This is a genomic window from Streptomyces sp. NPDC020597 (assembly GCF_044335095.1).
Taxonomy (GTDB): Bacteria; Actinomycetota; Actinomycetes; order Streptomycetales; family Streptomycetaceae; genus Streptomyces.
Genome location: NZ_JBIRUL010000018.1, coordinates 118173 through 162720, shown reverse-complemented (window position 1 = coordinate 162720; position 44548 = coordinate 118173). Strand labels below are relative to the sequence as shown.

General features: G+C 71.4%; 43 protein-coding genes (1 of these 43 running past the window's edge). 23 read left to right on the top strand and 20 right to left on the bottom strand.

The window, feature by feature from the left end; genetic code table 11:
* Positions 1-253 precede the first annotated feature (253 nt).
* Genes pgl through tkt form a run of 5 tightly spaced genes read right to left on the bottom strand, consistent with a single transcriptional unit; the run spans position 254 to position 6957 of the window.
* Complete coding sequence (gene pgl, locus ACH4ZA_RS27620) at positions 254-1036, bottom strand: 6-phosphogluconolactonase (RefSeq protein WP_319278912.1); 783 nt, start codon at positions 1034-1036, stop codon at positions 254-256.
* On the bottom strand, positions 1033-2193 hold the full coding sequence (opcA, locus tag ACH4ZA_RS27615; RefSeq protein WP_398432119.1) for a glucose-6-phosphate dehydrogenase assembly protein OpcA: 1161 nt from the start codon (positions 2191-2193) through the stop codon (positions 1033-1035). The genes pgl and opcA overlap by 4 nt, the downstream gene beginning before the upstream one ends.
* Entirely contained in the window at positions 2190-3713 is a 1524-nt protein-coding gene (zwf, locus tag ACH4ZA_RS27610; RefSeq protein WP_319278915.1) for a glucose-6-phosphate dehydrogenase, read from the bottom strand. Before zwf ends, opcA begins: the two co-directional genes overlap by 4 nt.
* Before the next feature lie 4 nt (positions 3714-3717).
* A complete protein-coding gene (gene tal, locus ACH4ZA_RS27605; protein WP_319278917.1) occupies positions 3718-4836 on the bottom strand; it encodes a transaldolase in 1119 nt (372 codons plus the stop codon).
* A 33-nt stretch (positions 4837-4869) separates the two neighbouring features.
* On the bottom strand, positions 4870-6957 hold the full coding sequence (gene tkt / locus ACH4ZA_RS27600; RefSeq protein WP_398432118.1) for a transketolase: 2088 nt from the start codon (positions 6955-6957) through the stop codon (positions 4870-4872).
* A gap of 354 nt (positions 6958-7311) precedes the next feature.
* On the opposite strand from tkt, the gene ACH4ZA_RS27595 reads away from it, so the two are divergent.
* The 3 genes from ACH4ZA_RS27595 (at position 7312) to ACH4ZA_RS27585 (ending at position 9928) form a co-directional block, all read left to right on the top strand.
* Positions 7312-8265 carry a heme o synthase gene (locus ACH4ZA_RS27595; protein WP_398432126.1) on the top strand — a complete coding sequence of 318 codons (954 nt, stop codon included), beginning with the start codon at positions 7312-7314 and terminating at the stop codon, positions 8263-8265.
* Positions 8266-8372: 107 nt separating this feature from the next.
* Positions 8373-8729, top strand: coding sequence for a hypothetical protein (locus ACH4ZA_RS27590; protein ID WP_319278922.1), 357 nt, complete (start codon positions 8373-8375; stop codon positions 8727-8729).
* Positions 8730-8821: 92 nt separating this feature from the next.
* Positions 8822-9928, top strand: coding sequence for an amidohydrolase family protein (locus ACH4ZA_RS27585; protein ID WP_398432117.1), 1107 nt, complete (start codon positions 8822-8824; stop codon positions 9926-9928).
* Positions 9929-9953: 25 nt separating this feature from the next.
* Here the strand turns inward: ACH4ZA_RS27585 and ACH4ZA_RS27580 are convergent, their stop codons facing one another.
* The 4 genes from ACH4ZA_RS27580 to ACH4ZA_RS27565 form a co-directional block, all read right to left on the bottom strand.
* A complete protein-coding gene (locus tag ACH4ZA_RS27580; RefSeq protein WP_319278925.1) occupies positions 9954-10964 on the bottom strand; it encodes a COX15/CtaA family protein in 1011 nt (336 codons plus the stop codon).
* A 55-nt stretch (positions 10965-11019) separates the two neighbouring features.
* Complete coding sequence (locus tag ACH4ZA_RS27575) at positions 11020-11736, bottom strand: ABC transporter permease (protein ID WP_319279031.1); 717 nt, start codon at positions 11734-11736, stop codon at positions 11020-11022.
* 50 nt (positions 11737-11786) lie between these two features.
* On the bottom strand, positions 11787-12710 hold the full coding sequence (locus ACH4ZA_RS27570) for an ABC transporter ATP-binding protein (protein ID WP_319278926.1): 924 nt from the start codon (positions 12708-12710) through the stop codon (positions 11787-11789).
* An 86-nt stretch (positions 12711-12796) separates the two neighbouring features.
* The gene (locus ACH4ZA_RS27565) at positions 12797-13594 is read right to left on the bottom strand and encodes an AAC(3) family N-acetyltransferase (RefSeq protein ID WP_319278928.1); all 798 of its coding nucleotides are present in this window, start codon (positions 13592-13594) and stop codon (positions 12797-12799) included.
* Positions 13595-13778: 184 nt separating this feature from the next.
* Here ACH4ZA_RS27565 and ACH4ZA_RS27560 point away from each other — a divergent pair, with 184 nt between their 5' ends.
* The 8 genes from ACH4ZA_RS27560 to ACH4ZA_RS27525 all read left to right on the top strand — a co-directional run bounded on the left by ACH4ZA_RS27560 (position 13779) and on the right by ACH4ZA_RS27525 (position 20348).
* Entirely contained in the window at positions 13779-14522 is a 744-nt protein-coding gene (locus ACH4ZA_RS27560) for a metalloregulator ArsR/SmtB family transcription factor (RefSeq protein WP_319278929.1), read from the top strand.
* On the top strand, positions 14519-15940 hold the full coding sequence (gene sufB, locus ACH4ZA_RS27555) for a Fe-S cluster assembly protein SufB (RefSeq protein ID WP_319278931.1): 1422 nt from the start codon (positions 14519-14521) through the stop codon (positions 15938-15940). Before ACH4ZA_RS27560 ends, sufB begins: the two co-directional genes overlap by 4 nt.
* 61 nt (positions 15941-16001) lie before the next feature.
* Entirely contained in the window at positions 16002-17183 is a 1182-nt protein-coding gene (gene sufD, locus ACH4ZA_RS27550) for a Fe-S cluster assembly protein SufD (RefSeq protein WP_319278933.1), read from the top strand.
* Entirely contained in the window at positions 17183-17503 is a 321-nt protein-coding gene (locus ACH4ZA_RS27545; protein ID WP_057599368.1) for a non-heme iron oxygenase ferredoxin subunit, read from the top strand. Before sufD ends, ACH4ZA_RS27545 begins: the two co-directional genes overlap by 1 nt.
* 8 nt (positions 17504-17511) lie before the next feature.
* A complete protein-coding gene (gene sufC, locus ACH4ZA_RS27540) occupies positions 17512-18276 on the top strand; it encodes a Fe-S cluster assembly ATPase SufC (protein WP_398432115.1) in 765 nt (254 codons plus the stop codon).
* Positions 18273-19529, top strand: a complete 1257-nt coding sequence (locus tag ACH4ZA_RS27535; protein WP_319278940.1) for a cysteine desulfurase — start codon at positions 18273-18275, stop codon at positions 19527-19529. The genes sufC and ACH4ZA_RS27535 overlap by 4 nt, the downstream gene beginning before the upstream one ends.
* A gap of 19 nt (positions 19530-19548) precedes the next feature.
* The gene (gene sufU, locus ACH4ZA_RS27530; RefSeq protein ID WP_319279033.1) at positions 19549-20019 is read left to right on the top strand and encodes a Fe-S cluster assembly sulfur transfer protein SufU; all 471 of its coding nucleotides are present in this window, start codon (positions 19549-19551) and stop codon (positions 20017-20019) included.
* A complete protein-coding gene (locus ACH4ZA_RS27525) occupies positions 20016-20348 on the top strand; it encodes a metal-sulfur cluster assembly factor (RefSeq protein WP_005477879.1) in 333 nt (110 codons plus the stop codon). The genes sufU and ACH4ZA_RS27525 overlap by 4 nt, the downstream gene beginning before the upstream one ends.
* An 80-nt stretch (positions 20349-20428) precedes the next feature.
* Here ACH4ZA_RS27525 and ACH4ZA_RS27520 read toward each other — a convergent pair whose 3' ends face one another.
* Positions 20429-21277, bottom strand: coding sequence for an AbfB domain-containing protein (locus tag ACH4ZA_RS27520; protein ID WP_319278942.1), 849 nt, complete (start codon positions 21275-21277; stop codon positions 20429-20431).
* Between the two features lie 325 nt (positions 21278-21602).
* Here ACH4ZA_RS27520 and ACH4ZA_RS27515 point away from each other — a divergent pair, with 325 nt between their 5' ends.
* Together ACH4ZA_RS27515 and ACH4ZA_RS27510 are read left to right on the top strand one after the other, a co-directional pair.
* Positions 21603-21923 (top strand): multidrug efflux SMR transporter, encoded by a 321-nt coding sequence (locus ACH4ZA_RS27515; protein WP_319278944.1) that lies wholly within the window; start codon positions 21603-21605, stop codon positions 21921-21923.
* Positions 21923-22486 (top strand): TetR family transcriptional regulator, encoded by a 564-nt coding sequence (locus ACH4ZA_RS27510; RefSeq protein WP_319278946.1) that lies wholly within the window; start codon positions 21923-21925, stop codon positions 22484-22486. The genes ACH4ZA_RS27515 and ACH4ZA_RS27510 overlap by 1 nt, the downstream gene beginning before the upstream one ends.
* 78 nt (positions 22487-22564) lie before the next feature.
* Here ACH4ZA_RS27510 and ACH4ZA_RS27505 read toward each other — a convergent pair whose 3' ends face one another.
* A complete protein-coding gene (locus ACH4ZA_RS27505; RefSeq protein ID WP_398432114.1) occupies positions 22565-23449 on the bottom strand; it encodes a winged helix-turn-helix transcriptional regulator in 885 nt (294 codons plus the stop codon).
* 234 nt (positions 23450-23683) lie between these two features.
* Between ACH4ZA_RS27505 and dapD the strand changes: the two genes are divergently transcribed.
* Positions 23684-24673: a 2,3,4,5-tetrahydropyridine-2,6-dicarboxylate N-succinyltransferase gene (dapD, locus tag ACH4ZA_RS27500; protein WP_319278948.1), complete on the top strand. Its 990-nt coding sequence runs from the start codon at positions 23684-23686 to the stop codon at positions 24671-24673.
* 72 nt (positions 24674-24745) lie between these two features.
* On the opposite strand, the gene ACH4ZA_RS27495 is transcribed toward dapD, so the two are convergent.
* The 7 genes from ACH4ZA_RS27495 to dapA all read right to left on the bottom strand — a co-directional run bounded on the left by ACH4ZA_RS27495 (position 24746) and on the right by dapA (position 32024).
* Positions 24746-25000, bottom strand: a complete 255-nt coding sequence (locus tag ACH4ZA_RS27495) for a hypothetical protein (protein ID WP_319278950.1) — start codon at positions 24998-25000, stop codon at positions 24746-24748.
* Positions 24981-25580: a hypothetical protein gene (locus ACH4ZA_RS27490; protein WP_398432125.1), complete on the bottom strand. Its 600-nt coding sequence runs from the start codon at positions 25578-25580 to the stop codon at positions 24981-24983. The genes ACH4ZA_RS27495 and ACH4ZA_RS27490 overlap by 20 nt, the downstream gene beginning before the upstream one ends.
* A 109-nt stretch (positions 25581-25689) precedes the next feature.
* Complete coding sequence (locus tag ACH4ZA_RS27485; protein WP_398432113.1) at positions 25690-26265, bottom strand: hypothetical protein; 576 nt, start codon at positions 26263-26265, stop codon at positions 25690-25692.
* A gap of 69 nt (positions 26266-26334) precedes the next feature.
* On the bottom strand, positions 26335-26922 hold the full coding sequence (locus tag ACH4ZA_RS27480) for a DUF6262 family protein (RefSeq protein WP_398432112.1): 588 nt from the start codon (positions 26920-26922) through the stop codon (positions 26335-26337).
* Positions 26919-29543 (bottom strand): tyrosine-type recombinase/integrase, encoded by a 2625-nt coding sequence (locus ACH4ZA_RS27475; RefSeq protein WP_398432111.1) that lies wholly within the window; start codon positions 29541-29543, stop codon positions 26919-26921. Before ACH4ZA_RS27475 ends, ACH4ZA_RS27480 begins: the two co-directional genes overlap by 4 nt.
* Entirely contained in the window at positions 29540-30691 is a 1152-nt protein-coding gene (locus tag ACH4ZA_RS27470; protein ID WP_398432110.1) for a tyrosine-type recombinase/integrase, read from the bottom strand. Before ACH4ZA_RS27470 ends, ACH4ZA_RS27475 begins: the two co-directional genes overlap by 4 nt.
* A gap of 388 nt (positions 30692-31079) precedes the next feature.
* Positions 31080-32024 (bottom strand): 4-hydroxy-tetrahydrodipicolinate synthase, encoded by a 945-nt coding sequence (dapA, locus tag ACH4ZA_RS27465; RefSeq protein ID WP_398432109.1) that lies wholly within the window; start codon positions 32022-32024, stop codon positions 31080-31082.
* A gap of 342 nt (positions 32025-32366) precedes the next feature.
* Here dapA and ACH4ZA_RS27460 point away from each other — a divergent pair, with 342 nt between their 5' ends.
* From ACH4ZA_RS27460 to ACH4ZA_RS27450, 3 genes are all read left to right on the top strand, one after another.
* Complete coding sequence (locus ACH4ZA_RS27460; RefSeq protein WP_398432108.1) at positions 32367-32750, top strand: hypothetical protein; 384 nt, start codon at positions 32367-32369, stop codon at positions 32748-32750.
* Positions 32751-33028: 278 nt separating this feature from the next.
* On the top strand, positions 33029-33640 hold the full coding sequence (locus ACH4ZA_RS27455) for a helix-turn-helix domain-containing protein (RefSeq protein WP_319278965.1): 612 nt from the start codon (positions 33029-33031) through the stop codon (positions 33638-33640).
* 16 nt (positions 33641-33656) lie between these two features.
* Complete coding sequence (locus ACH4ZA_RS27450; protein WP_398432107.1) at positions 33657-34388, top strand: SRPBCC domain-containing protein; 732 nt, start codon at positions 33657-33659, stop codon at positions 34386-34388.
* Positions 34389-34400: 12 nt separating this feature from the next.
* Here ACH4ZA_RS27450 and ACH4ZA_RS27445 read toward each other — a convergent pair whose 3' ends face one another.
* Positions 34401-36227, bottom strand: a complete 1827-nt coding sequence (locus ACH4ZA_RS27445; protein WP_398432106.1) for an endonuclease/exonuclease/phosphatase family protein — start codon at positions 36225-36227, stop codon at positions 34401-34403.
* A 307-nt stretch (positions 36228-36534) separates the two neighbouring features.
* On the opposite strand from ACH4ZA_RS27445, the gene ACH4ZA_RS27440 reads away from it, so the two are divergent.
* The 6 genes from ACH4ZA_RS27440 (at position 36535) to ACH4ZA_RS27415 (ending at position 44306) form a co-directional block, all read left to right on the top strand.
* Positions 36535-37962, top strand: a complete 1428-nt coding sequence (locus ACH4ZA_RS27440) for a hypothetical protein (RefSeq protein WP_319278971.1) — start codon at positions 36535-36537, stop codon at positions 37960-37962.
* 173 nt (positions 37963-38135) lie between these two features.
* Complete coding sequence (locus ACH4ZA_RS27435) at positions 38136-39602, top strand: alkaline phosphatase PhoX (RefSeq protein ID WP_398432105.1); 1467 nt, start codon at positions 38136-38138, stop codon at positions 39600-39602.
* Positions 39603-40120: 518 nt separating this feature from the next.
* Positions 40121-41704, top strand: a complete 1584-nt coding sequence (locus ACH4ZA_RS27430) for a TROVE domain-containing protein (RefSeq protein ID WP_398432104.1) — start codon at positions 40121-40123, stop codon at positions 41702-41704.
* A 104-nt stretch (positions 41705-41808) separates the two neighbouring features.
* Positions 41809-42516, top strand: coding sequence for a GntR family transcriptional regulator (locus ACH4ZA_RS27425; protein ID WP_398432103.1), 708 nt, complete (start codon positions 41809-41811; stop codon positions 42514-42516).
* Between the two features lie 122 nt (positions 42517-42638).
* A complete protein-coding gene (locus ACH4ZA_RS27420) occupies positions 42639-43655 on the top strand; it encodes a 1-aminocyclopropane-1-carboxylate deaminase (protein WP_398432102.1) in 1017 nt (338 codons plus the stop codon).
* Positions 43656-43733: 78 nt separating this feature from the next.
* Positions 43734-44306, top strand: a complete 573-nt coding sequence (locus tag ACH4ZA_RS27415; RefSeq protein ID WP_398432101.1) for a TetR/AcrR family transcriptional regulator — start codon at positions 43734-43736, stop codon at positions 44304-44306.
* A 64-nt stretch (positions 44307-44370) separates the two neighbouring features.
* Here the strand turns inward: ACH4ZA_RS27415 and ACH4ZA_RS27410 are convergent, their stop codons facing one another.
* On the bottom strand, positions 44371-44548 hold the end of the coding sequence (locus ACH4ZA_RS27410; RefSeq protein WP_319278979.1) for a TerD family protein. The gene runs 1010 nt beyond the window's last position; 178 of the gene's 1188 nt are visible here — the last part of the coding sequence; its start codon lies off the right edge, out of view; the stop codon is at positions 44371-44373.

The following is a 44548-nucleotide window of genomic DNA, read 5'->3' as shown; positions in this document are numbered from 1 at the left end:
TGGAACTCGGCAAGGTCCTCGCCAAACGCGTCGAACCCGCCCTCACCGAAGGCGCCGACGTCCCCGGCCTCGACTCCTCCACCACCGCACTCGTCACCACGTACCGGGAGCTGCGCGGCCGGCAGTGAGCCGGGCCGGACCGGAGCGTCGCGCCTGACGGTGCGGCCGCCGGCCCTTGTCATCCTCATCCGGAACGAGCCGACGCCGGGTCCCTGGACGGGACCCGGCGTCGGCTGCGGGTGTGCGCACGGCGCTACGACGACGCCGGCGGGTACAGCGACCTCGGCAGCCGCGAGGCCGCCGCCGAGTCCAGCAGCCACAGGGTGCGGGCGCGTCCCTGGGCTCCCGCGGCGGGGGCCTGGATCTCGCCCGCCCCGGACAGGGCGATCGCCGCGGCCTGTGCCTTGTCCTCGCCGGCCGCGAGCAGCCACACCTCACGGGCCGCCCGGATCGCCGGGAGGGTGAGGGTGACACGGGTCGGCGGGGGCTTGGGCGCGCCGCGGACGCCGACGACCGTTCGCTCGGTCTCCCGCACGGCCGGCAGCTCCGGGAAGAGCGAGGCCACATGGGTGTCCGGGCCGACGCCCAGCATCAGGACGTCGAAGGACGGGACCGTGCCGTGGTTCTCGGGACCGGCCGCGCGGGCCAGCTCCTCGGCGTAGGCGGCCGCGGCCGCCTCCACGTCGGCGCCGTGCGGACCGTCCGACGCGGGCATGGCGTGCACGCGCTTCGGATCCACCGGGACGGAGTCCAGCAGGGCCTCACGGGCCTGCGTGACATTGCGCTCCGGGTCGCCTTCGGGCACGAAGCGCTCGTCGCCCCACCACAGGTCGAGGCGGCTCCAGTCGACGGCGTCGCGGGCGGGCGCGGCGGCCAGCGCGGCCAGCAGGCCGTTGCCGTTGCGGCCGCCGGTGAGGACCACCGACGCCTGGCCCCGGGAGGCCTGCGCGTCCACGATCTTCGTGATCAGGCGGGCCGCCGCGGCCTGCGCCATCAGCTCCTTGTCGCGGTGCACCACCAGCTGGGGCGTGCTCACTGCGGATCCGCCTTCCGGACCGGGGGCATCTGCGCCGGAGAGGGCCGGTCGGCGTCGCCGGACCCCGGCGGGGCGGCGGCCGGCGTGGCAGGGGCCGCCGGGGCGGCGGGGGTCGCCGGCGCGGAGCCACGGCCGGTGGCGGCCGGCTCCGGCACCCCGCGGACGGGGAGGGAGGGCGGCGGCTGGGAGGCGGTCTCGGCCCGCTCCGTCATCCGCTCGGTGGCCGACTGGAGACCGCCCAGCCGGTCCACGCCGAACCGCAGGGCGGACGCGTACGTGTCGTCCGGGTCGAGCCTGCGCAGCTCCTCGGCGAGCAGCTCGGACGTCTCGCGGCGCTTGAGCGCCACCGCCCGGTCCGGCTGGCCGGGCAGGGCGAGGGTGGCCATCGCACCGTCCGACCGGTGCAGCGTGATCGGGCCGCCGGTGGTCTCCATCCGCACCTGGGTCAGACCGGGGCCTGCCGAGACCGCGCGCCGCACGTGGACGTGGAGCCGGTCGGCGAGCCACATGGCGAGCAGCTCGACGCTCGGATTGGACTCCTCGCCCGCCACCTCGGCGGACACGATCTCGCAGCTGACCTGGTCGAGCGCGGCGGCCAGCATGGAACGCCACGGAGTGATCCGGGCCCACGCCAGGTCGGTGTCGCCCGGCTCGTAGCTCTCGGCGCGCGAGCGCAGCTCGTCGACGGGCTTCTCCGCCGTGTAGCTGTCGGTGACCCGGCGCTGGCCCAGGGCGCCCAGCGGGTCGCCCGCCGGGTCGCGCGGAGCGTCCACCGACCACCAGACCACCACGGGGGCGTCCGGCAGCAGCAGCGGCAGCACGACGGACTGGGCGTGGTCGGACACCTCGCCGTACAGCCGGAGGATGACCGTCTCGCCGCTGCCGGCGTCCGCGCCCAGCCGCACCTCGGCGTCGAGGCGGGACTGGGTGCGGCCCCGGGAGGAGCGGGAGACGCGCTTGATGACCACGAGCGTGCGCGAGGGATGCTCGTGCGACGCGTCGCCCGCGGCCTTCAGGGCGTCGTAGGCGTTCTCCTCGTCCGTGACGACGACGAGGGTGAGCACCATGCCGACGGCGGGTGTGCCGATCGCACGGCGGCCCTGCACCAGCGCCTTGTTGATCTTGCTGGCAGTGGTGTCCGTGAGGTCCGTTTTCATGGCCGGCGCCAGCTCCGTCCGTCTCGCTCGAGCATCTCGTCGGCCTCGACCGGCCCCCAGGTGCCCGACGGGTACTGCGCGGGCCTGCCGTTCTTGTCCCAGTACTGCTCGATCGGGTCGAGGATCTTCCAGGACAGCTCGACCTCCTCCGTGCGGGGGAAGAGGTTCGAGTCGCCGAGCAGCACGTCCAGGATGAGGCGCTCGTACGCCTCGGGGGAGGACTCGGTGAACGACTCGCCGTAGGCGAAGTCCATCGACACGTCCCGGATCTCCATGGAGGTGCCGGGCACCTTGGAGCCGAAGCGGACCGTGATCCCCTCGTCCGGCTGGACGCGGATGACGATGGCGTTCGCCCCGAGCTCCTCGGTGGCCGTGGAGTCGAAGGGGGAGTGCGGGGCCCGCTGGAAGACGACCGCGATCTCGGTCACGCGCCGGCCGAGCCGCTTGCCGGTGCGCAGGTAGAACGGGACGCCCGCCCAGCGGCGGTTGTCGACGCCCAACTTGATCGCGGCGTAGGTGTCGGTCTTCGACTTGGGGTCGATGCCGTCCTCTTCGAGGTAGCCGACGGCCTTCTCGCCGCCCTGCCAGCCGGCCGCGTACTGACCGCGCACGGTGTCGCGGCCCAGGTCCTTCGGCAGCCGGACGGCGCCGAGCACCTTGGTCTTCTCCGCGGCCAGCGCGTCCGCGTCGAAGGAGGCGGGCTCCTCCATGGCGGTGAGGGCCATCAGCTGGAGCAGGTGGTTCTGGATGACGTCACGGGCGGCGCCGATGCCGTCGTAGTAGCCGGCCCGGCCGCCGATGCCGATGTCCTCGGCCATGGTGATCTGCACGTGGTCCACGAAGGACCGGTTCCAGATCGGCTCGAACATGGTGTTGGCGAAGCGGAGCGCCAGGATGTTCTGGACGGTCTCCTTGCCGAGGTAGTGGTCGATGCGGAAGACCTGGTCCGAGCCGAAGACCTCGTGGACGACCTTGTTGAGCTCCTCGGCCGAGGCGAGGTCGTGGCCGAAGGGCTTCTCGATGACCGCGCGTCGCCAGGAGCCGTTCTGCTGGTCGGCCAGCCCGTGCTTCTTCAGCTGCTGGATGACCACCGGGAAGGAACGCGGCGGGACGGAGAGGTAGAAGGCGAAGTTGCCGCCCGTGCCCTGGGCCCGGTCGAGTTCCTCGATCGTGGAGCGCAGCCGGTCGAAGGCGTCGTCGTCGTCGAAGGTGCCCTGCACGAAGCGCATGCCCTGGACGAGCTGCTGCCAGACCTCCTCGCGGAAGGGGGTGCGGGCGTGCTCCTTGACCGCGTCGTGGACCTCCTGCGCGAAGTCCTCGTGCTCCCACTCCCGTCGGGCGAAGCCGACCAGGGAGAAGCCCGGCGGCAGCAGACCCCGGTTGGCGAGGTCGTACACGGCGGGCATGAGCTTCTTCCGGGACAAATCGCCCGTGACGCCGAAGATGACCAGGCCCGACGGCCCCGCGATACGCGGGAGCCGTCGGTCGGCGGGGTCACGCAGCGGGTTGCTGCTCGACAAATTCTCAGCCCTTCGAGGGGGCGAGGCGCTGGAGTTCCGCCTCGGTCGACTTGAGCAGGTCGTTCCAGGACGCCTCGAACTTGTCGACGCCCTCGTCCTCGAGGAGCTGCACCACCTCGTCGTAGGAGATGCCGAGCTTCTCCACGGCGTCGATCTCGGCGCGGGCCTGCTCGTAGGTCCCGGCGACGGTGTTGCCGGTGATGTCGCCGTGGTCCTCGGCCGCGAACAGGGTCGCCTCCGGCATGGTGTTCACCGTGTTCGGCGCCACCAGGTCGTCCACGTACAGGGTGTCCTTGTACGCGGGGTCCTTCACGCCGGTGGAGGCCCACAGCGGACGCTGCTTGTTGGCGCCCGCCTTCTCCAGCGCGGCCCAGCGCTCGCCGGCGAAGACCTCCTCGTACGCCTGGTAGGCGAGGCGGGCGTTGGCGAGGCCGGCCTTGCCGCGGGCGGCCTTGGCCTCGTCGGTGCCGAGCGCGTCGAGGCGCTTGTCGATCTCGGTGTCCACGCGGGACACGAAGAAGGACGCCACGGAGTGGATCTTCGACAGGTCCAGGCCGCGCTCCTTGGCCTGCTCCAGGCCGGACAGGTAGGCGTCCATGACCTGGCGGTAGCGCTCCAGGGAGAAGATCAGCGTGACGTTGACGCTGATGCCGAGGCCGATGACCTCGGTGATGGCCGGCAGGCCGCCCATGGTGGCCGGGATCTTGATCAGCGTGTTGGGGCGGTCGACCAGCCACGCGAGCTGCTTGGCCTCGGCGACCGTCGGCTTGGTGTGGTGCGCGAGCCGCGGGTCCACCTCGATGGACACCCGCCCGTCCTGGCCGCCGGTGGCGTCGAAGACCGGGCGCAGGATGTCGGCGGCGTCGCGGACGTCCGCCGTCGTGATCATGCGGATGGCCTCTTCGACCGTGACCCCGCGGGCGGCGAGGTCGGACAGCTGCTGGTCGTAGCCGTCGCCCTGGGAGATCGCCTTCTGGAAGATCGACGGGTTGGTGGTGACGCCCACGACGTGCTGCTGGTCGATCAGCTCGGCGAGGTTGCCGGACGTGATCCGCTTGCGCGACAGGTCGTCCAGCCAGATCGCGACGCCCTCCTCGGAGAGGCGCTTGAGTGCGTCTGTCATGGAATTACATCTCCTACGGGTCGTGTGTGAGCGTCAGCGCTGGGCGGCGGCGAGGGATTCCCGCGCCTTGGCCGCCACGTTCTCGGCAGTGAAGCCGTACTCCTGGAAGAGGACCTTGCCGTCGGCCGAAGCACCGAAGTGCTCCAGGGAGACGATGCGGCCGGCGTCCCCGACGTACTTGTGCCAGGTGAGGCCGATGCCGGCCTCGACCGACACGCGGGCCCTGACGGACGGCGGCAGGACGCTGTCCCGGTACCCCTGGTCCTGCTCCTCGAACCACTCCACGGACGGCATGGAGACCACCCGGGTGGGCACGCCGTCGGCCTCCAGCCGCTCGCGCGCCTCGACGGCGACGTGCACCTCGGAGCCGGTCGCGAGGAGGATCACCTCCGGCGTTCCCGTGGAGGCCTCGAGGAGGACGTAGCCGCCCTTGGCGGCGTCCTCGTTGGGCTCGTAGGTCGGCACGCCCTGACGGGTGAGCACCAGGCCGTGCGGGGCGCCCTTGCCGAAGACCTTCGTCCACCGCTTGAGGATCTCGCGCCAGGCGATGGCGGTCTCGTTGGCGTCGGCCGGACGGACCACGTTCAGGCCGGGGATCGCGCGCAGCGACGCGAGGTGCTCGACCGGCTGGTGGGTGGGGCCGTCCTCGCCGAGACCGATGGAGTCGTGCGTCCACACGTAGGTGACCGGCACGTGCATCAGGGCGGACAGGCGGACGGCGTTGCGCATGTAGTCGGAGAACACCAGGAACGTGCCGCCGTAGATGCGCGTGTTGCCGTGCAGCGCGATGCCGTTCATCTCCGCGGCCATGGAGTGCTCGCGGATGCCGAAGTGGACCGTGCGGCCGTAAGGGCTCGCCTCGGGCAGCGGGTTGCCCTCGGGGAGGAAGGAGGACGTCTTGTCGATCGTCGTGTTGTTGGAGCCGGCGAGGTCCGCCGAGCCGCCCCACAGCTCGGGGATGACCGAGCCGAGCGCCTGGAGCACCTTGCCGGACGCGGCGCGGGTGGCGACGCCCTTGCCGGGCTCGAAGACCGGGAGCTTCTCCTCCCAGCCGGCGGGCAGCTCGCCCGCGGCGACGCGGTCGAACTCGGCCGCGCGGTCGGGGTTGTTGTCCCGCCACTGCTGGAACGACTTCTCCCAGACGGCGCGGGCGGCCTGGCCGCGCTCCAGTGCGCCCCGGGTGTGGGCGATGACCTCGTCGGCGACCTCGAAGGACTGCTCCGGGTCGAAGCCGAGGACGCGCTTGGTCGCGGCGACCTCGTCGTCGCCGAGCGCCGAGCCGTGCGCGGCCTCGGTGTTCTGCGCGTTCGGGGCGGGCCAGGCGATGATCGAGCGCATGGCGATGAAGGACGGCTTGTCCGTCACCAGCTTCGCGGCCTCGATGGCGTCGAAGAGGGCGTGCGGGTCCAGGTCGCCGTCCGGCTTGGGGGCGACCCGCTGCACGTGCCAGCCGTACGCCTCGTACCGCTTCACGGTGTCCTCGGACACGGCCGTCTCGGTGTCGCCCTCGATCGAGATGTGGTTGTCGTCCCACAGCAGGACCAGGTTGCCGAGCTTCTGGTGGCCGGCCAGCGAGGACGCCTCGGCGGAGATGCCCTCCTGGAGGCAGCCGTCACCGGCGATGGCGTAGACGAAGTGGTCGAACGGCGATTCGCCGTCCGGGGCGTCGGGGTCGAACAGCCCGCGCTCGTAGCGCGCGGCCATCGCCATGCCCACGGCGTTGGCGACACCCTGGCCCAGCGGGCCGGTCGTCGTCTCGACGCCCGTGGTGTGGCCGTACTCCGGGTGCCCCGGGGTCTTCGAGCCCCAGGTGCGGAACGCCTTCAGGTCGTCCAGCTCCAGGCCGAACCCGGCCAGGTACAGCTGGGTGTACAGCGTCAGCGACGAGTGGCCCGCGGACAGCACGAAGCGGTCGCGGCCGACCCAGTCGGCGTCCGCCGGGTCGTGTCGCATCACCTTCTGGAAGAGCGTGTACGCGGCAGGCGCGAGGCTCATCGCCGTACCGGGATGGCCGTTGCCGACCTTCTGTACGGCGTCGGCGGCCAGGACGCGGGCGGTGTCCACGGCCCGCTGGTCCAGCTCGGTCCACTCGAGGTCTGTGGTGGTCGGCTTGGTGCTCACCCTGGGTCAGGGCTCCTCTCCACATGTCACGCATGTCGAATACCGGTGCACGCGGCGCCCACCGGCCGTTGTCGAGCCTACCCCCGTCAGAACGTGCATTTTTTCGAGTCATTCCAGACTGCCGGGTAGCTTCGCGATCCGCCCGCCGACCGGTGAGTTTCCTGTTCAGCAAGTGAATACGGAGCCGCTCGTACGAGTGCTCAACAGAGTGCCTTCCGGCTCTTCCGGGGGCCCCGTCCAACACGACCCCACCCCCGCGAATATCGGGGTATGGGCAACGTCTACAGTGGCGTGGTACGCGCGAGCCTTTACCCCGTGTTCACAGGGAGAGCTCGCTGGGAGTCTCTGTCAGGGGTGTGCGTGACGGCCGTTGAATCCCGTCCAGTGGGGATTGTCGGGGCGAGCCAGAACCCGAGCCGACGGCCGGTGGGGGCCCGGGTCATGGCGTTCGTGGCGCTGACCAAGCCGCGGATCATCGAACTGCTGCTGATCACCACCGTCCCGGTGATGTTCCTGGCGCAGCAGGGCGTTCCGGACCTCGGCCTGGTCGTCCTGACCTGCCTCGGCGGCTATCTGTCCGCGGGTGGCGCGAACGCGCTGAACATGTACATCGACCGCGACATCGACGCCCTGATGGACCGCACGTCGCAGCGTCCGCTGGTCACCGGCATGGTGAGCCCGCGTGAATGCCTCGCCTTCGGAATCACCCTCGCGGTGGTGTCGACCCTGCTGTTCGGGTTCGCCGTCAACTGGCTGTCGGCCTGGCTCGCCCTCGGCGCGCTCCTCTTCTACGTCGTCGTCTACACGATGATCCTCAAGCGGCGCACCTCGCAGAACATCGTGTGGGGCGGCATCGCCGGCTGCATGCCGGTCCTGATCGGCTGGTCGGCCGTGACGAACTCGGTGTCCTGGGCGCCGGTCGTCCTGTTCCTCGTCATGTTCTTCTGGACGCCGCCGCACTACTGGCCGCTCTCCATGAAGGTGAAGGACGACTACGCGCGCGTCGGCGTGCCGATGCTGCCGGTCGTCGCCTCCAACAAGACCGTCGCCAGGCAGATCGTCCTCTACAGCTGGGTGATGGTCGGCGTCTCGCTGCTGCTGCAGCCGCTGGGGTACACCGGCTGGTTCTACACCGCGGTCGCGCTGCTGGCGGGCGGCTGGTGGCTGTGGGAGGCGCACGGCCTGCAGAACCGGGCGAAGGCGGAGATCACGGGCGGCAAGCTGAAGGAGATGCGGCTGTTCCACTGGTCCATCACCTATGTGTCGCTGCTCTTCGTGGCGGTCGCGGTCGACCCCTTCCTGCGGTAGCCGCCCCGCGCCGCTCCCTGTCTGCTCGGCTCACGGCCGGGGTGCGTGGTCAAGGCCACGCACCCCGGCCGTCGCCGTTCGATCTACCCGTCGGTAGCATCCTGGCCATGGCAGACACCAAGCAGGTTGACGAGACCGCCGACGCCAAGCAGGCCGCGAAGTCCGAGCGCGCGGCGGCCCGGCTCGCCCGGCGGATCAGCGCCTTCGCCAAGGAGCACGGCGGAGCCGAGGGCCAGGTCGCGTACCTCGGCGAGCGCGGCGCCCGTATCGTCCTGGTCGGCGAGGACGGCGGCTGGGGCGACCTGGTGGCCCCCTCGGTCGCCGTCGCCGGGCAGGCCGTCGAGAAGGCCGGCATCACCGTCCACGAGGCCTTCGACGGCGAGTTCGCGGCGAAGGTGCGGACCGGCCCCTACGAGTGGACGCGGATGGCGGGCATCCAGGTCGGCGGTCCGAAGAACGGCTGAACGGCGAACAATCGGCCGCCAGCAACACCTGACGCCCCGGTCACCCGTTAGGACCCGTAGAAGCGACGTGGTCCATCCCCCGGGGAGTCCGGATGATCGAAACGCCGTCCTTGGTGGACCAGTACTGCCACGGCGTCCTGAGAACGGAGCTGGGTCTCGGCACCTTCGAGGCCCAGCTGGCCCTGACCTCGGGGCCGCCCGCTCCCGGCACGACGCTCTTCGACACGCAGACGGGGTTCGCGGTGCGCCGCTGGTGCCCCCCGCTGCTCGGTCTGGAACCGCACGCGCCGCCCGCCCGCTACCTCGCCCGGCGCCGTGAACTCGGCGTACTGGAAGCGGGCCGCCGGCTGCTGCGCGGCACCGGCATCACGACGTACCTGGTCGACACGGGCCTGCCCGGCGATCTCACCGGTCCGGGCGAACTGGCCTTGACGGGCGACGCCGAGGCCCGCGAGATCGTCCGTCTGGAACTCCTCGCCGAGCAGGTCGCCGACACCTCCGGCACCGTCGAGTCCTTCCTGGCGAACCTCGCCGAGGCGGTCCACGGGGCCGCCGCGCACGCCGTGGCCTTCACCTCCGTCGCGGGCGTGCGGCACGGCCTGGCACTCGCGCCCGAGCCGCCGGGACCGGGGGAGGTGCGCGGCGCGGCCGGCCGATGGCTGGCCGGGCGCAGGGCCGGCGGAGAGCTGAACGACCCGGTGCTGCTGCGGCACCTGCTGTGGAGTGCCGTCGCCTCCGAGCGCCCCCTTCAGCTGCACGCCGGCCTCGGCGCGCCGGGCGCGCGGATCGACCGCACCGACCCCGCCCTGCTCACCGACTTCGTCCGCGCCACGGCCGGTCTCGGCACCGACCTCGTGCTGCTGCACGGCTACCCCTACCACCGGCACGCCGCCCATCTCGCGGGAGTCTTCCCGCACGTGTACGCCGACTCCGGGGCGGCCCTCGTCAGGACCGGCGCCCGCGCGGCGACCGTCCTCGCGGAGATCCTCGAGCTGGCGCCCTTCGGGAAGATCCTCTTCTCCACCGGCGCACACGGACTGCCCGAGCTGCACGTGGTCGGGGCGCTGCTGTTCCGCGAGGCGCTGGCACGGGTGCTGGGCGACTGGGTCGCGGAGGGCGCGTGGTCGCCCGGCGACGCGCAGCGGGTGGCCGGACTGATCGCGGCGGGCAACGCCCGCAGGGTGTACGGGCTCGGCTGAGGGACCGAGGCGGGCGGGCGCCGGTTCAGGCGCGCGTGCCGGCCGTCGCCTCCGGCGCCGGGTGCGGCAGGCCGGCCGTGGTCCCGGCGCGTTCGCGCAGCGCCAGCGGCACGCGCAGGACGGCGATCCACACCAGGCACGATCCGAGCATGTGCAGTGCGACCAGGATCTCCGGAAGGTCGGTGAAGTACTGGACGTAGCCGATCACGCCCTGGGAGAGCAGCACCAGGAACAGGTCCCGGGTGCGGTCCAGCGGGCTCTTCGGCGCGTCCACCGCCTTGAGGATGAACCACAGGGCGAACGTCAGCGTCACCACGATCCAGGCGAGCACCGCGTGCAGCTTGGCCACTGTCTCCCAGTCCAGCGGCATCCGCTCGACCTCGCTGGAGTCGCCGGCGTGCGGTCCCGCGCCGGTGACCACCGTGCCCACGGCGATCAGCAGCGTCGAGGCGAGGACCAGGAACCACACCAGCTGCTGCACGGGCCTGCCGACCAGCGGGCGGGGCTCCCCGTCGCCCTCCCCGGCGCGGTGCCACATCACCGCGGCGACCGCGATCAGCGCCGAGGCGGCCAGGAAGTGCGCCGCGACCGTGTACGGGTTCAGTCCGACGAGCACGACGATCCCGCCGAGCACGGCGTTGCTCATCACCAGCCAGAACTGCGCCCAGCCCAGCCGGGTCAGGCTGCGGCGGTACGGCTTCTCCGAGCGCGCGGCGATGATCGCCCAGCCGACGGCCGCGCACAGCACGTACGTCAGCATGCGGTTGCCGAACTCGATGGCGCCGTGGAAGCCCATCGCGCTCGTCGCGGTGAGCGAGTCGTCGGTGCACTTGGGCCAGGTCGGGCAGCCGAGGCCGGAGCCCGTGAGCCGGACGGCGCCGCCGGTGACCACGATCACCACCGACATCACGAGCGCGAAGAGAGCCGCCCGCCGAACCGTCCGGGGGCCGGGGGTCCAGCGCGCGGCGACGAAGGCGAGAGGGTTGCGCACGGCGGCTACGGCGTCGGCACGGGTCACGTTCAGCACGCGTCCCATCGTAAGCGGGCCGCTTGTGCACGGTTTCACGAGGGTCCCCGGCAGCCCGGTCCCGCTACTCCCAGCGGAAGAACCGGCCGGCCGCCGCGAGCCCCACGACGGCCCAGACCGCCAGGATCCCCAGGTCGCCCCAGGGCATCCCGGCGCCGTGCTGGAGCACGTCGCGCAGCCCGTCGGACAACGCGGTGACCGGCAGCAGGCCGAGCACGTCCTGCGCGCCGGCCGGGAACCTGTCGAGCGGCACGATCACCCCGCCGCCCACCAGCAGCAGCAGGAAGACGAGGTTGGCCGCGGCCAGCGTCGCCTCCGCCTTCAGCGTGCCCGCCATCAGCAGGCCGAGGCCGGAGAAGGCCGCCGTGCCGGCGATCAGGAGCAGCAGGACGGCCGCGGGACCGCCCTTCGGGTCCCAGCCCAGCGCGAAGGCGATCCCCGTCAGCAGGATCACCTGGAGGACCTCGGTGACCAGCACCGACAGCGTCTTCGCCGTCATCAGGCCCCAGCGGGGCAGCGGGGAGGAGGCGAGCCGCTTCAGCACCCCGTAGCGGCGCTCGAAACCGGTCGCGATGGCCTGGCCGGTGAAGGCCGTCGACATCACGGCGAGCGCGAGGATGCCGGGGGCGAGGAAGTCGACCGCCTCGCCCGCGCCGGTGTCGACGACGTCCACCGTGCTGAACAGCACCAGCAGGAGCGTCGGGATCACCACGGTGAGCAGCAGCTGCTCGCCGTTGCGCAGCAGCATCCTCGTCTCCAGCGCCGCCTGCGCCGCGATCATGCGCGGGAGCGGGGCCGCGCCGGGCCGGGGGGTGTAGGTGCCGGTGGCGGTCACGAGCGCAGCTCCTTGCCGGTCAGTTCGAGGAAGACGTCCTCCAGGGTGTGCCGTTCCACCGAGATCCGGTCCGGCATCACCCCGTGCTGCGCGCACCACGAGGTGACCGTGGCGAGCAGCTGGGGATCGACCTTGCCCGTGATCCGGTAGGAGCCCGGGGTGAGCTCGGCGGCCGAGCTGTCGGCCGGCAGGGCCTTCAGCAGCGAGCCGACGTCGAGCCCGGGGCGGCCGGTGAAGCGCAGGGTGTTCTCGGCGCCGCCGCGGCACAGCTCCTCGGGGGAGCCCTGCGCGATCACGGTGCCGGCGTCGATGATCGCCACGTCGTCGGCGAGCTGTTCGGCCTCGTCCATGTGGTGGGTGGTCAGGATGACCGAGACGCCGTCCGCGCGCAGGTCCCGCACGAGGTCCCAGGTGGCGCGGCGGGCCTGCGGGTCGAGGCCGGCCGTCGGCTCGTCCAGGAAGACCAGTTCGGGGCGGCCGACGACGGCCATCGCGAGCGCGAGGCGCTGCTGCTGGCCGCCGGAGAGCCGGCGGTAACCCGTTCGGCCGCACGAGCCGAGACCGAGTCGCTCGACGAGGGCGTCGACGTCCAGCGGGTGCGCGTGCAGCTTCGCCACGTGCCGGAGCATCTCGTCGGCCCGCGCACCCGAGTACACGCCACCCGACTGGAGCATCACGCCGATGCGGGGACGCAGCTCGCGGGCCTGTCCCACGGGGTCGAGGCCGAGCACGCGCACGGTGCCCGAGTCCGGTCTGCGGTACCCCTCGCAGGTCTCGACGGTGGTCGTCTTGCCGGCGCCGTTGGGTCCGAGGACGGCGGTGACGCCGGCCCGGGCCGTGAGGTCGAGGCCGTTCACCGCGGTCTTCGCCCCGTACCGCTTCACCAGGGCCCGGACGCGGACGACAGGCTCACTTCGCATGGCTCAAGAGTCTAGGTTCGCGCTCCGCAGGCCGGACCGGCGGGTACGGGGAACCGGGTCGGGGAGGGTCCGGCCCGCCGCGGCGCTCAGCACTCGTCCTCGCGGGAGCGGTGCAGGGGCAGCCACCGCTGCGCGTAGGCCACCGCGTCGGCGACCGGGAACAGCCGGGCGTCGGCCGCGCCCACCCTGCCCCGCACGACGGGGCGGTCCCGCTCGAAGTCGTGGCCGAGCTCGTCGAAGCGGGCGGCGCTGATCGACACCTCGGTGACCTGCTCCCACCCGTTCGGCCCTGGCCGTCCCACCTGCACCAGCGGCGCGGGGATGCGGTACTCGGCGAGGTGGAAGCCGGTGCACGCGCCGTAGCCGGCGCCGAGCAGGAGCACCCGCGCGCCCTCCCGCTCGAGGTGGGCCAGCGGGCTGTTCTCGCCCAGCCGGCAGTCGGGCGCGTGCCCGGCGACGACCTCGGCGGCCCGCGCCCCGAGCGCAGCGAAGGAGGCGTGCGGATGCGCGCTGCGTCGGGCGCCCGGCCAGGTGCGGACCGTCTCCGGGATCACCCCGACGCCGCGGGTGGGGGTGATGAGGGGGTCGTACGCGGGCATGGCCGCCCGGATCGTCTCCCACCAGTGCTCGGGCACCGGTGGATCGCTCCACGCGGCCGGATCGGACAGCTGCCCGCTCTGGGCCGGGACCACGAGCGTGCCGTGCGGGCCGAGCGCGTCCAGCAGTGCGCGCACCACCGCGACGGCGCCGCCGCACACCCAGCCGAGGGAGCTGAGGGAGGAGTGGACCAGGAGGGTCTCCCCGGAGGCGACGCCGAGCGCGCGGAGGTCCGCCGCGAGGGTGTCCCGGGTGACGAGTGGGCCGGTGGGAGAAGGTGTGGACATGGTCGGGCAGTCTCCCGGACGGTGGTCGCGCAGGCCAGGGGTCTGTGCGCCGGGACCGGGCCCGGCTGATCGATCAAAGATCGTTTCTCCAGGTCAGATTAGGTATGCCTAAGTGATGCAGGGCACCGTCCGGTGAATCGGGTGCGGCTTGCCTGCCCCTGAGGAATTACGCAACAATGGCGTTGTGAAAAACGTCGGCGAGGCTCGGGAGACCCCCACGGGGACCCCGCAGGAGGAGCTCGCGACCGGAGAGCGCTCGACGCGCAACCGGGTCGCGCGGTCCATCCTGGACCACGGGCCCTCGACCGTCGCCGAGCTGGCCGGCCGGCTGGGCCTCACCCAGGCCGCCGTACGCCGGCACCTCGACGCGCTGGTAGCCGACGACGTCGTCCAGCCCCGTGAGCAGCGCGTGTACGGCGCGCGCACCCGCGGCCGCCCGGCCAAGGTCTTCGCCCTGACCGACTGCGGCCGGGACGCCTTCGACCAGTCCTACGACAAGCTCGCCGCGGACGCCCTGCGCTTCATCCAGGAGCGGTTCGGCGGCGACGAGGCCGTGGTCGCCTTCGCGCGCGCGAGGATCGCCGAGCAGGCCGCCGGATACCGCGAGGCGATCGAGGCGGCCGCCCCCGAGCAGCGCACCGAAGCCCTGGCCAAGGCCCTGAGCGCGGACGGGTACGCTGCTACGGCGCGCAGCGCACCGGTCGGCGAGCAGCTGTGCCAGCACCACTGCCCCGTCGCCCATGTCGCGGAGAAGTTCCCGCAGCTCTGCGATGCGGAGACGGAGATCTTCTCGCAGCTGCTCGGGACGCACGTCCAGCGGCTGGCGACCATCGCGCACGGCGACGGCGTCTGCACGACGTTCATCCCCAGAGTTTCCACAGCCACCCAGAACGCATCCGCAAGCACGGCCGGGAGGAACCCCGCATGACGCTCCCCACGGAGACTGCCCACCCCGAACTCGAGGGTCTGGGCAAGTACGAATACGGCTGGGCCGACTCCGACACGGCCGGCGCCTCTGCGAAGCGCGGCATCAACGAGGACGTCGTCCGGGACATCTCCGCGAAGAAGTCCGAGCCCGACTGGATGACGAAGCTCCGTCTCAAGGGCCTCCGGCTCTTCGAGAAGAAGCCCATGCCGAACTGGGGCTCGGACCTGTCGGGCATCGACTTCGACAACATCAAGTACTTCGTGCGCTCGACCGAGAAGCAGGCGGAGTCCTGGGAGGACCTGCCCGAGGACATCAAGAATACGTACGACAAGCTCGGCATCCCCGAGGCGGAGAAGCAGCGCCTCGTCGCCGGTGTCGCGGCCCAGTACGAGTCCGAGGTCGTCTACCACCAGATCCGTGAGGACCTGGAGGAGCAGGGCGTCATCTTCCTCGACACCGACACCGCGCTGAAGGAGCACCCGGAGCTCTTCAAGGAGTACTTCGGCACCGTCATCCCGGTCGGCGACAACAAGTTCGCGTCGCTGAACACCGCGGTGTGGTCCGGCGGCTCGTTCATCTACGTGCCGAAGGGCGTGCACGTCGAGATCCCGCTGCAGGCCTACTTCCGCATCAACACGGAGAACATGGGCCAGTTCGAGCGGACCCTGATCATCGTCGACGAGGGCGCCTACGTGCACTACGTCGAAGGCTGCACGGCGCCGATCTACAAGTCGGACTCCCTGCACAGCGCCGTGGTCGAGATCATCGTCAAGAAGAACGCCCGCTGCCGCTACACGACCATCCAGAACTGGTCGAACAACGTCTACAACCTGGTCACCAAGCGCGCCGTGGCGTACGAGGGCGCGACCATGGAGTGGATCGACGGCAACATCGGCTCCAAGGTGACGATGAAGTACCCGGCCGTCTACCTGATGGGCGAGCACGCCAAGGGCGAGACCCTCTCCATCGCCTTCGCGGGCGAGGGCCAGCATCAGGACGCGGGCTCCAAGATGGTCCACATGGCGCCGAACACGTCGTCGAACATCGTGTCGAAGTCCGTGGCGCGCGGCGGCGGCCGCACCTCCTACCGCGGTCTCGTCGAGATCGGCGAGGGCGCGCACGGCTCGAAGTCCAACGTGCTGTGCGACGCGCTGCTCGTCGACACCATCTCCCGCTCCGACACGTACCCCTACGTGGACGTCCGTGAGGACGACGTGTCCATGGGCCACGAGGCCACCGTCTCCAAGGTCTCCGAGGACCAGCTCTTCTACCTGATGAGCCGTGGTCTGAGCGAGTTCGAGGCGATGGCGATGATCGTGCGCGGCTTCGTCGAGCCCATCGCGAAGGAGCTGCCCATGGAGTACGCCCTCGAGCTCAACCGGCTGATCGAGCTGCAGATGGAAGGCGCGGTCGGTTAACACCCGCCCCCGACAGCAGCGCAGCAATTTTCTGACGTAGGAAGAGAGCAGACCGACAGCCATGGCTGAGGCTCAGAACATCCCCGTGGGTTCCACCACCGCGGGCCAGATCGCGGTGGCCGCCGAGTCGACCGTCGCCACGCGCATGAGCGCGCCCCCGTCCTTCGACGTCGCGGACTTCCCGGTCCCGCACGGCCGCGAGGAGGAGTGGCGGTTCACGCCGCTGGAGCGGCTGCGCGGCCTGCACGACGGCACCGCCGTCGCGACGGGCGAGGGCGTGAAGGTCGCCGTCGAGGCCCCCGCAGGCGTCACCGTCGAACTCGCCGACCGCGACGACCCGCGTCTCGGCAGGGCGGGCGTCCCGGTGGACCGGGTCGCCGCCCAGGCGTACTCCGCGTTCGAGAAGGCCGGCGTGATCACCGTCCCCAAGGAGACGGTCCTCACGGAGCCCATCCGCATCGCGGTGCACGGCGAGGGCGGGGTCTCCTACGGCCACCAGGTCATCGAACTGGGCGCCTTCGCCGAGGCCGTCGTCGTCATCGACCACACCGGTGACGCCGTACTCGCCGCCAACGTCGACTACGTCCTCGGGGACGGCGCGAAGCTGACCGTCGTCTCCGTCCAGGACTGGGACGCCAAGGCCGTGCACGTGGCCCAGCACAACGCCCTCGTCGGCCGGGACGCGAGCTTCAAGTCGGTCGTGGTGACCTTCGGCGGCGACCTCGTCCGCCTCCACCCGCGCGTGACGTACGCCGGCCCGGGCGCCGAGGCCGAGCTGTTCGGCCTGTACTTCACGGACGCCGGCCAGCACCAGGAGCACCGCCTGCTGGTCGACCACAACGTGCCGCACTGCAAGTCCAACGTCGTCTACAAGGGCGCCCTCCAGGGCGAGGCCGCGCACGCCGTGTGGATCGGCGACGTGCTCATCGAGGCCAAGGCCGAGGGCACCGACACCTACGAGATGAACCGCAACCTCGTCCTCACGGACGGCGCGCGGGTCGACTCGGTGCCGAACCTGGAGATCGAGACCGGCGAGATCGTCGGCGCCGGCCACGCCTCGGCCACCGGCCGTTTCGACGACGAGCAGCTCTTCTACCTGATGGCCCGCGGCATCCCGGCCGACGAGGCCCGTCGCCTGGTGGTCCGCGGCTTCTTCGCCGAGCTGGTCCAGCAGATCGGTGTCGACGACATCGAGGAGCGTCTGCTCGCCAAGATCGAGACCGAGCTGGAGGCCACGGTCTGATGACGGCCTTCGTACGCGCCTGCGGGCTGAGCGAGCTGGAGGAGGACACCCCGAAGCGGGTGGAACTCGACGGCACGCCGGTCTCGGTCGTGCAGACCGAGGGGGAGGTGTTCGCCATCCACGACATCTGCTCGCACGCGAACGTCTCGCTCTCCGAGGGCGAGGTGGAGGACTGCCAGATCGAGTGCTGGCTGCACGGCTCCAGCTTCGACCTCCGCACCGGCAAGCCGTCCGGCCTTCCCGCGACGCGCCCCGTCCCCGTATACCCCGTAAAGATCGAAGGGGACGACGTGCTCGTCTCCCTCACCCAGGAGTCCTGAGGCAATCCATGGCAACGCTTGAAATCCGAGACCTGCGCGTCACCGTCGAGGCCGACAACGCCACGAAGGAGATCCTCAAGGGCGTCGACCTCACCGTGAAGCAGGGCGAGACGCACGCCATCATGGGCCCCAACGGCTCCGGCAAGTCGACGCTCGCCTACTCCCTCGCGGGTCACCCGAAGTACACGATCACCGGCGGCTCCGTCACCCTCGACGGCGAGGACGTCCTGGAGATGTCCGTCGACGAGCGCGCCCGCGCCGGCCTGTTCCTCGCGATGCAGTACCCGGTCGAGGTCCCCGGCGTCTCCGTGTCGAACTTCCTGCGCACCTCCGCCACCGCCGTCCGCGGCGAGGCCCCCAAGCTGCGCACCTGGGTGAAGGAAGTCAAGGAGGCCATGCAGCGCCTCAACATGGACACCGCCTTCGCCGAGCGCAACGTCAACGAGGGCTTCTCCGGCGGTGAGAAGAAGCGCCACGAGATCCTCCAGCTGGAGCTGCTCAAGCCGAAGGTCGCGATCCTCGACGAGACGGACTCCGGTCTGGACGTCGACGCCCTGCGCATCGTCTCCGAGGGCGTCAACCGCGTCCGTGAGACCGGCGAGGTCGGCACCCTGCTGATCACGCACTACACGCGCATCCTGCGCTACATCAAGCCCGACTTCGTCCACGTCTTCTCCGGCGGCCGCATCGTCGAGTCCGGCGGCGCCGAACTCGCCGACAAGCTGGAGAACGAGGGCTACGAGGCATACACGAAGGGTGGCGTATCCGCGTGACGCAGCTGCCGGGCCTCCTCGACGTCGAGGCGATCCGCAAGGACTTCCCCATCCTGGATCGACAGATCCACGACGGCAAGAAGCTCGTGTACCTGGACAACGCGGCGACCTCGCAGAAGCCGCGCCAGGTGCTGGACGCTCTCAGTGACTACTACGAGCGCTACAACGCCAACGTCCACCGCGGTGTGCATGTGCTCGCCGAGGAGGCCACGGCACTGTACGAGGGCGCGCGTGACAAGGTCGCCGCGTTCGTCAACGCGCCGAGCCGCGACGAGGTGATCTTCACCAAGAACGCCTCCGAGTCGCTCAACCTCGTGGCCAACATGCTCGGCTGGGCCGACGAGCCCTACCGGGTCGACCACGAGACCGAGATCGTCATCACCGAGATGGAGCACCACTCCAACATCGTGCCGTGGCAGCTGCTGGCGCAGCGCACGGGCGCGAAGCTGAAGTGGTTCGGCCTGACCGACGACGGCCGGCTCGACCTCTCGAACATCGACGAGATCATCACCGAGAAGACGAAGATCGTCTCCTTCGTGCTGGTGTCGAACATCCTCGGCACGGTCAACCCCGTCGAGGCGATAGTGCGCCGCGCGCAGGAGGTCGGCGCGCTGGTGTGCATCGACGCCTCGCAGGCCGCGCCGCACATGCCGCTGGACGTGCAGGCCCTGCAGGCCGACTTCGTGGCCTTCACCGGCCACAAGATGTGCGGCCCGACCGGCATCGGCGTCCTGTGGGGCCGCCAGGAGCTGCTCGAGGACCTGCCCCCGTTCCTCGGCGGCGGCGAGATGATCGAGACCGTGTCGATGCACTCGTCGACGTACGCCCCGGCGCCGCACAAGTTCGAGGCGGGCACCCCGCCGATCGCGCAGGCGGTCGGGCTGGGCGCGGCCATCGACTACCTGTCCGCGATCGGCATGGACAAGATCCTCGCCCACGAGCACGCGCTCACCGAGTACGCGGTGCGCAAGCTCGGCGAGGTCCCCGACCTGCGGATCATCGGCCCGGCGACGGCCGAGGACCGGGGCGCGGCGATCTCCTTCACGCTCGGCGACATCCACCCGCACGACGTGGGCCAGGTGCTCGACGAGCAGGGCATCGCGGTGCGGGTGGGCCACCACTGCGCCCGTCCCGTCTGCCTGCGCTACGGAATTCCCGCGACCACGCGAGCGTCGTTCTATCTGTACTCCACGACGGCCGAGATCGACGCCCTGGTCGACGGCCTGGAGCACGTACGGAACTTCTTCGGCTGAGGGGTTGGCGAGCGAGCGCATGAAGCTGGACTCGATGTACCAGGACGTCATCCTGGACCACTACAAGCACCCGCACGGGCGTGGTCTGCGCGATGGCGACGCCGAGGTCCACCACGTGAACCCGACGTGCGGCGACGAGATCACCCTGCGGGTGAGGTACGACGGCACGAGGATCGAGGACGTCAGTTACGAGGGCCAGGGCTGTTCCATCAGCCAGGCCAGCGCGTCCGTGCTGAACGACCTGCTGGTCGGCAAGGACCTGGCCGACGCGCAGAAGATCCAGGAGACCTTCCTGGAGCTGATGCAGTCCAAGGGGAAGATCGAGCCCGACGACGCGATGGAGGAGGTGCTGGAGGACGCGATCGCGTTCGCCGGCGTCTCCAAGTACCCCGCCCGGGTCAAGTGCGCCCTCCTCAGCTGGATGGCGTGGAAGGACGCGACGGCCCAGGCGCTGGGCGCCGACGCCGACGCCGAAAGGAAGACGGCATGAGCGAGACCCTGGAGATGAAGCCGGCCTCCGAGGAGGAGGTCCGAGAGGCCCTGTACGACGTCGTCGACCCCGAACTGGGCATCGACGTCGTCAACCTCGGCCTCATCTACGGCATCCACATCGACGACGCGAACATCGCGACGATCGACATGACCCTGACCTCCGCGGCCTGCCCGCTGACGGACGTCATCGAGGACCAGGCCAAGTCCGCCACGGACGGCATCGTCAACGAACTCCGCATCAACTGGGTCTGGATGCCCCCGTGGGGCCCCGACAAGATCACCGACGACGGCCGCGAGCAGCTGCGCGCGCTCGGCTTCAACGTTTGAGACCCCCGCGCACACGGCGTGCGAAAAGCGGCGGCGCCCCGGTCGGGGCGCCGCCGCTTTTCCGTGTGCGTCCTCGGGACTCAGCCCAGCGGGCCCACCAACCGGAAGGAGAAGTCCGTCCGGTTCGTCGTGTTGTAGCCGTACGGGTCCAGGCGCAGGCCGAAGTCCTTGTGCCGCAGCGCGTAGTTCGGGTAGTTCACCGAATGGAGCAGCACCGCGCCCGAATACCCCGAGTAGCCGGGGCAGAAGGTGGCATCCTGCCGGAACAGCGAGGAGCCGTCGTTGTAGTCGGCGCGCAGGACGAAGTTGCTGTGGCGCAGGTACCGGCCGTCGTGCGTCGCGAACGAGATGCAGGAGCCGTCGGAGAGCCCGCTGACCACGTGGAAGGTGGAGTCCTCGCGGGACTCCGAGCCGCGCGGCGCGTCGAGCTTCACCAGCGAACCGCTCACGTGCCAGTAGCGGTCGGGGTAGTTGACCGCCTGCACCGACCGCTCGTCGGAGGAAGCCGGCGGACCTGAGGGCTTCCCGGGCGTGTGCGGTGAGGGGGCGGCCGAGACGCCCGGCGACGAACTGCCCTGCGGCCGGGGGGAGGAGGACGCCGAGGGCGACGCCGACGCCGAGGGGGACGCGGAGGCGGAGGCGTGGCTCTTCCCCGTGGGCGTCGGGGATCCGCTGCCGGACGGCGTGGCGAAGGAGATCAGGCCGCCGGCCGTCTCGTCGTCCGACAGTGTCTGCGGCCGGCCGGCCGCGGACTTCTCGTCAACGGGCCTGTCGTTCAATGCGATCGCGGTCACGCACGCCAGGACGGTGGCGACGGCGAGGCCGCCGGCCAACCACAGGCGCCGTGTTCCGGGGGCCCGGGAAGTGTCCGGGGCCCAGCCGTTCTCCCAGCGTTGTTCCTGGGGTGGCCGGGACTTGTCTTCTGGCATGCGCTGTTCCTCCAGCGGCTTCCCGGCTGCAAGAACCGGTGTGTGAACGGTGAAACAGTAGTGGAAGCTGTGGCTCGCGTTCATCCGATTGGGCGAGCGCTTTCCATAACGCTTTCGAATCTCCCGTCACTTGGGCGCGAGCGGCGGGTCTCCGCCGTGCCGATGTGGGCGGATGTGCGTGCCGTTGCACGCCGTTGCGTGCCGTGGGGCGTACCGAGGTGTACGGGAGGGTGCGCACCATGTGTGCAGGGCGGGCGCCGGCGGGGAAAGGCGGGTGCGGCATCCATGTGTACATCCGTACACATCACTGTGTACGCTCGTACACATGGGATATCTGACGCTCGCCGGCGCCATCGCCGCCGAGGTGGCCGCGACGACGGCCATGAAGTACAGCGAAGGCTTCAGCAAGCTCTGGCCGGCGCTGCTGACGGCCGTCGGCTACCTGCTGTCCTTCCTCCTCCTCGCGCAGACGCTGAAGACCGTCGGGATCGGCGCCGCCTACGCGATCTGGGCCGGGACCGGCACCGCGGCCATCGCCGTCCTCGGGCTCGTCCTGTTCGGGGAGGCCCTGACTCCCGTCAAGATCGCGGGAATACTGCTGATCGTCGGGGGAGTGGTCCTGTTGAACCTCGGCGGTGCGCACTGATGGCCCGACGCCACGACCCCGAACGGCGCCAGCGGATCATCGACGCGGCGATCCGGGTCGTCGGGGCGAAGGGCCTGGCAGGCCTGAGCCACCGCTCGGTCGCCGCCGAGGCCGACGTCCCGCTCGGCTCCACCACGTACCACTTCGCCACCCTCGACGAGCTGATGACCGCCGCCCTGCGCCAGGCCAGCGAGGGCTTCGCCAAAGCGGTCGCGGCGCGCGGCGGACTGACCGACGCCCGCGTCGACCTGCCGACGGAACTGGCCGCACTGCTCGGCGAGTGGCTGGCCGGCGACCGCACCGGCGTCGAGCTGGAGTACGAGCTCTATCTGGCCGCCCTGCGCCGCCCGGCACTGCGCCCGGTCGCCGCCGAGTGGGCCGAGGACCTCGCCGCCCTCCTCGCCCGCCGCACCGACCCCCGCACCGCGCGGGCGCTGGTCGCACTGATGGACGGCATCTGCCTGCAGGTCCTGCTGACGGACGCCTCCTACGACGAGGAATACACCCGGGAGGTCCTGGCCCGGCTGCTCGTCCCCGCGAGGCCGGGCGCCGCGGACCGCTGAACACCGTCCCGCCCCGTGGCGTGGGCCGGCCGCGGCACGCCCCGGTCCTCCCGGCGGTCCGGCGGGTCCGGCGCCTCGTCACCGGGCGGCGAGGTCGCGCACCGCGTCCAGGGCCGCCGTCACACTGCCCGCGATGTCCGTGACCGGGTACTGCACATGGCGCACGACCCGTTCCCGGTCCACCACCAGGGTCAGCCGCTTCAGCCGGCTCGCCCCGGCGGCCCGGAACGTCGGCAGGCGCAGCGCGCTGATCAGCGTCAGGTCCGCGTCGGAGAGAAGCGGGAAGCGCAGCCGCTCCTTCTCGGCGAACGCCCGCTGCTCGTCCGGACGTTGGGTGGACACCCCGTGCACCGCGGCGCCCGCCGCGCGGAACTCGGCCAGGCGGTCGCGGTAGGTGCACGACTCCAGGGTGCAGCCCGACGTGCCCGGGATGTCGGTCCAGCCCGGCGGATAGCCGTCGGGGCGGGCGTAGGCGCCGGGAAAGCAGTAGAGGACGGTGCAGGAGGCGTCGTCGCTCACCGGATCGCGCAGGGTCCCCCGGTCGTCGAGCAGCCGGAGCGCGGGAAGCCGGGCGCCCACGAGGGCGTGCACGCGCCGCGCCTCGGCGGACGCCTCCTCGGCCGTGGCGGTGGCGCTGCCGTCACCGAGGATCCAGGTGTCGCCCCAGTCCTGGAGGGCGACGAGGACCGGCAGCAGGGCCCGGCCGCGCGGGGTCAGCCGGTACTCGTACCGCGGCGGGCGGTCCTGGTACGGCACGCGGGTGAGCACGTCCGCCTCGACCAGCAGCCGCAGCCGCTCCGTCAGCACCTTGCGGGACAGGCCCAGTTCGCGCTGGAGCTCGTCGAACCGGTGCACACCGCGCGCGGTGTCCCGGACGATCAGCAGGGTCCACCAGTCCCCGACGACGTCCAGGGACTGCGCGATGGCGCAGCCGGAGTCCTCCAGACTCGTCCTGCGCGCCATGTGTCCCGCCCTCCTTCTCCCGAGCCGCTCCCGGTCTCGTCTCCCGGTCTCGTCTCCCGGGCAGCCCCCGGTCTCCGCGGCTGCTCCCGGCCTCTCGCCGAGCCGGGAGCGGCCATGCTGACACAGTTGGTTCCCAAGGGGAACTCAGCAGGCGGGCGGGGTCCCGCGGCCCGCCTCCTGAGACACCGCTGTGCGGGTTGGCCTCTGCGGCCCCCCGCCGGTTAGGTTGCCGTCATGACCGACACGACTGCTCCTCGCACCACCGGCGCCGCGGCCACCGGCCTCGCCACGATCGCCGCCGACGGCACTGTTCTCGACACCTGGTTCCCCGCGCCCGCTCTCGTCGCCGAGGCCGGCCCGTCCGGCACCGAGCGGCTGTCCGCCGACCAGGCCGTGGAGCTCCTCGGCGAGGCCGCGGCCAAGGCGGTCGGCCCGGACGCCCGCCGGGGCGTCGAGGTGGTCGCGGTCCGCACGGTCATCGCCTCCCTCGACGACAAGCCGCTCGACGCGCACGACGTCTACCTGCGTCTGCACCTGCTCTCCCACCGGCTGGTCAAGCCGCACGGGCAGAGCCTGGACGGCATGTTCGGCCACCTCGCCAACGTCGCCTGGACCTCGCTCGGCCCGGTCGCCGTCGACGACGTCGAGAAGGTCCGTCTGAACGCCCGTGCGGAGGGCCTGCACCTCCAGGTCACGTCCATCGACAAGTTCCCGCGCATGACGGACTACGTCGCCCCCAAGGGCGTCCGCATCGCCGACGCCGACCGGGTCCGCCTCGGCGCGCACCTCGCCGAGGGCACCACGGTCATGCACGAGGGCTTCGTCAACTTCAACGCCGGCACCCTCGGCACCTCGATGGTCGAGGGCCGCATCTCCGCGGGCGTCATCGTCGGCGACGGCTCCGACATCGGCGGCGGCGCCTCCACCATGGGCACGCTGTCCGGCGGCGGCAACGTGATCATCTCCATCGGCGAGCGCTGCCTCGTCGGCGCCGAGGCGGGCGTGGGCATCGCCCTCGGCGACGAGTGCGTCGTCGAGGCGGGCCTCTACGTCACCGCGGGCACCCGCGTCACCATGCCCGACGGCCAGATCGTGAAGGCCCGCGAGCTCTCCGGCGCCTCGAACATCCTGTTCCGCCGCAACTCGGTCACCGGCGCGGTCGAGGCCCGCCCGAACAACGCGGTCTGGGGCGGCCTGAACGAGATCCTCCACAGCCACAACTGAGCACCCGGCGGCCGTGGCCCCGCCGCCCGCGACGACGGCGCGCGCGGCCGCGCCCCGGACGCCGGCACCGGCTCATTCGTCCTGACGTGCCGCGTCACGGGCTTGCGTGGGCGCGTTCGCAGCGGCGTCGGTCCCCTCCGCCCCGGCCCGCGCCGGGGCGGACACGTGGGCAGCCGCCCTCCCGGACGCACGCCGAGCCCGCAGTGCCGTCCTCGCCAGGGCGGCCTGCCCTCGCACCCGCTGCGTCAGCAGGCGTATCCGGGCCTCGCGCTCCGCGCCCGTCAGGCCGGTGAGGCCCAGCCGGGCGTCACGCTCCTCCTGGGACACGACGCTTCTCCTCTCCCCGGCCGTTTTCGGGCGACGCAGACGGCGGCTCCGGCGCCGCCCGAAGACGGAGGGCCTCGTCTCCCGCCGGCAGGCCGGCGGCGAACGCGGCCAGCGCCGTGAAGTCCTCGGCCCGCAGGCCCACGCGCGGGTCGACGTGGTGGAGCAGGGCCGGTCCCGGGTGGTGGACGGTGACGTACTCCGAGTCGGCCGGGGACTGCTCGTCGTCGACCCAGGCGAACGGGCGGCCCGCGGCGTGCGCGACGATCGTCTCCGTCTTCCAGTGGACGCCGTCGGGCCGGTGGGCGAACAGCACCGCGCCGAAGTCGACGTAGGGCAGCTCGGGCAGGCCGATCACGGGCGCGATCCAGCGGTTGGCCTCGGCCATCCAGGTCGTGGCCCAGCACAGTTCGTAGGGGAGACGGAGCAGAGCGGCGCCGTGCTCCGGGTGCAGCCACACCCGCAGGGGGCGCGGCCGGCCCACGGACGCCCTGATCGTCGTATAGCCCACGGGCCGCCTCGACGGCTTGGCGGCATACGGATTGAGGGGGCCGTCGACTTTACCGACCGCAGGAGCTCGGATGCCCGCTCTGAGCTGCGACGATTCATAGAGTACCTGTCCGTGACGCCGAGTTGGGGCCGTTGCTGTCGCTCGTCCGGGTGGTCTCGTGGGACGGCCTGGTGGGGCTGGATCAGGTTGAAGAGTTCCGGCGCATTTCTTCTGTGGCCAGGCGTGTTTCTTCGGCGGCCACGCGCTCGTACTCGTCTGCGGCCGCTCGTGCTGCCCGGAGTTTCTGGATGTCTCGACCAGGTCGGGGCAGGGGCTTTCCTGTCAGGTGCGCTCTGATGCTGTCGATCGCATGCTGGGGTGCGGCTGTCACTACTTCACGCGGCCAGGCAGCCGGCTTCAGTCTGTCCCAGTCCCTGAGCAGCGAGCACATGTCGTGGATCACGGCTAGCAGCTCCAGGTCGTCCAAACGGAGAGTGGCCTTCTCGATCCGGATCAGGTGCTCCTGCAGTGTCTTCTCCCAGGCCAAGTGTTCGTGGGCTGGGGTGTGTTGATGCGGGATCGACTCCTCGTGCCGGGTGATGGCGAAGAGCTCTTCTGCGATACGTTCAAGGCTGGCCTCCCGCAGGGCAGTCCGGCGGTTCGCTTCCGTAACCTGCTCGCCCCTCTTCTGTAGGCGCCAGGTGCCGAGCAGAGAAATGGCAGCGGACAGGATTGCTGCGGCGAAGGCGATGAGGGCTGTTCCCCAGGCTGAATCCACGTCGACATTGTGAGGCACCCCCGACAGAAATTCTTCTGTCGGGGGTGCGGCGGGTGGTCGTGGACAGGCTCAGGTCCCTGGCGCCGGGTCGGCGATGCGGGCTTCGAGGTCGGCGACGCGCCGGTCCTGGAAACGGAGGTTGGAACGGGCGGCCTTGAGCCGCTCGTCGAGGGTGCGGTTGTCGGTGGTGAGTTGGCGGACCCGCTGTTTGAGGGTGGTGTTCTCGGTGGTGATCCGCTGGATGGCTTCCTCGGTCCACTCGGCTTCCAAGTCACGGATCTGGCCCAGGAGTTCGCCGATGCGGGTGCGCTGAGTGAGGATCTCGGCCTGGGCGGCCTTGAGACCTTCCTCGGCGTTCAGGGCACGTTCGCGCCAGGTCGCCTCGCGCTCGTCGTCCTGGTCGGCGAGCAACTGGGTCCGCCGGTCTCCGGCCTTGGCCATCGCGTTGGCGACCGCGGCTCGGGCCTCGGCGTTGTCGTAGAGGAAGGTGCGCGAGACGTCCGCGCGACGGGCGATGGCGGCGACGCTGACCTGGGCTTTCTCGCGCTGGAGTCGGGCGATGGCTTCGCGGACCCGCTTCAGGGCGGTCTCGGTCTTGTGGCGGCGGGCGGCCAGGGCAGCGGCCGTGCGGGGTTCTGGAACGGCAGCGGTCTTCATGCGATGTCCTGTTCGGGGTCGTCGCCATCGGTTGTGCACGTATCGCTGTACTCGCTCTCCTGGTCACTGCCTGCGTCGGCGAGGTCGGCGGCGCGGAAGGCGGTGGACCAGACGCGGTGGAAGTAGTCCTGGGGTTTGCGCAGGTCCAGGGCGAGGGCGTCGTCGAGAAGGCCGAGTCCTGCCAGGGCCTTCTCCAGGCCGTCGATGGCGCGGGCGGTGGGCTCGAAGTAGCGGTGGAGGTAGTCGGCGGTGGCGTCGTCCGGGGCGCCCTCGGCCAGCAGCCGCCACTGCTCGCGCTTGCGTCGCCAATAGAGGAGGTCCGCGCCGGAGAGGACGAACTTGTCGCAGTTGTGGCAGTCGAGGTTCCAGGGGCAGGCGCCGCCGTCGACGACAGGCTGGAAGGTGCAGAAGCCGCCCTCGGCCGGGGTGCTGCGGCGGGCAAGGTCGACGGCGATGGCCAGGGCCTGCTCCTTGGTGAGCGCCTCGGACGAGTTCCCCGCAAGAAGTTCCCCAGGAGCAGCGGTGCCGGGGCCTGCAACCCAGACATGCTGGAGCACGTTCTCCAGATCGGTGTGGGAGAGGTGGACGTAGTGCTCGGCCATCCGGTCCGAGACGTGTCCGAGGTAGCGGCGGATGTGGGTGAGGGTCGCGCCTTGGCGCAGGAGGCTGGTGGCGAGGGTGTGGCGGGCCTGGTGGGGGACGCAGTGGCCGATGTCCATGGCGTCGACCCAGGGCCGGAAGCGGCTGTAGAACCACGGCCTGCTCAGGGCGATCGTTCCGTCGGTGCTGCGGTAGTTGGTGGGGAACAGCGCGAGCCCGTCACGTTCTTTGCCCGTGGGGGTGTAGCCGTGATTGTCGGCGAACCGGGTGAGTGTCTTGCGCTGCCGGTCGGCGATGAGCTCGAAGAGCGACTCGGGGATTCGGATGGCCGCGTCGTAGTTGCCGACCTTGGTCTGGTCGTGCCAGAGCATCGCGAGCCCGCTGAGCCGGCCGATGCAGTTCCAGCGGAGCTCGGTGACTTCTCCCAGCCGTCGTCCGGTGACCACGACGATCTCCCAGATGTCCCGGGCGCCCTCGTCATCCGGATCGTGGACGCGTGTGAACTCGGCGAGATTGTGTTCGTCGGCCAGTGCGCGGGCCACCTCGTCGGCGAAGGGGCGTCGCCGCTTCTGATAGGCGGTGCCGCCGGCGTTCGGCAACGCGATGACGAACTCCCTGGCCAGGCCGATAGCGTCGGTCACTCCATCGTCCATCGCCCAGCGGAGGATCTTTCGGGTGTGGTTGAAAACCACCGATCGCGTGCCGGTCGTGACGGTGCTCGGCTTCCCGTCGATCCGGACCATGGCTAGAGACGGGAGTGCATGGCGCTCACGATGTCGCTGATCCGCGACGAAGCGGTCCGCGTGTTCCTTGGTCAGGACTGCGGGGTCGACGCCCCCGCCCGGGGCGTCGGCCTCGATAAAAGCGCTCAGCTCGATCATCGCTCGACGAATCTGGTCAAGCGTGTGGGCGCTGTTGGGGCAGCGCGGCGAGCGCAGGAGTTCGGCGAAGTAGTCCCACGTGATGTCCCGCAGCCATCGTTGAGAGATCGCGGTGAGGCTGATGTGCCCGAGCCGGTGCTCGTAGCTGATGCCGAAGTGCCTCGTTTCGAGGAATCCGGCCTCTTTGGCCTCCTCAGGTGTGAAATAGACTAGGCGCAACTCGTGGAGGATCTCTTTCGCGATCCCGTTGGCGGTCTTGGACAGGCAAGCAAGGTCCAGATCGACGATCGAGGTCGCGTCCTGCTCTCGGCAGGCGTTCACCACCATGCGGAGCGCGGTGACATCCCAGCGGGCCGGACGTGACCGCTGCGTGTGCGTGAACAGCCCCCACTGGATCTCTGCTCGCGGCAGGGGCCTCAGGCCGCGCAAGTTCAGCTGAGCGGGCACGGAGACGGCGATCTCCTTGTCGCACCATGCACGGAACTGCATGCGGTCGATGTAGCTGACAGCGGCTCGGCCGTCCTTCCACGATCCGCCCGGAATGGACGCGCCGCCGGGAGAACCCGCCCTCCGGTAGGCGTGAGCGTGTCGCTGGCACAGTCCCAGCGGTGACTCCGCCAGCAGAGAACAGACCAGCACCGTGCAGGTCCCGAACCCCGAAGTGGGGCTTTGCCCGGCAGCCCACCCGTCGAAGTCGGGTGTGGACTCCTGGCCCGTTCGCGTCCGGCTCCATTTCTGGAGGTGATATCTGCAGAGACGGTACTGGCCCGCTCGCGCGGGTCGCCCGGGGCAGATCAGACAGGCCAGATTCCCGTCATGCTCGGTTGTCTGGCTCAATGGCTCAGCAGCGCTGAGGAAGGCTGACCTGCTCACACCTTCTTTCGCGGCCGTGAGCCACTCCTGGCGATGGGCGTGGCAGAAGTCACCGAGGCCGACGGCGCGCTGGCAGTCGGTGACCCGGCAGAACCACCGGTAGGTCTGGTGTCCTGGCGGGATCTGGACGATGTCGTCGCGGAACAGAGGGTCGAAGGAGGGCGCGCTCGTCAGCGCGGTGAGGATCTCCAGGCGATCCCTGCCGATTCGCGTGTGATTCTGGTGCGTGGTCAGCAATGGCAGCAGAAACACGTCCCGGCGCTTCACCGGCCCTCACCCCAGACCGTGCGCAGAGCGGCGTCGAAGACCGGATCGTGGATGTCGACGTGCCCGTAGACCTCGTCGACCATCGCGGCCGAAGCCCAGCCGCCCGCGTCCCGGGCGATCAGGGTGTTGCCGCCTGCGGCGTCGAGAACCGCCGAGGCGAAGGTGTGCCGGAAGGCATGTGGTTTCACCAGCCCCAACCCAGCGCGTTCCCCGGCCCGGCCGAGCATCCGCCGGGCTCCGACCGGTGCCCACGGCTGGCCCTCATCGGCACCGTGCAGCTGGACGAGGAGCATGCCGTGCTGAGCGCCGCGCGGGTACTCGGTGGTGATGTACTCGAAGTAGGAGTGCACCATCGCCGGGCTGACCCGCTTGATCAGCCCGCCGGTGACCGTCCCGCGCACGATCTGCCACGGGTGCTTGGTCTTGGCCTCGGCCCCGTTCGGGTTGCCGGGCCGGTGGCAGACGTGCAGATGCGGGGTGCGGCACTCGCCGCAGGCAGCGTTCTCCCGCAGGTGCAGGTCGACCAGGTGCAGCCCGCACAGCTCGCCGATCCGCAGGCCCCCGTCGGCGAGCCAGTCGACGACCAGCCGGTCCCGGGCTGCGTTCACCGACTCCAGCAGCCTCTCCCTCGCCCCGTCCGGCAGCATCTTCGGGTGCCGGCGGTGCGGACCCTTCGGCGCCAGCGGGTTCGTGGGCAGTGGAGACTTCACGTGACCGAGGAACGACCGCCGCTTGTCCACGCGCGACGGCAGCCGGGACCGATCGACCTTCTTGCCGAGCTCGCCGTTGATGCCGAGGGAGGCCTGGTGCAGGTAGAAGCCCTTCAAGCAGGCCGCCGCGGTCGACAGCGCAGAACGGCCGTAGGGGCGCTTGCCGACCCGCCACGGTTCCCCGAGAGGCATGCGGACCTCGGCACCGACGATCCCCATGTACCTTTCCAGGTCGCGCAGTTGGACCGTGTCGAAGGCCAGGCACTCTCGCTCCAGCCACCGCAGATGGTCCACCAGGTAGTACGCGTAGGTCTTCTGCGTGCCCGAACCCTCGTGCTCACGCAGGAACCGATCTGCCTCCGTGTGCAGCGTGCCCTCGGGCCAGACGATCGTCCATGACCTCCGCCCGTCCTTCCTCTCGATCCGCTGGACCCTCAAGTCCCCGACCACAACGTGCCGTACCACTTGTCCTCCGTACCGACTCCGGAACATGACAGACGTCCCGGTCCCGGTCGGTAAACGAGCCCATGACGTCCTGGTCACAGGCCCAGACGGACATCACGGGCGGCACTACCCGCGGTCGGTAAAGTCGACGTCGAGATAGAGCAGGGGGCGGGGGCGGCTCATCAGGCCACGGTACGCAGGGTCGCCGCGCCTCCGCCGGTAATTTCCGGGCGCTCCTGAGGAGTGCGCGGCGCGGGCGCTGCCCCGGGGACCCCGTGCTGCCGGGCGCGGCACGCGGCCCCGCCGGGCAGGCGGGCGGGCGGTCAGGTGGGCGCGGAACGCCGGCCGGGCTCGTCGGGGGCCGCCGCCTCGGCGGACGCCGTCAGGTCGTCAGGCGGTCGTGGGCCGCGCGCAGACCGGCGACCGTGGCGCGGTCCGCGGGTCGCAGCGGCGCGCGGACCGGTCCGGCGGGCAGCCCCAGGTCGCCGAGCAGTGCCTTGGCGGTGACGGCGCCCGGCAGGCCCGACGCCATCATCGACTCCACCAGTTCCGCGGTCCCGCGCTGGAGCCGGGCTGCTTCGGCGGTGTCGCCCGCGTCAAACGCGTCCAGGACCGCGCGCATGCGCTCCGGGGCCACGTTGGCGACCGTGCTGACGTAACCGGCCGCGCCCACCGCGTACAGGGCGAGGTTGTGCTCGTCGCAGCCCGCGTAGTACGCCAACCCGGTGCGGGCGAGCACCTTCTGCGCGCCGAGGAAGTCGGCTGAGCAGTCCTTGACCGCGACGATCCTCGGGTGCTCCGCGAGCCGGATCAGCGTGTCCGGCTCGATCCGGACGCCGGTGCGGCCGGGGATGTCGTACAGCATCACGGGCAGGCCGGAGGCGTCCGCGACCTCCCGGAAGTGCGCCTCCAGGGCGTCCTGCGGAGGCAGGCTGTAGTACGGGGCGACCACCAGCACGCCGTCCGCGCCCGCCTTCTCGGCGTCCGACGTCAGTCGCGTGGTGTGCCGGGTGTCGAAGGTCCCCACCCCCGTGACGATCGACGCCCGCTCGCCCACCGCCTCCCGTACCGCCCGCACCAGTTCCGCCTTCTCCGCGTCCGAGGTGGTCGGTGACTCGCCCGTCGTGCCGGAGAGCACCAGCCCGTCGCAGCCTGCGGACACCAGCCGGTCCGCAAGCCGCTGCGCCCCGTCGAGGTCGAGCCCGCCGGAGCCGGTGAAGGGGGTGACCATCGCGCAGAGCGCACGTCCGAAGGCGGGGGCGGAAGCGGGGGCGGGGTCCGGGAGGGCGGCGGTGGGGGAGGCCGGAGGCCGGGAGGGCTTCGTCATGCGAGTAGTGTCTGCCGGGGCGATCGTGAAGCTCCACTTAATTTTTCTGCAATGTATACGTAAGGAGTGCTACGGCGTGGGTTGATTGCGTCGTGCTGCCGTGGACGATCCGGCGCAGGGGTGGCGGAAGGCGGCCGGGGTACCCGGAGGTCTCGGAATCGCAGGAGGCGGCGTGCCGTGCGCCGGACCCGCCGCCCGCCCCGAAGCGTCTCTCGGCGGCGCCGGGGCCGACGTCGCCGAGATCGGGGAGAGGGTGCGTCGATGACGGACAGGACCGTTGCCGGCCTGCGTCGGCAGCTCGGGCGAACCGGACGGCGACCGGGTTCGGGGCCGTGGGGATGGGTGAACGGGGTTGATGTGCGCGGCCGTGTCGGCGCCCGCGCCGCCGACCTCCTGGACCGGGCCGGCGCGGTGGGCGTGCAGCTGAGCAGCACGGCGTCCGAGGTCAGGCGGCGCGTGCGGGAACGGGCGGACCGTCCCGGCCGTGCGGGGGAGGGGCGCGCGAGCCGCGCGAACGCGCTGGTGGCGTCGGCGCGGATGCCGCCACGCCGTGCGGCGCACACCCCGCACGCCCCGCGCATCCCGCACACCGCCCGTACCGCCCGCGCCGCGCAGACCGGCGTCCGGTCCGCGCTGCGGCGTCCGCGGTCGGCGGTGCTCGCGGGCGCGGCGGCCGTCACGCTGGTCGCGGCGGGGGCCGTCGGGAGGAGTCGCGTGAGGCGGTGACCGGGGGCGTCTCCGCACGACTGTCCGCCGCTCACCGCCCGCCGGCAGCCGATGGCCGGCAGCCGCGCGCTGCCAACTGCCCGCCGCCTGCCGGAAATTGACCGCAGCCCACCATTTCGGCCGACCGAGGCCCGGCAACCGGAACCACCGGGGCCGGGCCTCGTTCCTTCCCGCCGTCACCCCTGCCGTCACCCCCGCCGATGCCGCTGCCGGCACCCGCCCTGACCGAAAACTTGAATGACCTGGACAAAAAAAGTTTTCGGTGGGAGGGTGGACGCATGCTGGACGTCACCGTGATCGAGGACCCCGAGGCCGCAGCCGTCTCCCTGGACCCCATACGGGCCCGACTGCTCGCCGAGCTGGCCGCCGGGCCCGCGTCGGCCGCGATGCTGGCCGGGAAGGTCGATCTGCCCCGGCAGAAGGTGAACTACCACCTCAAGGCGCTGGAGCGGCACGGCCTGGTCGAGCTGGCCGGCGAGCGGCGCAAGGGCAACGTCACCGAGAGGCTGATGCGGGCGACCGCTGCGTCGTACGTGATCTCGCCCCTCGCCCTGGCGCAGGTGCAGCCCGACCCGGACCGCTTCCGCGACCAGCTCTCCGCCCGATGGCTGCTCGCCCTCGGCGCCCGGCTGGTCAGAGACGTCGGTTCGCTGATCACCGGCGCCGCGAAGGCCCGCCAACGGCTGGCGACGTTCGCCCTGGACGGCGAGGTGCGGTTCGCCTCGGCGGCGGAACGGGCCGCTTTCATCCAGGAGTTGACGGCCGGCGTCGGCGCGCTGATCCGCAAGTACGACGCCCCTGACGCGCAGGGCGGCCGCGATCACCGGATCGTCGTCGCCGTGCATCCCACGGTCAAGGACCAGCAGCAGACCCCCGAACTGGACCGATAGGCAGCAGGAGCTCACCATGTCCAAGGAATTCGAGATCGTCAGCGAGTTCGAGGTCGACGCGACCCCGGAGCAGGTGTGGGAGGCGGTCACGCACCGCACCGGCGCCTACCTGTGGCCGATGGATCCGCCCGAGCCGCGGGTGGGCGGCGCCGCCGCCTTCGGTTCGACCGTCACCGCCTGGGACCCGCCGCACCACCTCACCGTCCGCAGCGAGGACGTCGGGTTCGGCGCCCAGAGCGTGAACCAGCTCGAGCACGTCATCGAGGCGCGCGACGGCGGCCGGCGGGCCTGGGTGCGCTATGTGCACAGCGGAGTCTTCACGGACGACTGGGACAACCAGTACGACGGCGCGGCGAAGCACACCGACTTCTACCTGCACACCCTGCGCGAATACCTCACGCATTTCGCGCCCCGCCCGGTGACCTTCGCCTCGGCCGAGGGACCCGCGGCCTCGGCCACCTCCGACGCCCTCGCCGCCGTCGTCGCGGCGCTCGGCCTCTCGGCGGACGACGCCCAGGGCGCCCGGGTGACCGTGCGCGGGCCGCAGGAGTTCGACGCCGTGCTGGACTACCGCAACCCGTACTTCGTCGGACTGCGCACCGGCACCGCCCTCATCCGTGTCTTCGGCCGCGGTCGCTGGGGCGCCCCGGTCGGCGTCAGCGTCCACGACTTCGCGCCGGACGCCGACGCCGGGGCGACGGGCAAGGCGTGGCAGGACTGGCTGAACGGCGTGTTCAGCCGGTCCTGACCCCGCCGTCGATCACGGCTCGAAGCGCAGCACCTGCGGGTCGTGGTCGCTGATCTGGTCGTGGAACTCCGAGTTGATGTGCACGCTGTCGTACTCGAGGCCGCAGCCGCGCCGGATCGACGGGCTCACCAGGATCTGGTCCAGGACCTGCTGGTTGCCCTGGTAGTCGTAGCTGTAACGCTCGTTGCGGGGCAGCGACTTGATCGCGGACCACAGAGCGCCGTCGCTCTCGAGGATCTGCGCGGTGCCGGAGAACTCGAAGTCGTTGATGTCGCCGAGCGCGACGACGTCCGCGTTCTTCTGCACGTCGAGGATGCCCTTGACGAACGCGTTGACCAGCGTCGCCTGCTGGTGGCGCTGGACCTCCGAACTGCGGGCCACCGGCTGGTACTGCGAGGTCAGGCCCTGGTCGCCGCCCTTGGAGTTGAAGTGGTTGGCGATCACGAAGACCGTGCGGCCGCGGAAGACGAACTCGCCGGCCAGCGGCTTGCGGCTGTTCGCCCAGGCCGCGTCGGCGGGGGCGATCCGGCCGGGCGAGACGCTGAGCTGCGCCTTGCCGCGCACCTTGGAGACGGCGACGGCCGTGGTCGAGTCGCCGCCCGCGCGGTCGGTGAACGAGACCCGCTGCGGGTTGAACAGGAACACCTGGCGGATGTTCCCGCCCGGCTCGCCGCCGTCCGCGTTGTTCACGGGGTCGATCGAGCGCCAGTCGTACTTCGGGCCGCCGGCGGCCACGATCGCGTCGATCAGCTTGCCGACCGTGACGTCGGCGGCGACCGTGCCGTCGTTCGTCGCACCGTTGTCGTCCTGGATCTCCTCCAGGGACACGATGTCGGGTGACTGCAGGTTGTTCACGATCGCGGCGGCGTGCTTGTCGAAGGAGGCGTCCGACGGGTCGAGGTTCTCGACGTTGTACGTCGCGACCGCCAGCTCGTTCTTCTTCTGCTTCTGCGTCGTCTCCCGCTGCAGACCGCCGCTCTTCAGCGTGCCGATCGAGTTGGCGACGAGCGTGTAGCCACCGAACTGGTTGTAGTCCAGCGGGCCCGCGGTGACGCCCGCAAGGGTGTCGCCCACGTTCGCGACTGGGAAGTCGGCCGTCGCGCCGAGCGACTGGATCTGCAGCCGGCCGGTGTTCTGCGACGTGTAGGAGCCGTACAGCGTGCCGCCGCGGCGGGTGGTGTTCTCCCGCGGCTTCACCGTGACCCACAGCTCGGTGTACGGGTCGGTCGCGGTGACCACGCGGGCGTCGGCGACCTGGACGTTCATGCCCTCGAGGGACTCGTAGTAGTCCAGGGCGTACGTGCCGGGCCGCAGCGTCAGACCGTTGATCGAGTTGGCCGCCGCGGCGTCGCCTGCCGGAGCGTAGTCGGCCGGGACCGACCGCGCGTTCACGACGGTCGCCGCCGGGACCGCGTTGCCGCTGGACACGACCGTCACCGTCGGCTTGGTGATCTCCGTGATCGACTGGTTGCCGGTGGACGCGCCGCCGGGCACGAACTCCGACACCGTGCCGGTGACGGTGACGGAGTCGCCGACGGCGACCTTCGGGGCGGAGCTGGTGAAGACGAAGACGCCCTCACTGGTGGCCGGGTCGGCGTCCGGGTTCGGATCCTGGATCCAGAACCCCTTGGACGACCCGTAGGCGCGCACGCCGGTGACGATTCCGGCCACACCCGTGACCGCCTTGCCGGCGTACGGCGAGATCCGGGTGGTGCCCTGGATGTCGTGAATGGCCACCGTCTCCGCGTGCGCGGGTGCGGACAGGGCGACGGTGGAGGCCGCGGAACATACGGCGGCGACGGTGAGCGCGGCGAGACGCGCGGACTTCTTGCTCGGCAACGGAATCCCTCCGGGGACGTACGTGAGCGCCGGGACGAGGGTGGAGCTGGGACGAGGTCAAACAGGACGCAGGGGCCGCGACCGGTGGGGCGGTCCGCGACGCGCGTAGAAAATACAGTGAACACATGTCCATTGGATTTCTACGCGCGTCAATCTCCTGCCTGGTCAGGCCACTTGTCAAGGTTTCGGCCATGTACGCGGCCTGACCGGGAGATGAACCGGGCGGCATGCGCCCATATCCGTCTAGGCTGAGTGGCCCAGTGCCCGCAGCGGGCCGGTGGCACGAAGCGCCTAGGAGAACCAGCCGATGTCAGACAGCTCCCCCCTGCCGCCGGTGCGCCTGCACCCCGAAGCGGAGCTGGCGCGCGACGCGCTGTCCACGCCGTTGCTCTCCCGTGCCGTTCTGCTCGCCCGCTGGGCCGGCCCCGACACCCGGGTCGACGCCGGCGGCGGGCTCGTCGAGGAGCAACTGGCCGCCGCCGCCGAGACCCTGGGCCTGACCGGGGAGGACGCCGCCGCCTACGCGAGCGAGGCCTGGCGGGTCGCGGTGGACGCCGGACTCGTGGAGATCGTCGACGAGGAGGCAGGCGCCGTCGCGGCCGGCGAGGAACTGGCCCTGCTCACCGCCGGCTCCCCGCACGACGTCCTCGCCGTCTGGCTCGGCGCCCTCGAGGCCGTGCTCGCCGACGCGGCCGTGCCCGACCTCGACGAGCTGATGGACGCGATGGACGAGGGCGGCGAGATCGACTTCTCCCGGCTCGACTGGAACCCCGAGGCCGAGGCCGAGTTCCTCGACGGCGTCCTCGGCAACCTCTACCTCCTCACCGCCAGCGAGGACGGCCCCGGCGACGGCCCCGTCCCGCTCCCCGCGCTCGCCGCCTCCATGCTCGTGCCCGGGGACATGGACGAGCCCACCAACGACGTCCTGGAGCAGGTCTCCGACGCGATGATGCGGCTCGACGACCAGTTCCGGCTCCTGGAGCCCATCGGCCTCGTCGCCTACCGGCCCGTCGACGAGGCCCTGATGGCGGACCCCGAAGAGGAGCCCGCCGCCCCGGTCGACGAGACCGACGTCTCCCGCTACGGCATGGTCCGCCTCACCCCGCTCGGCCTCTACGGCATGCGGACCCGGCTGCTGGAGGCCGGCTTCGACGCCCCGGCCGTCGGCGACCTCGCCGACAAGGGCGCCGACGCCCTCCTCGACGGCAGCGCCGGCTACGGCTCGCGCGCCGCCCTCGCCGAGACCGAGCACTGGCTGGCCCGCCGGGAACCGCTCGCCGCCGCACGGGAGCTGCTGGCCGCCGCCCGCGGCTCGGACCCCGGCGCCCCGCTGCGCCGGCTGCGCTGCCAGCAGGCCCTGTCCCTGCTCGGCGGCCAGGCCGAGCCCGCCGTCCGCGAGGTCCTCGACGACGCCGAACTCGGCGGCCTGGCCCGCGTCTGGCTCAGCGAGATCGGCGCGACGGACGTGCCCGCCCCGTCCGAGGACCTGGTCTTCTGGCTCACCGTCGACACGCTGGCCGCACAGCTCGCGGCCGAGGGCAACTCCGAGGAGCTGCAGGCCCTCGTCGAGGGACTGGCACAGCAGCACAGCGGGTTCTTCGCGGCCGCCTGGCGCGTCGACCACCCGGCCACCCCCGACGTCCTCGAGGCGATGGGGCGCCTGCACCCCGACAAGCGCATCGCGAAGGAAGCCCGCAAGGCCGCCTTCAAGGCGCGCTCCCAACAGGGCGGCTGACCCTTCCGCAGGGGACCTCTTTGAGCTTCCGTGACCTGATGCGTACGGATTCATGAAAGGGGGTCCCCCGAAGCCGCCTGCCGTTCAACTCCCGTTCAGGCATGGACGGGACGGTGACGCCGAACCGAGGTCCACCCCCCTCCCCGGCACTTCACCGTCTCAGGAGACACACCATGTCGCTCACCCGCAGGGACTTCGCCAGGCAGTCCGCGCTCACCGGCGCCGGGGTCGCGCTGGCGGGCAGCGTAGGCGCCCTCGCCAGCGCGCCCAACGCCCTCGCCGCCACCGACGCCGACCACACCGCGGACGCCGCGGACGCGTCGCGCGGGACGGCGGCCGACGGGCGCCACGGGGTCGGCTACGGACCGCTGCTCCCCGACCCGGACGGCCTTCTCGCGCTGCCCGCCGGGTTCAAGTACCGCGTCATCACGTACAGCGGCCGGACCAAGCTGGAGTCCGGCGAGATCACCCCGTCCAACCACGACGGCACCGCCGCCTTCTGCGGCCCGCGCGGAGCGACCCTGCTCGTCAACAACCACGAGCTGAAGGGACCGCGCTCCGGCTGGCAGCACCCGGTCCCGCTCACCGAGGGCCTGGTCTACGACCCGGCGGCCGCGGGCGGCTGCACGGTCGTCGAGGTGCGTCCCGGCGGGCACGTCGCCGAGTGGGTCGGCATCGCCGGCACCTCCACCAACTGCGCGGGCGGCACCACGCCCTGGGGCACCTGGCTCACCGGCGAGGAGACCGAGGACAAGGCCGGCCAGAACGGCATGACCAAGGACCACGGCTACGTCTTCGAGGTCGACCCCGCCGACCGCCGCGCCAACCGCGCCCCCAAGCCGATCAAGGCGTTCGGTCGCTACGCCCACGAGGCCGTCGTCATCGACCCCCGGCGCGGCCACGCGTACCTCACCGAGGACGCCTCGGGACCCAACGGCCTGCTCTTCCGCTGGACCCCGCCGGCCGGCTTCCACCACGGCCGCGGCAGGCTGCGCACCCTCGCCGACGACGCGGGCGTCCTGCAGGCCTTCAAGTGCTTCGACTCGAACGGCAAGTTCGTCGACGACCTCTCGCGCGCCACGAAGACCGGCACGGTGTACGGCGTCGACTGGGTCGACGTCCCCGACCGCGACGCGCGCACGGTGTCGGTCCGCAAGCAGTTCACCGCCGGCCAGGTCACCCGCGCCCGCAAGCTCGAGGGCATGTGGTGGGCCGACGGCGGCACGTACATCGTCTCCTCCTACGCCCGTGACGAGAGCCCCGTGCAGCACGACGGCGCCGTGTGGTTCTACGACCCCAAGCGCCGCACGCTGACCCTGAAGGTGCTCCTCGGCGTGAACCCCGACCCGTCCGTCGACGGCGCCTTCGACGGACCCGACAACATCACCGTCTCCCCTTACGGCGGCCTCGTCATCGCCGAGGACGGCGAGGGCGTCCAGCACCTCTTCGGGGCCACCGACAGCGGCCGCACCTACCCCATCGCCCGCAACGAGTTGAACATCGGCACCGAGGACGCGCCGGAGTACAGCGAGTTCACCGGCGTCACCTTCTCGCCCGACGGCCACACGCTGTACGCCAACATCCAGACGCCGGGCATCATGCTGGCGATCACCGGACCGTGGAAGCGCCACAAGCGGTAAACGGTGAACGGCATTTAATTCGCTCGCCCGACCCGCGGCCGTCCTCCTAAAGTGATGCACGTCCAGGTGCGAAGGCAGGACCTACTTCCACTCATAATGGGGAGGCCGCGGGTTCGAATCCCGCCGCCGGCACGACATGCCGGTGTAGCTCAGGGGCAGAGCACCTTGTCGGTTCCGCCGGCCTCGATCTCTGGACACCACAACTTCACAGCACCTTCCGGTGCGCGGGCTGCGGCTACTTCTCTCCAACAGAAACCGATGCCGCCGCCGAACTGATCTCGGGAGGCGCAGCATGAGGTGGGTGCCCGGTGCGCAGGCAACGGTTACTTCATTGGATCGGACGGTCGCGGGTTCGAGTCCCGCCATCGACTTCGGGTCGGTGTAGCTCAGTCGGTAGAGCATCTGGCAAAGTCCGTCGCCGACCCCTGATCTCGGGCACCTTCCCTTTGCTGCGCCACCCCGGAAAACGAGTCGCCGACCGGCGGACTCGATGAATATCGAATTCGGGGGAATTCACCATGGCGCGTTTCAATGTCCGTGCCCGAAAGGCGCAGCCCACCTCGCCCGTGACCACCACGGGCCGGGTGCTGCGCACCCACCAGGGCGGCCGCGGCCACGAGCGGGACGCCCGCTCGGAGCTCTTCCTGCTGGCGGTGGCCAACTTCGTCTCCCAGCAGACCTTCTACGAGGACGGCGCGACCCGCGACGACCGCTTCGCCAAGCTGGTGCGCGAGCTCGCCGTCACCGACCCGGACTGGACGGCAGGCCTGCTCGGCTGGCTGCGCGGCGAGGGCAACCTCCGCACCGCCGCACTCGTCGGCGCCGCCGAGTACGTCCACGCGCGGCTGGCGGCGGGCGCCACCGCCGGCCCGTCGAACCGTCAGGTCGTGGACTCCGTCCTGCGCCGGCCCGACGAGCCCGGCGAGCTGCTCGCGTACTGGACGGCGACGTACGGCCGGAACATCCCCAAGCCCGTCAAGCGCGGGGTCGCCGACGCCGTACGACGGCTCTACCACGCCAAGTCGCTGCTGAAGTACGACACGGCGTCCAAGGGCTACCGCTTCGGCGACGTCCTGAACCTGGTGCACGCCGCACCGGATCCGGCCAAGCCGTGGCAGGGCGACCTGTTCCGGTACGCCCTCGACCGCCGGCACCACCCGGACACGGCCGCGGTGCCGGGGTCGCTGCCGCTCCTCGCGGCGCACCGCGACCTGATGGCACTGCGTCCCGCCGAGCGGCGCGGGGTCGTCACGGGGGCGGGCGGCGCGCAGCGGCTGGCCGACGCGGGCATGACCTGGGAGGCGCTCGCGGGCTGGCTGCAGGGACCGATGGACAAGGCGGCCTGGGAGGCGGTCATCCCGTCCGTGGGTGCGATGGCGCTGGTCCGCAACCTGCGCAACTTCGACGAGGCGGGAGTCTCCGACGAGGTCGCCGCCCAGGTGGCGGCGAGGATCAGCGACCCGGCGGAGGTCGCGCGCTCGCGGCAGTTCCCGTTCCGGTACCTCGCCGCGTACCAGCACGCGCCCTCGCTGCGCTGGGCGTACCCGCTGGAGCGGGCGCTCGGCCACTCGCTGGCCAACGTGCCCGCGCTGCCCGGGCGCACGTTGGTGCTCGTCGACCGGTCGGGCTCGATGTTCTACTCGCGGCTGTCGGAGCGCTCGGAGCTCAACCGGGCCGACGCGGCGGCGGTCTTCGGCACGGCCCTCGCCCTGCGGGCGGCCGACGCGGACCTCGTCGAGTTCGGCAGCACAAGCAATGCCATCACGTTCCGTAAGGGGGAGTCTGTGTTGAAGATTCTGGAGCGTTTCGGGGACCTCGGCGGTACGGACACCACCGAGGCTGTGCGCCGGCACTACCGGGGCCACGACCGGGTGCTGCTCGTCACCGACGAGCAGTACGCCTTCAGCCGCCACGGCGGCCCGACCGACCAGGTCCCGGCGCACGTGCCGGTCTACACCTGGAACCTGGCCGGGTACCGTGCGGGCCACGGCCCGTCGGGCACGGCGAACCGGCACACCTTCGGCGGGCTGTCGGACGCGGCCTTCCGGATGGTGCCCCTGCTGGAGGCCGCCGACGACACGAAGTGGCCGTGGGCGGCCTGAGCCCCAGCGGCCGTGCGGCCCGCGCCTTCACCGAAGGCGCGGGCCGCCTGTCTTTCGCCCCCGGCCCTTGTCGCGCGGCGAACTGATATCTAACATTTCAGTTCATGGAGGCCGTACCACGCACGCTGCTCAGGGACCGCGCCTACGCGGCGATCCGTGACGCCATCGTGGCCGGGGCCATCGCGCCCGGCGCGGTGGTGCGCGACGCCGATCTCGCGGAGCGGCTCGGACTGTCCCGGGCGCCGGTGCGCGAGGCGTTCGCGCGGCTGGTCGACGAGGGGTTGCTGGAGAGCAAGCCGCAGAGCTACACCCGCGTCACCCCCGTCGTCGCCTCCGAGGTACGGGACGCGGCGGCCGTGGTCGGCGCCATGCATGAGCTGGTCACCCGGATCGCGGTGCCCCGGCTGTTCGCGGCGGACGTCGAGGGGATGCGCGCCGCCAACGAGCGCTTCGCCGCCGCCGTGCGCGCCGGCGACGTGGACGCGGCCCTGCGCGCCGACGACGAGCTGCACGACGTCCTCGTGCGCGCCGCCGGCAACCGGGCGGCCGCCGCCACCGTCGCCCGTTACACCCCCCTCATCCGGCGGCTGGAGCGACGCCGTTTCGGCGAGGGCGGCACCTGCCGCTCGGCCGGACTGCACGGACGGCTGATCCGGGCGTGCGCCGCCGGCGACGTGGACGAGGCGGTCCGGGTCACTGCGGAGATCTGGCGCACCCTCGCGGACCTCGCCGACACCGAGGACGCCCAGGACGCCGAGGGGGCCCACGGCACCGGCCGCCGCGCCGACGCCGGCGCGGACCGCGCGGACTGATCACGCGAGGCGCTCACGCGACCGTGCGTCGACCGATCGCGCCGATCGGCCGCGCTGACCGGTCACCCCGACCGACAGCCCCGACCGAGGGCCCCGACCCATCCCCTGCTCCCGGAGGCACCGTGTCCCTCTCCTCGTACGAGCGTTACCCCCTCCTCTTCGGCCCCTCGCCCGTCCATCCGATGGAACGCCTCACCGCCCACCTCGGCGGAGCCGCCCTGTGGGCCAAGCGCGAGGACTGCAACTCCGGGATCGCGTACGGAGGCAACAAGACCCGCAAGCTGGAGTACCTGGTCGCCGACGCCCTCGCGCAGGGGTGCGACACGCTGGTCTCGATCGGCGGCGTGCAGTCCAACCACACCCGCCAGGTCGCGGCCTGTGCCGCCCGGGCCGGGATGAAGTGCGTGCTGGTGCAGGAGAGCTGGGTCGAGTGGCCGGACTCCGTCTACGACAAGGTCGGCAACATCCTGATCAGCCGGCTCGCCGGCGCCGACGTCCGGCTGGTGCGGGCCGGGTTCGGGATCGGCTTCAAGGAGAGCTGGGAGCAGGCGCTCCGGGAGGTCGAGGAGTCGGGCGGCAGGCCGTACGCGGTACCGGCCGGCGCCTCCGACCATCCGCTCGGCGGCCTGGGCTTCGCGAACTGGGCCCACGAGGTCGCCGAACAGGAACGGGAGCTGGGCGTCTTCTTCGACACCGTGATCGTGTGCTCGGTGACCGGGTCCACCCAGGCCGGCATGGTCGCCGGGTTCGCCGCGCTGGAGGAGGAGGGCGGCCGGCCCCGGCGCGTCCTCGGGATCGACGCCTCGGCCGAGCCCGCCAGGACCCGGGAGCAGATCGCCCGCATCGCGCAGCGCACCGGCCGGCTGATCGGCGTGCGGCGCGAGCTGACCGCCCGGGACGTCGAACTCGACGAGCGCTACCACGCCGGCGTGTACGGCGTCCCGGACGAGACGACGCTGGCCGCGATGCGGCTCGCCGCCCGGACCGAGGGCATGGTCACCGACCCCGTCTACGAGGGGAAGTCGATGGCCGGACTCGTGGACCTGGTGGGCCGCGGCGAGATCGGCCCCGACGCGACCGTGCTGTACGCGCACCTCGGCGGGCAGCCCGCGCTGAACGCCTACAGCGCCCTGTTCTGACCGCTCACGGCCGGTGTCCCGCGCCGACGCGGCCGGTTAGGGTGCGAGGGGAGTCCCCGGTGCGCGAGGAGTGTGTGGATGCCGCAGGTCAGGCCCATGCGTGCGGACGCCCGCCGCAACTACGAGCGCCTGCTGAAGGTGGCCGCGGAGGCCTTCGCCGAGCACGGTGAGGGCGCCTCTCTCGACGACATCGCCAGGCGGGCGGGCGTCGGGTCCGGCACGCTGTACCGGCATTTCCCCACCCGGCAGGCGCTTCTGGAGGCCGCCTACCTCGACCGCCTCGACGCGCTGGCGGCCCGCGCCGACGAGCTGGCCGCCCGGCTTCCCGCCGGCGAGGCGCTGGTGGAGTGGCTCAACGAACTGTGCGTCGGGGCGCTCGAGGTGCGCGGCATGAAGTCGCTGCTGGGCTCCGCCGTGACGGACGGGGGCGCGGCGGCGGTCAGCGCGTGCGGCGCGCCCATGAAGGAGGCGGCGGCCCGGCTGGTGGACGCGGCCCAGCGGGAGGGGGCCCTGCGGGCGGACGTCGGCCCGATCGACGTGCTGCGGCTCGCCCACGGGCTGGCCACGGCGTCGGAGCTGGCGAGCGGGGACGGGAGCGCCGTCCGCCGGTATGTGTCGCTGCTGACGGAGGGGCTGCGGCCCGCGCGATGACGGCGGCGGGCGCCCCCGTGGTGGCGGGCGCCCCGCGCCGGACGACTGCTCGGCGAGCTCCGGGTCAGAGGGCCTCGGCGCCCGGCTTGACCATGTTGCGCACGGTCCGCGCCTTCACGAAGCTGCCGATCGCCGTCATCTCCCACTCGCCGGAGTACTGCCGGATCAGCTTGGTCATCAGCACGCCGGTCTGCGCTTCGGCGCCGGTGAGGTCGAAGCGGGCGAGCTCTTCGCCGCTGGAG

What these genes read in the sequence shown, in the direction of transcription:
- opcA (WP_398432119.1), bottom strand. Translation starts at nt 2,193, where the DNA reads ATGAAAACGGACCTCACGGACACCACTGCCAGCAAGATCAACAAGGCG.
- tal (WP_319278917.1), bottom strand. Translation starts at nt 4,836, where the DNA reads ATGACAGACGCACTCAAGCGCCTCTCCGAGGAGGGCGTCGCGATCTGG.
- ACH4ZA_RS27590 (WP_319278922.1), top strand. Translation starts at nt 8,373, where the DNA reads ATGGCAGACACCAAGCAGGTTGACGAGACCGCCGACGCCAAGCAGGCC.
- ACH4ZA_RS27585 (WP_398432117.1), top strand. Translation starts at nt 8,822, where the DNA reads ATGATCGAAACGCCGTCCTTGGTGGACCAGTACTGCCACGGCGTCCTG.
- ACH4ZA_RS27580 (WP_319278925.1), bottom strand. Translation starts at nt 10,964, where the DNA reads ATGGGACGCGTGCTGAACGTGACCCGTGCCGACGCCGTAGCCGCCGTG.
- ACH4ZA_RS27575 (WP_319279031.1), bottom strand. Translation starts at nt 11,736, where the DNA reads ATGATCGCGGCGCAGGCGGCGCTGGAGACGAGGATGCTGCTGCGCAAC.
- ACH4ZA_RS27570 (WP_319278926.1), bottom strand. Translation starts at nt 12,710, where the DNA reads ATGCGAAGTGAGCCTGTCGTCCGCGTCCGGGCCCTGGTGAAGCGGTAC.
- ACH4ZA_RS27565 (WP_319278928.1), bottom strand. Translation starts at nt 13,594, where the DNA reads ATGTCCACACCTTCTCCCACCGGCCCACTCGTCACCCGGGACACCCTC.
- sufB (WP_319278931.1), top strand. Translation starts at nt 14,519, where the DNA reads ATGACGCTCCCCACGGAGACTGCCCACCCCGAACTCGAGGGTCTGGGC.
- sufD (WP_319278933.1), top strand. Translation starts at nt 16,002, where the DNA reads ATGGCTGAGGCTCAGAACATCCCCGTGGGTTCCACCACCGCGGGCCAG.
- ACH4ZA_RS27545 (WP_057599368.1), top strand. Translation starts at nt 17,183, where the DNA reads ATGACGGCCTTCGTACGCGCCTGCGGGCTGAGCGAGCTGGAGGAGGAC.
- sufC (WP_398432115.1), top strand. Translation starts at nt 17,512, where the DNA reads ATGGCAACGCTTGAAATCCGAGACCTGCGCGTCACCGTCGAGGCCGAC.
- sufU (WP_319279033.1), top strand. Translation starts at nt 19,549, where the DNA reads ATGAAGCTGGACTCGATGTACCAGGACGTCATCCTGGACCACTACAAG.
- ACH4ZA_RS27525 (WP_005477879.1), top strand. Translation starts at nt 20,016, where the DNA reads ATGAGCGAGACCCTGGAGATGAAGCCGGCCTCCGAGGAGGAGGTCCGA.
- ACH4ZA_RS27520 (WP_319278942.1), bottom strand. Translation starts at nt 21,277, where the DNA reads ATGCCAGAAGACAAGTCCCGGCCACCCCAGGAACAACGCTGGGAGAAC.
- ACH4ZA_RS27515 (WP_319278944.1), top strand. Translation starts at nt 21,603, where the DNA reads ATGGGATATCTGACGCTCGCCGGCGCCATCGCCGCCGAGGTGGCCGCG.
- ACH4ZA_RS27510 (WP_319278946.1), top strand. Translation starts at nt 21,923, where the DNA reads ATGGCCCGACGCCACGACCCCGAACGGCGCCAGCGGATCATCGACGCG.
- ACH4ZA_RS27505 (WP_398432114.1), bottom strand. Translation starts at nt 23,449, where the DNA reads ATGGCGCGCAGGACGAGTCTGGAGGACTCCGGCTGCGCCATCGCGCAG.
- dapD (WP_319278948.1), top strand. Translation starts at nt 23,684, where the DNA reads ATGACCGACACGACTGCTCCTCGCACCACCGGCGCCGCGGCCACCGGC.
- ACH4ZA_RS27480 (WP_398432112.1), bottom strand. Translation starts at nt 26,922, where the DNA reads ATGAAGACCGCTGCCGTTCCAGAACCCCGCACGGCCGCTGCCCTGGCC.
- dapA (WP_398432109.1), bottom strand. Translation starts at nt 32,024, where the DNA reads ATGACGAAGCCCTCCCGGCCTCCGGCCTCCCCCACCGCCGCCCTCCCG.
- ACH4ZA_RS27455 (WP_319278965.1), top strand. Translation starts at nt 33,029, where the DNA reads ATGCTGGACGTCACCGTGATCGAGGACCCCGAGGCCGCAGCCGTCTCC.
- ACH4ZA_RS27450 (WP_398432107.1), top strand. Translation starts at nt 33,657, where the DNA reads ATGTCCAAGGAATTCGAGATCGTCAGCGAGTTCGAGGTCGACGCGACC.
- ACH4ZA_RS27440 (WP_319278971.1), top strand. Translation starts at nt 36,535, where the DNA reads ATGTCAGACAGCTCCCCCCTGCCGCCGGTGCGCCTGCACCCCGAAGCG.
- ACH4ZA_RS27435 (WP_398432105.1), top strand. Translation starts at nt 38,136, where the DNA reads ATGTCGCTCACCCGCAGGGACTTCGCCAGGCAGTCCGCGCTCACCGGC.
- ACH4ZA_RS27430 (WP_398432104.1), top strand. Translation starts at nt 40,121, where the DNA reads ATGGCGCGTTTCAATGTCCGTGCCCGAAAGGCGCAGCCCACCTCGCCC.
- ACH4ZA_RS27425 (WP_398432103.1), top strand. Translation starts at nt 41,809, where the DNA reads ATGGAGGCCGTACCACGCACGCTGCTCAGGGACCGCGCCTACGCGGCG.
- ACH4ZA_RS27415 (WP_398432101.1), top strand. Translation starts at nt 43,734, where the DNA reads ATGCCGCAGGTCAGGCCCATGCGTGCGGACGCCCGCCGCAACTACGAG.